Genomic DNA, 56,576 nt, shown 5'->3' with positions numbered 1-56,576 from the left:
CCCAGAATCCCTGCTCAAGGTTTTCGGAATCTCTTCATGACGGACACTTTCCACCAGCGGCTCGCCTCGCCCCTGGCGTCGCTCCTCGCGGTCTTCGCCCTCGTCCTCGCTTTTGCGGCGCCCGCGCAGGCGCAGTTGAACCTGCGCATCGGCGGCGGCTCGTTCCAGCCGATGCCCATCGCGGTCGCCGATTTCTCCGGCGATCCGAGCCTCGGCCTGCTGGTTTCGAGCGTGGTGACCAACAACCTGCGCCGGTCCGGCTATTTCGTGCCCCTGGAGAAGGGGAAGTTCCCTGAGAATCCCGGCTTCGATGCGGTGCCGGGCTTCGACAAGTGGCGTACCGCCGGCGCCCAGGCCCTCATCACCGGCCGGGTCGGGCGTGATCCTTCGGGCAAGCTCAAGGTCGAGTTCCGGCTCTGGGACGTCACCTCCGGCCAGCAGCTCACCGGTCAGCAGTATGGCGCGGACGTCGCCAACGCGCGCCGCACCGGGCACCTCATCTCGGACGTGGTCTATACCAAGATCACCGGTCTCGGCGGCTGGTTCGACAGCCGCATCGCCTTCGTCGACGAATCGGGATCGAAGGAGAATCGCCGCAAGCGCCTGATGGTGATGGACCAGGACGGCGCCAATGTCCGTGCGCTGACCAACGGCGAATCCGCCGTGGTGGCACCGCGCTACTCGCCCTCGACTCAGGACATCGCATTCATGACCCAGGCCACCGGCCAGCAGCCGCGTGTCCAAGTGATCAACCTGGAGACCGGCGCGCGTCAGGCCATCGGCCGGATGGATTCCATGAGCACCAGCCCGCGCTTCGCGCCGGACGGTCACCACCTCGTCATGAGCGTGCAGCAGGGCGGCAACGCCGACATCGTCAAGATGGATCTCGGCTCGAAGGCGCAGACGCCGATCACCAACGGCAACGCCATCGACACCTCGCCGACCTATTCTCCCGACGGCGGCAAGATCGTGTTCGAATCCGATCGCGGCGGCTCGCAGCAGATCTATGTGATGGGGGCCGACGGCTCGAACCCGACCCGAATCTCTTTCGGCGAGGGCTCGGCCTCGCAGCCGGCCTGGTCGCCGAAAGGCGACCTCATCGCCTTCACCCGGCAGCGCAAGGGCGGCTTCGCCATCTGCGTGATGAAGCCTGACGGTTCGGGCGAGCGCGTGCTCACGGAAGGCTTCCACAACGAAGGGCCGACCTTCGCGCCCAACGGCCAGTACGTGCTGTTCTTCCGCGATCCCGGCGGCCAGGGCGGCGGCAAGCTCTACATGGTCGATATCACCGGCAAGGTGGAACAGCCCGTCCCGACGCCGTCCTATGCCTCCGACCCGACCTGGTCGCCGCTATTGGCTGGGAAGTAAGGGCTACCAATCGGGCTCGAGGCGAGACGGACCGGAACCCGTATCCCGTCCTGCCTCGGTCAGAAAAGCCGACTGTTTGCGCAGGGCGCGCGGCAGTGCGGCCAGGGCCGGATCGTCGAAGCGCAGATGCGGTAGGCGGCTCGTCACGAGGGACGCGACGAGGTGGGCCTGAGCCCGGTCGCGTTCGCGCTTAAGTGGATCACGGTCCTGGCGTCCAGCGAGCCAGAGCTTGTGCAGAGCGAAGGCGCGCGGGTCTGGGACGATCATCGTGAGCGGATATCCGCGGGCATCGATGACCGTGGCTGTCGCTTTGGGGCTGTTGACGAGCCAGGCCAGCCCCTCGATCTCGACGGCTTCCAGGTCCGTCGCCTCCGCGCCGATCCGGCTCCGTCCCCGCTTGACCATGAGGTCTTTCGGTGCCGGCGTGATCAGGTCGACCATGTAGCCATCGCGGTTGATGGCGCGGAAACCGCCCTGTCCCATGACTTCGAAGGAATGGTCGACCCTGCGCAGGAGTCCCGCCACGCCCGTGAGTGACACCTCCGGGGCCATCAATCGGAGGGAGCGGCGTGCGTCGAACAGCAGGTCGACATCGGCCGTTGCGAGGTGTGCTCCGGCGATCTGGACACCGGCAAAGCGCTCATAGGCGAACAGGGCATTCGTCCCCACCACCTCGATACCTGAGCCGATCAGGTTCGCCCTGCCCAAGGCACGCAGGATGCGCGCTGCGATAAGGGGCAGACGCCCGAGGTTGAGGGCTCGATTGACCGGGGCCATGGCGTCGAGACGTGCGGCAAGACCGGCCATCCTCTCCTGCAGTCTCGTGCGGCCATCATGAAACTGAAGGGCGATCGCCTCCGTCTCCGCTCCGCGCGGCCCCAGGGATTTCCATGCGTCGCGTCGCTTGCGGTAGAGATAGTCCCGTCCGCCCACCGTTTTCCACGACATCGAGCCTGAGAACCGCCGGTCCAACTCTCCCTGCGTCATCGCGTATCCGGAGAAGACCTGTTCGACATCGATAGTCTGTCGTGCCTGATCCCCGCTTAAATCTCTGAAAAACATGAGATTATCCCTCAAGCGTCCGATTTCGGTCTTCGGAGGGATAATGCGCCGATGGCGCTGGAGAAGCCATTGGTCCGACTGCGTTTATTCATTCCGCGACGAACATTCGTCCGGCATGGAATCATCGCTCACGCTCCGTTGCATCGTGTCTTTCATCACTCCGCCGGCAGCAGCCGGTCCCGCCCCTTGAGGGCCGGGAACAGGCGGCCCCACAGCACTGCCACGAGGATCGTCGCGAGCCCGCCCGCCACCACGGCCGGCACCGCGCCCACGAGGGCGGCGAGCGTGCCGGATTCGAACTCGCCGAGTTCGTTGGAGGCGCCGATGAACACCGTGTTCACCGCCGAGACCCGTCCGCGCATGGCATCGGGCGTCTCGCCCTGTACGAAGGTTTGGCGCACGTAGACGCTGATCATGTCGGCCGCCCCCGTGACGAACAGGCAGGCCATCGAGAGCGGCAGCGAGGTGGACAGGCCGAACGCCGTGATGGCGAGGCCGAAGACCGCCACTGCCTGCAGCATCCGCTGGCCGGCATGGCGTTCGAGGGGGCGATAGGCGAGGAGAATGGCGGTGACCACTGCGCCTGCCGCGGGCATGCTTCGCAGGGCGCCGAGCCCGAGGGGGCCGACATGGAGGATCTCGGCGGCGAAGATCGGCAACAGGGCGGTGGCGCCGCCCAACAGCACGGCCACGAGATCGAGGCTGATGGCGCCGAGCACCACCGGCTGCGACCGAATGTAGGACAGGCCGGCCGAGAGGGTGGCCCAGGTGACGGGCGGGCGCTCCGTCACGGCAGCGGGGCGGAAGCGGATCGCGACCACGAGGGCGCTCGCCAGGGCGAAGCTCGCCGCCGCTGCCCCGAACACGGCGGCGGGCCCCAGCATATAGAGAAATCCGCCGGCGGCCGGGCCGAGGATCGATGCGCTCTGCCAGAGCGAGGCGTTCCACGCGATGGCCGATCCGAACAGGGGGCGCGGCACCAGGGTCGGAAGAAGCGCCTGAAGCGCTGGGTTGGCGAAGGCGCGCGACGTGCCGATGACGACGACGAGGGCATAGATGGGCCAGATCGAACCGGTGCCGGACAAGGCGATGGCGACGAGACCGAGATCGGCCGCGGCCAGGGTCGCATAGGCGATCGCCGTCACCAGACGCCGGTCGTAGGTATCGGCCACGTGCCCGGTGATCAGGGCGGAGAGCATTGCCGGAAGGAAGCTCGCGAGCCCCACGAGGCCGAGGGCGAGAGCCGAGCGGGTCAGGTCGTAGACGAACCATCCCACCGCCACGGCCTGCATCTGGTAGGCAAGGCCGGTGAGGAACCGCGCGGCGCCGTAAAGACGGAAATCGCCGTTGCGGAAGACCGACCAGCGGGGCGCGGCGGGTTCTGTCATGAGGGATGGGCCAAGGGCGTGAAGGGAGAGCCGCACCGCATCGTCTCGACAAGGCCGAGGGTGCGACAGTGATGCCGCGGCTACGCCGCATGCGAAGTGCTGCCTTGTCGAATTGCTAATCTATCGGCCGAATAATTGCTGGTCGGGACGGAGCGTCATCGGGTTGTGCCAGCATGAACCAAACTAGCCTTGGGCTGAACCCGGAAGGCCAAGCTCAGCTTCCTGCTGACGTTCAAAATATCGTGGCTTCGTCTTCACGCGGCTCGATCCGTGCGTTCCAGAGGAGCGACATTCCGCAGGTCTGCCAGTTGTTCTCGCAGACATTCCGCCTGGGCAGGAGCTATCGGGCTGCCAAGCTCGCCGCCTGCCTGGAGGCGACGTATTTCGATCCTCCTGGTTATACCGAAGGCACCGGCTCCATCGTCCACCTGGACCGGAACGGGGTATTGGATGGCTTCATGGGCGTCATCGCCATGACCATGGTCGTCGGGGAGCGGACCCTGCGCGCCGGCATCCTCAGCGCCTACATGGCCGCCGATCCCGACAACAACCCCGGCATCGGCGTCAGCCTCATCCGGGGCGTCACCGCCCGCGATTTCGACCTCCTCTTCACCGACACCGCCAACCGCACGTCCCTCGATATCGCCCGTGCCACCCGCTTCGTGATCCTGCCGGCACAGAGCCTCGAATGGGTGAAGATCCACCGGCCCGCGGGGACGGCGGCGTATTTCCTCGGCAAGCGTCTGCCCCGGCTCGCGCGTTGGATCGTTCCGATCGCCCGCGCGGCGGATAGCGTGCTCCGGCGATTCCTGCCCTCCGGCTCCCCACGCCCCGACGGTATCGTCTCGCGTCCCATCGCCGCCGCCGATTTCGCGGAGGCCGCCCGTCCCTTCCTCGCTCACTACGATCTCAAGCCGGACCCGGCCGAACTCGGCTGGTTCGTCGAACAGGCCGGTCTCCAGACCAAGTATGGCCCCCTCCAGATCCGCGAGGTGGTGGACCGGACCTCCCGCCGGATCGGGTTGTATCTCCTCTACGCCCGCCGGGACGGCGTCGCCTATGCGCTCCAGCTATTGGCCCTGCCCAACCGTGAGGAACTCGTCGTCGGCCGGATGTTCGCCGACGCGGCTGAATTCGGGGCCGTGGCCGTGCGCGGGGCGACCTCACCCGACCTGATGAAGGGGCTCTTCCGCCAGAAGGGGCTCTTCTATCACCACGTCATGGGAACGATCGCCTGGACGCGCGATCCGGAGGTGGCGGCGACACTTCGCGGCGGCAACGTGTTTCTCGGCGGGATCGCCGGCGAGACCTGGGCCCGGATCGTCACCGAGGATTTCTCGTAACGGGGCGGATTCCTCAGGAGGCGTATTTCACCGTGCAGCCATAGGGCTTCGCGGTCCTCACGCTCACCGGCTTGCCGGCGGCGATCTCGGTGAGGGCGAGATCCACGTAATTCTTCGCGGTCTTGAGGTCGTCGAGATTGGCGGAAGGCTTGTCGTCGATGCCGCCCTGGTAGAGCAGGGTGCCGTCACCCGAGACGATGAACATGTGAGGCGTCGTTTTGGCGTCGTAGGCGCGGCCGATCGTTCCGGCGGGGTCGAGGATCACGGCGGTAGGGGCGGCCCCCCGGGTCTGGGTCAGGCGGTTGGCGGCCTGTCCGTCCACCGCGCCCTGCTCGCCGGGGGCGGAGGAGATGACCGACAGCCAGACGATGCCGGCCTCGGTCCACTTCTGCTGCAGGGCCTGCATCGCCTGTCCGCCGTAATGCTTCATCACGAAGGGGCAATCGTGGTTGGTCCATTCGAGGACGACGGTCTTGCCCCTGTAATCCTCCAGCCGGACGGTGCGGCCATCGGCATCCGTGCCGGTGAAGAGCGGAGCGGGCTTGCCCACCTGCGGCCCCGCCGCCATCGCCTCGCCGATGGGCGAGAGTCCGACGAGCACGGCGGCGAACGCGGTTGCGAGAATCATCCGGCGGGGCAGGGCCATGGCTCTCACCTTTTCGTGGTCTCGAGGGTGGCGCGCCGGTCGGCGGCATTCGCCGGGATCTTGGATAGCTCGTCGAGGACGATGCCCGATGTCAGGATCTGCGGCAGCACGATGGGCTCGCCCGTGCCGGTATAGAGCAGGTAGAGCGGCACGCCGCTGCGGCCATGCTTCTCAAGCAGAGCGGTGATCTCTGGGTTCTGGTTGGTCCAGTCACCCTTCAGATAGGTCACGTCACGCGCCTTGAACGCGGCCTTCACGCTCTGGGTGCCGAGCGCCGTGCGTTCGTTGACCTGACAGGTGATGCACCAGGCCGCCGTCATGTTGACGAAGACCGGCTTGCCCTCGGTCATGAGGGAATCGAGGCGGGCCTGGGTGAAAGGGGCGATGCCTTCGGCCGTCGCATTCTTGCTATTCGCCGAGGCCCGGTCCTGGTCGAGGCCGAAGGTCAGCGCGAGGGTCGCCGCCAGGGCCGCGACGGAGGTGAGGCGGGCGAGCCCGGCGCCGATGCCACCCGCGTGGCGGGCCCGCTCCCAGGCCCAGGCGGCGAGGCCTACGAGGACGAGGCCGATGAGCGCGGCCAGGAGGCCGGCCGATCCGACCTGCTGCGACAGTACCCAGACGAGCCAGGCCACGGTGGCGTAGATCGGGAAGGCGAGCGCCCCCTTCAGCGTTTCCATCCAGGCCCCCGGCCGTGGCAGGCGGCGGACTGCCGCCGGCCATGTGGTGAGGACGAGGAAGGGCAAAGCGAGGCCGAGGCCGAGGCTCGCGAACACCGTGAGGCTCACCAGCGGTGCCTGCGTCAGTGCGAAGCCTACCGCCGAGCCCATGAAGGGGGCGGTGCAGGGGGTGGCAACCACCGTCGCCAGGATGCCGGTGAAGAACGACCCTTCGAGCCCCGCCCGCCGGGTCAGTCCATCGCCGAGCCCGGTTATTCCTCCGCCCAAATGGACTACGCCGGAGAGGCTGAGGCCCATGGCGAAGAGCAGGTAGGCGAGGCCCGCCACCACGAGGGGGGATTGCAGCTGGAAGCCCCAGCCGATCCCGGCGCCCGCGCCCTTGAGGGCGATGAGCAGCCCCGCCAGGGAGAGAAAGGCGGCGAGGACGCCGGCGGTGTAGGCGAGGCCGTGAAGGCGCACCCGGGCGGCCGGCTCGCCCGAATGCTTGACGAGGCTCAGCACCTTGATCGACAGCACGGGAAAGACGCAGGGCATCAGGTTGAGGAGGAGCCCGCCGAGGAAGGCGAGGCCGGCCGCACTCCACAGGGTCAGGCTCTCCTCCGACGAAGTGTTTCGCGATGCGGAGTCCGATGCCGTGGGAATCACCCCGGTGGGTGCGGCGGCCGGCGCGTCGCCGATGGCATAGGAGCGCTGGACCGTGCCATCGGCGGTCTGCTCGTCGAAGGTGAGGACGCCGGGAAGCTCCGTGGGGGCGGGCTCGCCGGGTGTCGCCCGCGCAAGGCTCAGACGGAACCCCTTGTCGTCGATGGTCAGGGTCTGTGGAGCGGCGTTCTCGATCGCCGTCTCCGAATAGGGGAAGAAGGCCGGTTGGCGGATCGTGTCGGGTTTCAGGCCGGGCGCGTCGGCGGTGAGGACCAGCCTGTCGCCCTCGCTCGTGAGTGTCACCGGCCAGGGCGAGGGAACGGGGAGGGCCGCGCGGGCATCCTCGAACAGCAGGATATTGGTAGCCGAGCTTCCCACGCTGGTGCCCGGAGCGGCCACCGGCACGCTGAGCTTCAGATCGGCGGAACCCGGAATGCATTCGCGCTCGCAGACGAGGTAGGTGAGCTTGGCCGTCAGTGTCACGGGCTTGCCGGGCGGAAGCACCGCCGGGGGGGTCACCTCGGCCAGCAGCACTGTCTCACCCTCGAAACCGAAATTCACCAGATGCGCCACCGGGATCCGGCTCGGCGTCGGCCACTGGATCGCGCCCGCCGTGAAGCCCTGGGGCAGCGACCACGCCACCTCCGGCGACAGGCCGGAATCGCCCGGATTGCGCCAGTACACATGCCAAAGCGGGCGCATCACCATGCGGATACCGATGGTGAAGGGTTCCCCGGCCCGGATCGCCCCCGGCTCGGCCACGAGGTTCGCCTTGACGAGATCGGCCGGCGGCTTGAGCCCCTGCGCCGAGGCCCCCGTGGCACCGATCAGCGCGAGAAGCAGGAGGGCGAGGGGCCGGATCATCGAAACCTTGAGGCGGAGGAGCGGGGCACCGGACATGGCACCCTGACGCCTAGATATGGCCGTTTGGTGCCGGGGTAAAACCGGCGGCACGCGATTGCCCGCGACGGAATCGCCGCGTTGCAGTGCCTCACGCGAGTCGGCGAGGCTCACAGGAAGCGCCGGGGGTCGAAGGGCGCGAGGGGGATTTCCGGTGTCGCGCCACCAACGAGCTGGGCGACGAGGCGTCCGGTTCGCGCCGAACCGACGAGGCCCACATGGCCATGGCCGAAGGCGTAGACGACATCCGTGGTCTTGCGCGCCGGGCCGATGCAGGGCCGCCCATCCGGCATGCTCGGGCGATGGCCGAGCCAGACTTTCAGGCGATCGGCCGGTATCGGGTTCGGCAATCCGGGAAACATGGAGATCAGGTGGTCGCGCAGGATCTCGGCGCGCTTCCAGTTGGGAGCCGCCGCCAGCCCCGCGAACTCCACCTGACCGGCCGCACGCAGGCCGCCATTCATGAAATTCACGATCATCTTGGCGTCCGACGCCATGACCGGCGTGCGCGGCCCCGCCTCGGCGCCCTCCACCATGATGTGGTAGCCGCGCTCGCTCTCCAGAGGCAGCGGATCGCCGAGGGACGCGGCGAGGGGCTTCGACCGAGCGCCGGCCGCGACGACGGCCCGGTCGCAGGGGATCTCGCCGTGTTCCGTCGTCACGGCGGCGAGGCGTCCGCCTTCCAGTCGGAATCCCGTCGCGCGGGTGGCGACCAGGGTGGCGCCGCGCGCCTGTGCCAGTTCGGACAGGGCGGCGACGTAGCCGCCGGGATCGCGGCAATGGCCGGCCTCCTCGACCACGAGGCCGAACGTGTAGCGCCGATGCAAGGAGGGTTCCCTCTGCCGCAACTCATCGGCCGAGAGTTCGAGCCACGTGACGCCGACCTTGCGCCTGATTGCCCAGGACCGCGCCTCGCGCTCGAAGGCCGCCCGGTCGGGATAGACGTGCAGCACGCCGCGCCGCTCGACGAGCTGCGGGACACCCGCCTCCTCGGCGAGCGTCGCGTGGAGCTTCGGCGCATCGAGGAGGAGTGTCCGCATGGCGCGGGCGGTGCGCTCGATCCGGGCCGTGGTGGCGGCGGCGAGCAGAAACCGCGTGAGCCAGGGCATGACCTTGGGCAGGTAGGCCCAGCGGATCGAGAGCGGACCGAGCGGATCGAGGAGGAAGGAGGGCACCCGCTTCCACATGCCGGGCTCCGCCGGCGGGATGACCGAATGCGACGAGAGCCAGCCGGCATTGCCATAGCTCGACGCCTGCTCGCCACCGGGAGAGCCGGGATCGACCACGGTGACCCGGTGGCCCGCCCGCAGGCATTCGATGGCGCTCACCGTCCCGACCGCGCCGGACCCGATGACGACCACGTGGAGGTCCGTCTGGGCGGTCATGTCGTGTGTTCCTGTGTGGGCATCCTCTCCACCTTCGGCATGACACGGCCGCTGCGGCACCCATCTCGGATCGATCCGCAGTCGATCGTAAGGCCTTGCCAACCATCCCCATCATGCTCTCGATGTGGACGGGGACCGCGAGGTCGCAATGGAGAAACCAAAACTGCCAGTTTCTGACTTACCCGCGACTTTTCACGAATGCGAACATCGCGATGATGAGGGGCCAAAGGCTAAAGCCGAAGGCGGCGAGGACGCCGAATCGGACAGGCGCGGAAGATGGCGGAGCGAGGCGGAAGCTGATCGCCCGCGTCGCCAGACCCGTATAGAGGCCGATGACTCCGACCATCAGGATCGCGAAACCCAACGGCCCACCTGCGCCATTGCTGCTGTGGAGGCTGTTCACCGCAAACGACGTGACGAGCTGGCCCGCGAATGCCGCCAACCCGAGGTGCCTCCATCGGCGCAGCAAGAGAGCGAGGACGAAGGGGCCTCCGTAAAGTGCGACAAGAGGGCCATAAAAGGCCTTCATCTCAAGGGGCCTTTGGCTTGGCTCTCCTGAAGGATCACGCGTCTGCGTCCTTCATCCGACGCAACGGCTGCGTCACCGCCTCGAGCCACGCCCGCGTCTCCCCGTCGAGATCGGCGCTCAGGGCCTGCCGCACCCGCGCGTGATACGAATCGATCCAGGCGATCTCGGCCTCGTCCAGCAGCGAGAGGTCGATGAGGCTGGCATCGTAGGGGGCGAGCGTCAGGGTCTCGAAGCCGAGCATCGGCCGGTCCCCGCCGGGGATCGCGCGCTCCTCCACGAGGACGAGGTTCTCGATGCGGATGCCGTAGGCGCCGGCCCGGTAATAGCCCGGCTCGTTGGAAAGGATCATACCGGGCGAGAGGGCGGTGGTGCCGGTCTTGGCGATGCGCTGCGGGCCTTCATGGACGGAGAGGAATGCGCCGACGCCGTGGCCGGTACCGTGATCGAAATCGAGCCCCGCCTGCCAGAGCGGCGCGCGGGCGAAGGAATCGATCTGCGCGCCGGTGGTGCCCTTCGGGAACATGGCCCGCGCGATGGCGACATGGCCCTTGAGCACGCGCGTGAAGCGGTCGCGCATCTCCTCCGTCGGCGTGCCGATCGCGACGGTGCGGGTAATGTCGGTGGTCCCGTCCGCATATTGCGCGCCCGAATCGACGAGGAAGAGTTCGCCCTCGCCGATCGTCCGGTCTGTGTCGCGGGTGACGCGGTAATGCACGATGGCGCCGTTGGGGCCGCTGCCCGAGATGGTCGGGAACGAGATGTCCCGCAACAGGCCGGTCTCGCCGCGAAAATCCTCCAGCGCCTCCACGGCGGCGATCTCGGTGAGGCGGCCGCCCGGCGCCTGCCGCGAGAGCCAGGCGAGAAAGCGGGTGACTGCGATCCCGTCGCGATGATGGGCCGCGCGCGATCCGGCGATCTCGCCCGCATTCTTCACCGCCTTCATCAGCGTGATCGGATCCGGGCCGGGATCGATCCGGCCCCCGGCCTGTTCCACCAGTGTCGCCAGGGCCGACGCGCCGGTGGCGGAATCGAGCCTGATCCTGGACGCTCCGGCAGCGAGAGCGGCGAGGGCGGCGTCGAAATCCGCCCGCCCGGCGATGTCCGCGGAGGGCGAAAGCGCCTCCCGCAAGGCGGGATCGATGGCCGACGAGGTGAGATACAGAGCGGCACGCCCGGTCCGGGGGACGACGGCATAGCCCAGCGCCAGGGGCGTATGCGCCACGTCGCTGCCGCGCAGGTTGAACGCCCAGGCGAGATTATGCGGATCGGAGATCACCAGGGCGTCGCAGCCGCCGCGCCCGAGCGCCTCGCGGATGCGGCGGAGCTTGGCCTCGACGGAGTCTCCGGCGAGTTCGAGGGGATGCGCCACCACCGCGCCTGCGGGGGCGGCGGGCCTGTCGGCCCAGACCGCATCGACGGGGTTCTCCGCAACCGGTGAGATGCTGGCCCCGGCCTTGGCCGCCGCCTTCTCCAATTTGGCGACGCCCTCGGCGGTGTGGAGCCAGGGATCGTAGCCGAGCACGGCGCCCTGCCTCAGGTGCTCGCCGATCCAGGCCTCGACACTGGTCTCTGCGAGCTGAACCGGGGTGAGGATCGTGGTGTCCACCTGTGCCGGAGCCTGGAGCGTGTAGCGCCCGTCCACCACCAGGGCCGCCTCATCGGCGAGAATCACGGCGGTGCCGGCCGAGCCGGTGAAGCCTGTGAGCCAGGCGAGGCGCTCGGCATTCGCGGGCACGTATTCCGATTGATGCTCGTCGGCGCGGGGCACCACGAACCCGTCGATCCCCGCCCGCCGCATTGCCTCCCTCAGGGCGGCGATGCGCGTCGCGCCCTCCCGGTGGCTTGGATCGTCGAAGGTCTGGAAGCGGGCGCGGCTCATGGCATCGAGAGTTACGCGCCGCCGGACGAGGCGGCAACCGCCCTCAGAGCGGGCGCGGTGCCGCTCCGCCGCGCTTGAGCACCAGCGTCGCCCAGCCCTCGATCAAGCCATGCCGGGCGAGGTGGAAGCCGCGATGGCGATAGGTGGAGAGGACGCCGGGCACGTCGCGTTCGATCAGCCCCGAGAGGATGAGCACGCCGTGATCCGCCACCGTCGCCGTGAGGGTCGGCGCGAGGCGCTTCAGGGGCCGAGCGAGGATGTTGGCGAAGACCACGTCGAAGCGCCGGCTCCGGTTCGCGCTCGCATGGCGCACGCCGGGTCCGACATAGAGCCGGACGAGGCCGCCGAGACCGTTCAAGCGGGCATTGCCCTTGGCGGTGGAGACCGCCTCGGGGTCGAGGTCGCCGGCATGGACCGGCTGATGCAGGGCTTTGGCCGCCGCGAAGGCGAGGATGCCGGTGCCGGTGCCCACATCGAGAACATGCGCGGGACGGCCCTGCTTCAGGATGCCGGCCAGCGCCTTTAGGCAGCCCAGCGTCGTGCCGTGGTGGCCTGTGCCGAAGGCGAGGGCCGCCTCGATCTCGATAGCCAGATCGTTGGGCCGCACAGTGTGGCGGTCATGCGCGCCGTGGACGAGGAACCGCCCGGCGCGGACGGGATTCAATCCTTCCAGGGAGGCGCGGACCCAATCCTGCTGATCGATGGTCTCGAACACGGCCGCATCGGCCTGTTCGCCCACCAGGGGGCGGATCAGGTCGCGGACCATCTCCTCGTCCGGAGCGTCGGCGAAATAGGCCTCCAGCCGCCAGGTCTTGCCGTCCTCCGCCTCGAAGGCGGCCACCGCCGTCTCCGTCGGATCGAACATCTCGCCGAGGATGTCGGTCATGGCGCGCGCCGACCGCTCGTCCGTGAGGAGGCGCAGCACATGGGTGGGGCGGTTGGGATGAAGGCCTTCGAGCATGGTGCGGGCTCTAGCATCCGCGGGGATTGCCCGCCACCGTCGCGGAACCGAACCCGAACCTTCGCGTTTTTCTGCGCTTCTCCTGTCGTCCCTGCGGCGTTCGAGGGTGCGGTGTTGAGTACGAACCAGAAGAAAAACATAACCCGGGCCCCCGTGGCCATCGTCGGCAGGAGGACCGCCAGACGCCTTCCTGCGAGCGGAGCCTCGGGTCTGCTCGATTCCGAGCCGCATTTCGAACCGATTCCGGGTTCGATGCTGGTTCTCTTGAGCCGGCTCCATCGCGCCGAACGCCGGATCAAGCCGGAGGACGAACCGCCCGCGCCCTGAGTTCATGCCCTCATGGGTGGCCGCGATTCGTGCTATCCGCGCTTGTGATTGGCCGGTGCGGTTCGCGAGGATCGGATTGCCGCGAGAGGGATGCGCGTCTCCATGATCCAGGCTAGCGGCATTCGAAGCTCGGGCATGCGCTCCTCCGAGACCGGCGTCTGATTCGCATCCCGTGCTCGATTTCACCCCCGACGAATGGAGCGCCATCGGTCTGAGCTTGAAGGTCGCCTCCGTGGCGACGCTGGCGAGCCTCTTTCCCGGTCTCGGCATCGCCATGCTCCTGGCGCGCGGACGTTTCCCCGGCCGCGCGCTCTTGGACGGCCTGGTCCACTTGCCCCTGATCCTGCCTCCCGTGGTGACGGGCTATCTCCTGCTGCTGTCGTTCGGGCGGCGCGGCACCTTCGGCGCGGCGCTCGCCGAGGTCGGGATCGTGTTCTCGTTCCGCTGGACCGGAGCGGCTCTGGCCTGCGCGATCATGGGGTTTCCGCTGATGGTTCGGGCCATGCGCCTGTCCATCGAGGCCGTGGACCGGCGCCTCGAACAGGCCGCCGCCACCCTCGGAGCAAGGCCGAGCGCGGTCTTCCTCACCGTCACCCTGCCGCTCGCCATGCCCGGCATCCTCGCCGGTTCGGTGCTCGCTTTCGCCAAGGCGATGGGCGAGTTCGGCGCCACCATCACCTTCGTCTCCAACATCCCCGGCGAGACACAGACGCTGCCCTCCGCGATCTACAGCCTGACTCAGGTGCCGGGCGGGGAGGGGGCCGCGTTGCGCCTCACCCTGATCTCGGTGGCCCTGTCGATGGCGGCCCTCCTCGTCTCAGACCTGCTGGCCCGGCGCCTCGCGCGCCGCCTCGGCGCGGGGTGAGGAGGCCCATGTCCGCCACCCGCGACTCCGCCACTCAGGACTCCGTTACCCTCGACATCGACGTGTCGCTCACGCGGGGGGCCTTCAGCCTCGACGTCGCCTTCACCGCCGGCCCCGGTCTCACCGCCCTGTTCGGCCGTTCGGGCTCGGGCAAGACCACGGTGATCGACCTCGTCGCCGGGTTGGCGCGGCCCGATCGGGGCCGCATCGCGGTGTCGGGCGAGACGCTTCTCGACAGGGAGCGGGGGATCGCCGTTCCGGCCCATCGTCGGCGCATCGGGGTGGTGTTCCAGCAGGCGCGGCTGTTGCCGCATCTCAGCGTGCGCCGGAACCTGAGCTACGGCCGGGCCTTCGCGCGGAGCCGCAGCGACGGGATCGCCTTCGACGGCGTCATCGATCTCCTCGGCATCGGCCATCTCCTCGACCGGCGGCCGGCGGGGCTGTCGGGTGGCGAGGCGCAAAGGGTGGCGATCGGCCGGGCCCTGCTCAGCCGGCCCCGGCTCCTGCTCATGGACGAGCCCCTCGCCGCCCTCGACGAGGCCCGCAAGGCCGAGATCCTGCCCTATATCGAGCGCCTGCGCGACGAGGCTGGCCTGCCCATCGTCTATGTCAGCCATGCGGTCTCGGAGGTGGCTCGGCTGGCGCGCACCGTCGTGGTGCTCGAGGCCGGCCGTGTCGCCGCCGTTGGCACCGCCGATACGGTGCTTCGCCGGGCGGACCTCCTTGCCGCGCAGGGGAGCGAGGCCGGTGCGATCCTCGACATGGTCGTGGGCGAGACCGATCCCGAGACCGGCCTGACGTGCCTGAGCGGGCGTGCCGGTCGGCTCTCCGTTCCCCGCCTGACGCGAAGCCCCGGCACGGCGGTGCGCATCCGTGTGCCGGCGCGTGACGTCCTCCTCGCCACGCAGCCGCCGCTGGGTTTGAGCGCGCGCAATCTGCTCGAAGGGCGCGTCGTCTCGATCCACGCCCTCGGCGAGGCGGCGTCCATGGTGGAGATCGACTGCAACGGCGCCCTGCTGGCGGCCCGCCTGACCCGCGCCTCGGTGCGCGATCTCGCCCTCGCGCCCGGCCGCGCCGTCTACGCCGTGGTGAAAAGCGTCGCCTTCGATCCCGAGGGTGTCGGCACGGCGAGGCCGGACGCGGTGGAAATCTGACCGCGCGCCGGCCTGATTCTTAAAAAACTATCTATCCCCTTGAGAATTCCTTTCTCATCTTCGGGGACAGTGGTGGGTAATCGGCGGGTTTTAAAGACTGGTTTACCCTCGCCGTCGTTTTTGGTTGCATGCCACGACCACCTTCGAAAGGGCGTGCAATGACGATCCTCAGTATTTCTCCGATGTCGATGCCCACCGTCGCGCCAGTCGCTCCGATCGTGAATGCCCCGGCTCCGGTGCGTAAAGCCGGCCCGGCGACGACGGTCGGCACGCCGTTGGATCCACCCGTGCGCTTCGATGTTCGGCTGGACGACGCACCCGTCGCCGACGATCAGGCGCCGAAGCCCGACACAGAGGCGCCGACGGCCGATGAGCGCCGCATAACGGTGGATCAGGACACCAAGAGCCTCGTTTATCAGGTGGTGGACCCGAATTCCGGTGATGTCGTCGTTCAGTTGCCCGAGGCCACGATCCTTCGAGCCCGCGCCTATGCGGAGGCGACGGCGATGCGGGCGAAGGAAGATCAGCACCCCCTCGATCGAACGGCCTGACGGGAACTGGGGCCGGAAGCACAAGCCGAGGGAGGGTGGGCAAGCAAGGTCGTAGCTCGGGCTACGGCCTTTTCGTCGTTGGCCCGTAGGGCCGGCGTCGTTGTTCACAAGAAGCTGAGAGACCCCTCCAGCGGGTTAGCCGAGGAAACCGGCACTGGTTTGCCCGGCGGCCATGGTATCGCGACAGCCGATCCAGCGTGCCGGTATGCGTCGCGAGGCGTACGCACGCTTCCAGAGGGGCACCCTCGTGCGTCAGGTGCGCAGCCCGGCGGCGATCTGGTGATTGATGTTGATGAGGGCCGATAGCTTCTCCGCCTTCGGGTCGATCATCGTGTCGATCATCCGCTTGAAGACGAAGGTCGAGAGTTCGGCAATGCTCGTCTTGATTTCGATCGGCAACTGGCTCTCGGGAGCCGTCGCGGCACCGGCAATGATCGTCCAGACTTTCTGATTGAAGTTCAGGGCCTCGTTCAACGCTCCCGACTGGTTCTGCCAATCTTCCTGGATCGTCTGGAGCCGGCCCGCTGCCTTGATAAGGACGGCTGCCTCCGCCTCCCGAGGCGACAACGCGGTCTGCGCGACCCGTGCATAGGCACTGGCTCCGTAGGACATAGTCGATCCTTCTCCCGAAGCGGCCGAGCTGATTCGGGCCGCTGGAGGCAGACGTTGACGGGGTAAGGTTAAAATCTGGTAGCGGACGGATTTCGCCCCAATCATGCCGATAAGCTGGCGGAGGACGTGGAGTGAGATAGATGACCTCGCCTTGTCCGACTGGATCGACCGACACGATGGCGTGCGCTGCAGCAAGGGAACGACGCCGGACGGCATTGTGCAACGTATCAGTTAGATTTTGCGGTCATGCTGCGTCGAAGCAGACCCGCGCTGCGGGCGGGCACGACTTTTCACAGACATGATGAATTTTCTGCTCGGTACGCTCGCCGGAGGGCTCATCGCCGGGGTCGTCACCATCGTCGCCGTCCGACAGCCCGAGGTCCAGGCCAGGCTCGGCCTCTATCCCGTCTCGTCGGCGCTGCTACTCCCGGCGGCTCCGCCGCGCATCGAGCCCCCTTGCAGTCTCGTCCCCGCCCGTCCTCAGAGTGACCAGACCATCGGCCACCCGGACATGCTGTTCTCCAAGCGACGCTTCTGGTTCGTGGCCCCGTGATGGGGGCGACGATCACAGGCTGCTGAGGAGGAACATCACCATCGTGGTCGCCACGGTGGTCGAGAGGAACCCGCACAGGGCCGCCGCGAAAGACGGGCCGGTCGCCGACGAGTGGGCGGCGTGGGACGAGAGCAGGGTGAGATCGCTGTGCTGGGCGGACGCGTTCATGACGGAATTCTCCCGACGGACAAGCTTTCCGTCGTACGTGAAGCTGTGACGTGGGGATGGCGGGGCGGCTGTGCGTCGCCGCACCGGACAGGCGGATGCAGAGGCAATTCGCAGTAGAGCGGATGCCGATTTGAGTTCGAATTATCAGTCGGATGAGGCGGGAACGCAGTATCCGCGTCCTGCCTCACCGTTCAGTCGCAACGATTTACCGATTTGGCGGCCCGCAAAGCCCGCGTTTCGCTGCGAAGATCGATGGCGACAATGCCGGCGCCGCAATTCTCGAAGGCTTCCTTCGCGTCCTCGTACCGATCGCCGACTTCGTCGAGTGTGTCGCAGACCCGGTCACGGTTGCCGAGACGTGCTTCCTCACGAGCCTGGTATCGCAGCGCCGCGGCCTCCTGGATCTTCAGTTCACCCTTGAGGCAGGAGGGAGCCGCGAGGGTGGGGGCGATCATGCACAGCACGAGGCCAAAAGCGGCGATGGGCGTTGCAGGAGCGAAGCGCATGGGAAAATCCGATTGTGCGTCTCGTTGAAGGTGGGCTGTCCGTCTTTCGACCCCGGCGACATGGTCCGGTCGGTCCCTGATCAAGTTCAAGGCCAGTGATCGGTCGTCATCGTCGAGTCTGCCGTTCAAACGGCGAACTCACGGCGAAGGTTCCGCAGGTTTCTTGCGCCTGCGAGAGGCCAGAATCTGGTCGAGGCGCACCGGTACACAGGCATGGACGTCGACCCCGACATCGTATTGCCGTGGGGCCGGCGTGAGCTTGCCGTGGGAATGGCCGTGGAGATTGAGGGCGCCGCGGCCGATGCCGTTCCAGGTCCGGAACGCGTAATGGCAGAGGACGAGCCGCCGCCCTTCCACGTCGATCTCGGCATAATGATCTACCGAGGCCCAGTCCCGCAGGGCGAGAGTGCCCGGACCGTCATTGTTACCAACGATCAGGTGCTTCACGCCGTTGAGGACGCCGACGATCTCGGCGATGCGCGCGTCGGAGGGGCCGACCGCCACGTCGCCGAGATGCCAGATGGTGTCCTCCGGCGCGACCCTCTCGTTCCAGTTGGCGATGAGACCGGCATCGTGGGCCGCGAGGTCCGGATAGGGACGCCGGTCGATGTTCAGCGCACGCCTGTCGCCGAAATGCGTATCGCTGGTGAACCAAACCGCCACGACCCCGACCGGCTCAGCCGCCGGGCCGGAAGCGCATGGGAACGGTGACGGCGAGGCTGCTCACGGAGACGCCGGGAGGAGCCGCCGGCAGCGAACCGCGCACGGCGGCCAGCGCCGCGCCGTCAATGACGCTGATGCCGCTGCTGCTGGCGAGCCCGGCACTGAGGACCTGACCCGAGCGTGAGACGGTGAAGCGCACCACGGCGGTGCCCCCCGCCGTCCCCGCCGCCGCGTTGCGGTTCATGCGGCCGTTGATGGCCGAGGCCAGGGCTCCCTGCCATTGGCGCAGGGCACTCGGATCGTTGCCGGAGGCGGACGAGCCCGTGCTCGCCTGCCGGGCGGAGGAGGCCGAACTGGCGGGCCCGCCCTCCTGAGCGGCGCGCCTCATGGTCTCGCGTGCGGCTCTGAGCTTGGCTTCCTTGGCCGCCTTCAGCTTCGCCTCGCGGATGGCCTCGCGCTTGGCCTCCAGTTCCTCCCGGCGCTTCGCCTCGATCTTGGGATCGGGCTTCGGCTTCGGTTTGACGATCTCGACGGGCTTGGGTGGCTTCACCGGCTCGGGCGGCTTGGCCACGACCGGCGGCGGGGGAACGAGGGGCTCGGCCACCTCGGCGGTGGAGGTCACCACCTGCTCTTCCGGCGGCACCTCCGTGATCGTGTCGGGCGTGACCACGGGCTGGGTCTCGTCGGGGGGGATCTCGGCGGTCTCGGGCGGCGTCACCTCCGCCATGTCGGGCGGTTGCACCTCTTCCACCACGTCCGGCGTCTCGACCGGGGTCTCCTCCGCAGGGGGAGGCACTGCCTCCGTCATGGCGGGAGCCGACGGGGCTTCGGCCTCCGTCGATTGCGGCGCCAGATCGATGGTGATCGTGTTCTCGCCGGGGGGCGCCTTGGGCGGCTGACCGAACAGCATCATGCCGGCCAGCACCGCCAGGTGCAGGACGAAGGCCACGAGGAAGGCGGCAGCGAGTCCCGTGGGACCTTTTGGTCCGGGTTCACGTGTCGAGACGAGGGCGCTCATTGGGTCTACCGCGGTGCTCCACTCGCCGCGGGGGCAGCCGGAAGCGCTCCGCCCGGGGATTGCGCGATGAGCGACACCTTGGTGAAGCCGGCCTGGCCGACGAGGCCCATCACTTCCATGATCTTGCCGTAGGGCACCTCCTTGTCGCCGCGCACCAGCATGACCTGGGTCGGGTCTTCCGCCGCCAGCGCCTTCAGGCGCGGCATGATCGTCTCGGGCGTCAGCTCGTCCTTGGCCAGGAACGGCTTGCCTTCCTTGTCGATGGAGATTTCAAGCGGCTTCTTCGCCTGAGCGACCTTGGCGGCCGTGGTCTTCGGCAGTTGCACGGGCACGCCCGTCGTCATCAGCGGCGCCGCGACCATGAAGATGATCAGCAGCACCAGCATCACGTCCACCATCGGAGTGACGTTGATCTCAGACATCGGCGCCGAGTCGAGGTCGTCCTCGTCGTCGCCGCCGCTGGCGCGGACCGAACCCATACCCATCGTTCGCCCTCCGGGGCATCGGCGGCCGGCTCGATGGCCCGCCGCATGTCGTCACCGGGCCGCCGCATCCGCGCCGGCCATGGAATGTTCAGAGCGTCGAGAGAGCCGTGCTACTCGGCGGCGGCGGCGTGCGGCACGCTCTTGCGGTCCCGCGCGAGGCGGTTGCCGAGGGTGCCGATGCTCGCGACGAAGGCGGATTGCACCCGGCCGAGATCGTTGGTCAGCTTGTTGTAGGCCATCACCGCCGGGATCGCGACGATGAGGCCGATGGCCGTGGCGAAGAGGGCCTCGGCGATGCCGGGGGCCACCACTGCGAGCGACGTGTCCTGGCTCTGGGCGATGGACGAAAACGAGTTCATGATGCCCCAGACCGTGCCGAAGAGGCCGATGAAGGGGGCGGTGGAACCGGAGGTCGCCAGAAGCGGCAGGCCGCTCTGGAGCCGCTTGACCCGCAATGTGAGGGCGGCCCGCATGGCGCGCTCGATACGGTCGCGGCGCTCGGCACGGGTCTCGGTGGCATCCTGGTCGCGCCAGGCCTCGAGACCGGCCTGAACGATGCCCGCATCGATCCCCGATCCCGTCGCCTCGAGCGAACCGCCGGAGCGGACCAGGGCATCGAAGGCCTTGGCCTGACGCTTGGCGGCGGCGAAGCGGACGAGCTTCTCGAACACCACCGTCCAACAGGCGATCGAGGCGACCACCAGCAGGATCATGACGCTTTTGACGATCGGGTCCGCCTGGAGAAACAGGCCGATGAAGGAGAAGTCGTGGGCGGCAGCGGCCGGCGCGGAAGTCGGATCCATGGCGGGCTCCTCGGGTTTCGTTGGGTGGCGATCGCCGAGGGGCGACCGGATCGGCGTTCGGACGGGCCGTCGGCCCGCCCGCGGGGTCAGCGCGTGAACGTCGCGCTCGTCTTGCTCTCGGTTTCGATCCGGTCGAGGCAGCTCTCGCGGCTGGCCTCGCCGCCTTCGCAGGCGAGGACGTCGTTGAGGAGGATGCGGCCGATCTTCGGGCAGGCGAGGGATGGGAAGTCGAACAGCCGAACCATCGTCTTGCGGTCCTGGATGGGGCCGAGTTCGACGGCTAGGCGCTTCTGCGCGACGCCTTCCGTATCGAAGGCGAAGAGATCGAGCTTGAGGGATTTCAGCGCGGTGCCGCGGCTATTGTCCACGAGGAGATAGGTGCGGCAGGCCTCGCCCGCCGGCTCGAGCCGGTTGAGTTCGAGCTTCAGGGCGGGAGGCTTCGCATCCTGGGCGACGGCGGAGCCAGCCCATCCCAGCGTGAGGGCGGTGGCCACCAGGGCGGCGCCGACGGCCCGGACGGGAGAAAGAGTTGGGAAGTCGATCACGCAGTGCGCCTCTTTCATAACGGTCCGGTTCTCCTCGGTTGCGGCAGTCCCTGGTCGCCTGCGTCGAAACGCCATGGCAAACGGGAAGCGCCGAGACCCCTGGCAGGGCTCGTCTTCGGCGGTTCCTCGGGCAATGAGCGCGACGCTCGCGTTCCGGTGTCGCTCCAGCCTGACCCGTGGCGCCCGGCTTGCGCACCGCCGCATCGTTCGACGTGGCGCGGAGTATCCGAATTGATCCGGCAAGATCAAGCTTTGGGCTGAAAATCAGAGCAGTTCCAAACTGTTAATGCGACGCTCCACGCGGGCATCGTTGGTTTCCTAAACGTCCCAAATAAGTTGCCTGATCGTCCCGACCTCTCGCGCTTACTCCCGAACCGCAATCATCCTCTCCACCGGATGCGATGGTGTTCCGGGCAGACCTCTCCCGTTGGGGGGGGCGGACGGTGCGAGGAGCCGGCGGTGAGCCGAACCCTTGATGCCGCTTTTCCACATCTCCATATCGCGATGACCGGCAGGCGACCGCCGGGAGGAGTGCTGCAGCAGGCGGGCTCCGACAGTTCGAAGTGCCTCATTCTATCGACCCTTGGGCTTCGCGAAGGACAAGATCACGTGACGACACGGCCTTCTCCGTTCGGACATCCGTTTCTTCTCGGCTTCGACGAGATCGAGCAGGCCCTCGACCGGGTGTCGAAGGCGGCCAATGACGGGTACCCGCCCTACAACATCGAGCGCGTTCAGCGCTCCAGCGACGAACCCGAGCGACTTCGCATCACCCTCGCGGTGGCCGGCTTCACGCGGGACCAACTCGACGTGATGCTGGAGGAAAACCAGCTCGTGGTGCGGGGCCGTCAGGTCGACGACAAATCGCGCCAGTTCCTGCATCGCGGCATCGCTGCCCGCCAGTTCCAGCGCGCCTTCCTTCTCGCCGACGGCATGGAGGTGGTGGGCGCCGACCTGTCGAACGGACTTCTCTCCATCGACCTCACCCGCCCGGAGCCGGAACGGATCGTCCGGAAGATCGCCATCGCATCCCGCGACGACGTCTAGGAGCGCGACCTACCCACCCGGTGACGGCCAGCGAACGGAACCGCACCGGACCAAGCTCTGCCTCGAAAGGAGGGCATCATGACCGATTTCAACCCGAATCCGATCACCCCGGCCGATCTAGACCCCGCCGAGTTCAACGCTGCCGATCTCGCGGCTCTCGGCGAAGGGCACATCGCCTATGTCCGGCCGATCCGCTCCGACGAGGTGAAGCGGCTGTTTCCGCAGGCGCCTGACCTGACCCCGGGCATGGACCTGTTCGCCCTGCTCTCGGCCAGCGGCAGCCCGATCTTGCTGGCCGATTCGCGGGACGTGATCGTCGCCAACGCGGTGGCGAACGATCTGCACGCCGTGAGCCTGCACTGAAAAACGACCCGCCTCGCGGCTCAGCCGATCTCCGCCACCGCCGCCAGCAGCCGTGCGAGATCCTGCGGCCGTGACAGGCGGTGGTCGCCATCGGCGATGAGGGTGAGGACGGTGCCGGAAGCCGGCAGCCGTTCCACCGTCGCGAGGGCATGGGTGTAGGGCACGTCCGGATCGCGCATGCCCTGCAGGATATGCACTGGGCAACCCGGATCGATCGGACCGCCGAGGAGAAGATGCCGGCGCCCGTCCTCGATCAGCGCCATGGTGGTGGGCACCGGCTCCGGCCCGTAGTCGGTGGGCCGCATCCACACGCCCTCCCGCTCCATCGTCGCGCGGATATCGGGTGAAAAACGCTCCCACATCAGGGTCTCGGTGAAGTCGAGGGCGGGAGCGATGAGCACCATGCCGGCCAGCGGGGCATCGCCCCGGAGCGCCCGCGCGCGCGCCGCGAGGCAGGCGATCCAGCCTCCCATCGACGAGCCGACGAGGATGGCCGGCCCCGTCACGGTGGCGTCGAGGACCGCCATGGCGTCTTCGAGCCAGGTCGAGATCGTCGATTCGGCGAACTCTCCCTCCGATTCGCCGTGCCCGGTATAGTCGAACCTGACGAGCGCGCGGCCATGGTCCCGCGCATAAGCGTCGAGGACCATCGCCTTGGTGGCGCCCATATCGGAGCGGAAGCCCCCGAGCCAGACCAGAGCGGGTCCGTCTCCCGCGCGGCTGCGTACCGCGATGCGCCGCGCGGCGTCTCCCTTGCCCATGGTGATGAAGGTCGGGGCCTGGCTGAGCGCTGAGTCCATGCGTAGTCCCTTTTATCCGGTAAAACCGACATTTGACTGTGATGCAGTCGCATTTCGTTTACCGAGCCGTAAAGCGTGCCCCCGATGCTGGAGACCATGATCGAGACACGAGACGAGTCCCGTCGCCCCTTCGAAGACCATCTTCCGTCGATCCGGCCGTCTCCGGAAGGATGGGCCCGATGAGCGGCGAGGAAAGATTCGGGGCCGGATTCCCCAGCGAGGCGCAACCTCTGGCGGGCGCCACGGTGCTGCAGATCATTCCGGCCCTCGACGCCGGTGGGGCCGAGCGTACCACGGTGGATGTGGCCGCAGCCCTCGCCTCCGCGGGCGCGCGGGCCCTCGTGGCGACGGAAGGCGGACGCCTGGTCGGCGAGATGCAGGCCAAGGGCGGAACCTGGCTTCCATTCCCCGCCGCCTCCAAGAATCCCCTTGCCATGGCGCTGAATGTCGGGCGCCTCGCGCGCCTTTGCCGGCGCGAGGGGGTCCAGATCGTCCATGCCCGCTCGCGCGCTCCCGCCTGGGTGGCCCTCGGCGCCGCCCGGCGGCTGAAGATTCCTTATGTGACCACCTATCACGGCAGTTATTCCGGCCGGACCGGCGTGAAGGTGCTCTACAATTCGGTGATGGCGCGCGGCGACGTGGTCATCGCCAATTCTCACTACACCGCCGACCTCATTCGGATGCTTCACCCCGATCAGGCCGGCGACCGTGTCCGGGTCGTCCATCGCGGCACCGATCTCGCCCAGTTCTCGCCCGGCGCCGTGGCGCCCGCCCGCGTCGAGGCCCTGCGCCGATCCTGGGGGGTGGCGCCGCACCAGCGCGTCGTCCTGCTCGCGGCCCGGCTCACCGCCTGGAAGGGTCAGCGCGTGCTGATCGAGGCCGCCGCTTTCCTGCGCGACCGGGGCATCACCGATGTCGTCTTCGTGCTGGCAGGCGACCCGCAGGGCCGCTCCGCTTACGAGCGGGAACTCGACACATTGATCGAGGCACGCGGTCTCCGCGACATCGTCCTGCGGGTCGGCCATTGCACCGACATGCCGGCCGCCTTCCGGGCGGCTTCGGTGGTCGCCGTCCCGTCCGTGGAGCCCGAGGCCTTCGGGCGCTCGGCGGTGGAAGCCCAGGCCCTCGGGACCCCGGTGGTGGTCTCGGATCTCGGCGCGGTGCCGGAAACGGTGCTCGCCCCGCCGGAAGTGCCGGCGGCCCAGCGCACCGGCTGGCGGGTGCCGCCCGGCGACGCGCCGGCTCTGGCCGAGGCCCTGCTCGAAGCGCTCACCCTCGGGGCCAGCGCACGGGACGCCATGACCCGCCGGGGGCGCGCCCATGTGGAGGCGCATTTCTCCCTCGATGGCATGGTGGGCGCCACCCTCGACATCTATGCGGAACTTCTCGCCCGACGCCCGCGCTGACACTGTATGGGCCGGTTCGTGAACCAAACCCGCTCCTGCCTGTTGACACGGGACGCAGTTCGGACATGGTGTCCGCAACCGGATTGCCGGAGCGATTGGTGGCAGGTCTAGCCCTCCGGGCGATGTCCGCAGGCTGCCGTTTCGTCGTTCACTAGGAGATTGAAGCCATTCGTAGACCAATGAGAGCCATGCCGGCCCCGCAGAAGGACGGGCCGCGCGCCAATCGGGACATCCGTGGCGTCCGCGAGGTGCAGCTCATCGATGATACCGGGCAGAACCGCGGTGTCGTCGCCTTCTTCGATGCGCTCGCCCTTGCCGAAGAGGCGGGCCTCGATCTCGTGGAGATCGCGCCGAACTCCGTCCCTCCCGTCTGTAAGCTTCTCGATTACGGCCGCTTCCGCTTCAACGAACAGAAGAAGCAGAACGAGGCCCGCAAGAAGCAGAAGACGGTCGAGGTCAAGGAGATCAAGCTCCGCCCCGGTATCGACAAGCACGATTACGACACCAAGATGAAGGCGGTCATCCGCTTCTTCGAGGAGGGCGACAAGGTGAAGGTCACCCTGCGCTTCCGTGGCCGTGAGATGGCGCACCAGGATATCGGCCTGCGCCTGCTCGAACGGGTGAAGAACGAGACCCAGGAAATCGCCAAGGTGGAAAGTGAGCCGATGCTCGAAGGCCGCCAAATGATCATGATCCTGGCGCCGCGCTGAGGTCGCTTTCGTCCCACCACGGGACATGGACGTTCTGAAAGCCGCTTCCTCGGGGAGGCGGCTTTTTTTTATCGCCTTACAGCCGGTCTCGAATGTCGTGTGATTCGGGGCAGCTTCGTGCTTGCCGCGAGGGGAGGGGGCAGCCTGGGAGCCGCCCCCAATTCCCAGGATTTACTTCACCACGGACACCTGCGCGTCGCCCACCCGCCTCAGCACGTTCACCGTGACGTCGCTGCCGTAGCGCTGCACCCGCAGGTCGATCCGTGAGTCGCCGAGCTTCAGGTTGAAGATCGAAACGCCTTCGAGGAAGTCCGGGAGGGTGGGGTTGCGCAGGCGGATGCGGTTGCGGTCGTGCTGGATCTCCAAACCGATGCAGGCCGAGAGGAAGGCGAACGGAGCCGCCGCCGCCCAGGCCTGGGGCGAGCAGGCCACAGGGTAAGAGACGGGGCCGCGCTGGTTGCGGCGCATGAAGCCGCAGAACAGCTCCGGCAGGCGCTTCTGGTCCTGGTAGAGGGCGGTGTCGAACATGCCCTGGAAGATACGCGAGGCCTCCGGCTTTAGGTCGTAGCGCGCGAGGCCCATGGCCACCAGGGCGTTGTCGTGCGGCCAGATCGAGCCGTTGTGATACGACATCGGGTTGTAGCGGGCCTCGCCGCGCGCGATCGTGCGGACGCCCCAGCCGTTGAATCCGTCCTTCGACAGCAGGTTGGTGGCGACGCTCGCGGCGCGCTCCGGCAGGGCGATGCCGGTGAAGAGGGCGTGGCCGGCATTGGACGAGCGCACGGCGCATTGCTTCTTCGCCCCGTCCAGGGCCAGCGCGTAGGTGCCGATCTCCTCGCACCAGAAGGCCTTGTCGAAGTTTTCGCGAAGGGCCAGTGCCTCCTTTCCGAGGCGGGTGGCGAGGTCGTCGTGCCCGAGCAGTGTGGCGAGCTTGGCCATGCCGTTCTTGGCGGCATAGACGTAGCCCTGGACTTCGCACAGGGCGATCGGCCCCTTGGCGAGCTGTCCATCGGTATGGAAGATCGAATCGTGGCTGTCCTTCCAGCCCTGGTTCTCCAGGCCCTTGTCGGTGTCGCGGGCATATTCGACGAAGCCGTCGCCGTCCCGGTCGCCGTACTCGTTCATCCACGTGAGGGCGAGTTCGAGGGCGGGCCAGATGCGCTTGATCGTCTCGATGTCGCCGGTGACCGCGTAATACTCGTAGGCCAGCATGACGAAGAGCGGCGTTCCGTCGATGGTGCCGTAATAGTGGCGGAACGGCACCTCGCCGAGCATCGCCATCTCCCCGCGCCGGGTCTCGTGCAGGACCTTGCCCGGCTGGGCATCGGCGGCGGGGTCCACGGCCTTGGCCTGTGTCGAGGCGAGGTAGCGTAGGACGCCCTTGGCGAAGTTCGGGTCGATCCAGAGCGCCATCATCGCGGTGATGATGCCGTCGCGGCCGAACACGGTGGAGTACCAGGGGATGCCGGCGAAGGGGTAGATGCCCTCGGGCGTGCGGCTCGCCAGCATGTAGAGATCGGCGGTGGCGCGGCAGGCCGCTTCGTTGAACTGGTCGTTCGACGAGATGATCGTGGTGATCCCGGCGGTGAGCTGGCGCAGGTCCCGGCGCGCGTCGCGATAGGCGCGGGCGAAGATCACGCCCTCGCCGAGGCCCTTGGGATGGCGTGCGCCGGCGCTGCTTCCCGCCGCGTGTGACAGGCCGGCGGCGGCGTCCTCGCCGACCTTCTCCGCGGCCGGAGCGCTGGTGAAGGCGCGGTGCGATTCGAAGACGACGCGGATGAACAGGGACGTCCGGCCGCCCGGGGGCAGCGAGACCTCGAACTCGGCGCGGCCCGGCTCGATACGGTGCGGCTTCGGACCGAAGTGGAGGCTCGTGGTGCGCACCACCTCGTCGAGACCGACATAGCGAAACTGGACTTCCGATTCGTTCGCCACCTGCACGCTGCGCTTGCCGCGGACCGGCCGGTCCATGCCGCGCACCTCGAACAGGTCGCGGTAATCGGCGTCGAAGGTCACGCCGATCTTGAGCTTCCAATGGCGCGAATCGTAGTTGCGCAGGCCGATCCGGTCGTAGCAGGCACCCTTGAACAGGAACTTGGTGCGCTCGATGGCGATCAGCTCGCGGGGGATCGTGGTCTCGTCATGGGCATCGATGCGGATGTCCGGCGTCGTCATGTCGACGCTCAGCGCGCCGTTGTCGTCCTGCATCACCGAGGAGAGCAGCAGCGGGCGCTGGTCCTCGATGGTGAAGCCGAGGCGCGACAGGTAGCGCGTATCCTGGAAATACAGGCCCTCGGGCCCGGGCAGCACGCCGATATCGCCGTAGCTGTCGAGGACGGCGAAGGCCTCGCCGTATTTCAGGGAGCGTAAGGGGCGCTCCACCAGCGAGGTCTGTGCCTCGATATGGTATTGCGGCAGCACCTCGTCGGCATCCTGGAAACCCTGCCCCAGCCCGTTCGTGCTGCTGTGACCGTCCTGTGTCGTCGCCGTGGAAGTGTTCGCCGCCATGCCTGAACGTCTCCGGGAAGTGGACTGTCGGACCCGCGGTATCGAAGCCGGGCCTCTCCGGCCCGATGTCGCAGATCGTCTCGGGCGCGTCGACGGGCTCGATGAAGCGACGTTCGCTCTCTGGCCCGAAGCGCTGGATCGTCTATCGCGAATCAAAAGGCCGCCGGTCGCGAAAGGGCGATCCAGCGGCCTTCGATAACCGGTATCGGTGGATCTCACGAATGAGGGCCGTCGACTCGGGAAGAGGTTAGCAAGGCTGGTGCCGTATGGCATCAGCCTTTCTGCAAGGATTTTCAGGCCGGCATGGCAGCCGCGGACAGCGACGGGCGGGCCGAGCCGTTCAGATCGCCGTAATGCGGGGTGAACGCCCCGGCGCGTGGCATCTTGATGATGGTCTTCTCGTTCTCGATCAGCTGCTCGTAGACCGCCACATACTTCTTCACCATGCACTCGGCGGTGAACTGCGTCTCGAAGTGGCGGCGCACGCCGGCGCGGCTCATGGTCTTGACCTTGTGTACGGCCGCGATGGCATCGTCCATCGTGTCGCACAGGACGCCACTGACGCCGTCGGCGATGACCTCCGGCACGGAGCCGTTGCGGAATGCGATCACCGGCGTGCCGGCCGACATCGCCTCGATCATGACGAGGCCGAAGGGCTCCGGCCAGTCGATCGGGAAAGCCAGGGCCAGGGCGTTGCCGAGGAAGTCCTTCTTCTGCTCTTCGTTGATCTCGCCGATGAACTCGACGAGCGGGTGGTGGATCATCGGCTCGATGACCTCGTCCCAATAATCCTGATCGGCCTTGTCCACCTTGGCGGCGATCTTCAGCTTCACGCCGGACTGGATCGCCATCTGAATCGCCCGGTCGGGGCGCTTCTCGGGGGAGATGCGGCCGAGGAAGGCGAGGTAGCCGCCCTTGGCTTCCGGATAATACGGGCAGTTCTCGGACGGCAGGCCGTGATGGATCGTCGCCTGCCAGTTCGAGTTCGACGGCATGGGCTCGCGCTGGTTGTCGGAGATCGACACCAGGGGCATGCCCGTGAAGGTGCGGTAGACCGGCATGAAATCCGGAACGTCGAGGCGACCGTGCATGGTCGTGACGCACTTGTGGTAGAGGTCTTCGAACATCGGATACTGCAGCAGATCGATGTGGAAGTGCAGCACGTCGAACTCGTGCGCCCGTTTGTGGACGGCGTGCAGCATCGCCAGATGGCTCGCGGTGTGATCGCGGTAACCGAGAAGGCGAAGACCCTCGGGCGTGCAGGCGGCGAGCTTGGCGGACGTCTCGGAATCGCCGCTGGCGAACAGGGTCACGTCATGTCCCTGCCGGACGAGTTCCTCCGTGATCCACGATACGACGCGCTCGGTGCCGCCGTAGAACTTCGGAGGCACGGCCTCCGAGAGCGGAGCAATCTGGGCAATGCGCACGAAACGTCTCCTGTAAGGTCGAATATTGCGACGACCTAACGCCATCCGGCCTGAGTGGGACATGAACGGAACTCACGGCCAAGGTTCTGGTTCCGTGTGCCCCACGAGTGCCGTTCCTCGCTATCTCCTCCGCCCGGATGTCCCCGAAATCCTCGGTTCCATCTCCCCCGACGGGGTCATCGAGCAGGGGCGGGGCCATGCAGGAAACCGGCCAGACCGGACACCGGCGACGACCGCGGGATTGCTGCTTAAGGGACCTGCGCGGATCGGTCGTGTTGCCGGATACGATCCGCCCCATACTTCCTGAGCATGGCCGGATTTGTGCGACGCACGACGCCCTTGTTTCGCTCAAGGGGGTCGTCTAAGCCTCGCGCCTGCGCAGTCTGGCATTGGAGCAATTCCATACCACACCGGCGCTCGCGAGGCGCTTCGCCCGCCACGAACACGAGAGGTGTCGCATGACAAGCCTGCTGGCGGATTACCTGCCCCTCATCGTTTTCATCGGCGTGTCCTTGTTCATCGCCGTGGCGCTGCTCGTCGCACCGTTCCTCGTCGCTCATAACAGCCCCGACCCGGAGAAGCTCTCTGCTTACGAGTGCGGCTTCAATGCTTTCGACGACGCCCGCATGAAGTTCGACGTGCGGTTCTACCTCGTCGCTATCCTATTCATCATCTTCGACCTTGAAGTCGCGTTCTTGTTCCCCTGGGCGATCACCTTCGGCGAGCTCGGCTGGTTCGGTATGTGGTCGATGATGGCCTTCCTCGGCGTGCTCACGGTCGGGTTCGTCTACGAGTGGCGCAAGGGCGCCCTCGAATGGGACTAGACGTCCCGTCGACCTGACAATCGCATTGCCCGAAGCCGGATCCCGAGAAACCGATGGCCTTCAGTCCCGACATGACCCGGATCCCCGCCGTCGCACCCGCGCCGAAGGGGATCATCGATCCGAATACCGGCCGGCCCATCGGCGCCGACGATCCGACCTTCCTGTCGATCAACAGCGAACTCGCCGACCGCGGCTTCCTCATCACTTCGACCGACGACCTCATCAATTGGGCCCGCACCGGGTCGCTGATGTGGATGACATTCGGCCTCGCCTGTTGCGCGGTCGAGATGATGCAGATGTCGATGCCGCGCTATGATTGCGAGCGCTTCGGCTTCGCGCCGCGTGGCTCGCCGCGCCAATCCGACGTGATGATCGTCGCGGGGACTCTGACCAACAAGATGGCCCCCGCCCTGCGCAAGGTCTACGATCAGATGCCGGAGCCGCGCTACGTCATCTCGATGGGCTCCTGCGCCAATGGCGGCGGCTATTACCACTATTCCTATTCGGTGGTGCGCGGCTGCGACCGGGTGGTGCCCGTGGACATCTACGTGCCCGGCTGCCCGCCCACGGCGGAGGCGCTGCTCTACGGCGTGCTCCTCCTGCAGAAGAAGATCCGCCGCACCGGCACGATCGAGCGCTGAGGGACCGGCATGAGCAACGGAATTTCGATCCTCGCCCATACCGCGGCCCCGGCCGACGGCTCCCTCCAGGCGCTCAGCGACCATGTCGGGTCGGCGCTGGGTCCGGCCATCGTCTCGCGGACCATCGCCTTCGGCGAACTCACGCTGAATGTGCAGGCGAGCGACATCGTCTATGCGCTGACCTATCTGCGCGACGACCCCGCTTGCGCCTTCCGCTGCTTCATCGACATCTGCGGCGCGGATTACCCGAACCGCGAAAAGCGCTTCGACGTCGTCTATCATCTGCTCTCCCTGCGCCATAACGCCCGCATCCGAGTGAAGGTACAGACCGACGACCAGACCCCGGTCCCCTCCGTCATCGACGTGTTCCCGGCCGCCAACTGGTTCGAGCGCGAGACCTACGACCTCTACGGAGTCCTCTTCTCCGGACATCCCGATCTGCGCCGCCTGCTGACGGATTACGGGTTCGAAGGGCATCCCCTGCGCAAGGACTTCCCCCTCACCGGCTTCGTCGAGGTCCGCTACGACCAGGACGAGGCCCGCGTGGTCTACGAGCCGGTGAAGCTGGCGCAGGAATTCCGGAACTTCGACTTCCTCTCGCCCTGGGAGGGCACCGAATACGTGCTCCCGGGCGATGAGAAGAAGTCGGCTTGAACAGCGGAGCGAGGCCATGACCGAGCACAACATCCGCAACTTCGCGATCAATTTCGGGCCCCAGCACCCGGCGGCGCACGGCGTGCTGCGCCTCGTGCTGGAACTAGACGGCGAAATCGTCGAGCGGGTCGATCCGCATATCGGCCTGCTCCATCGCGGCACCGAGAAGCTGATCGAGCACAAGACCTACCTGCAGGCCACGCCGTATTTCGACCGGCTCGACTACGTGTCGCCGATGAACCAGGAGCATGCCTTCTGCCTCGGCATCGAGAAGCTGCTGGGGTTGCAGGTGCCGCGCCGGGCCCAGCTCATCCGCGTGCTGTTCTGCGAGATCGGCCGCATCCTCTCACACCTCCTCAACGTGACTACGCAGGCCATGGATGTGGGCGCGTTGACGCCGCCGCTCTGGGGCTTCGAGGAGCGTGAGAAGCTGATGATCTTCTACGAGCGCGCGTCGGGTGCGCGTCTCCACGCCAACTACTTCCGGCCCGGCGGCGTGCACCAGGACCTGCCGCCGGCGCTGATCGACGACATCGAGGCCTTCATCGACCCGTTCCTGCAGGTGGTGGACGACCTCGACAATCTTGTCATGGGCAACCGCATCTTCAAACAGCGCAACGTCGACATCGGCATCGTCACCGTGGACGAGGCCATGGCCTGGGGCTTCTCCGGGGTGATGGTGCGCGGCTCCGGCATCCCGTGGGATCTGCGCAAGTCGCAGCCCTACGAGTGCTACGAGGAGATGGAGTTCGACGTGCCCGTGGGCAGGAACGGCGACACCTACGATCGCCAGGTCATCCGCATGGAAGAGATGCGCGAATCGGCCAAGATCATGCGGCAATGCTGCGTGAAGCTGCGCGAGCCTGCCGGACAGGGGCCGATCGCGGCCACCGACGGCAAATTCGCCCCGCCGCCGCGCCGCGAGATGAAGCGCTCGATGGAAGCGCTCATCCACCACTTCAAACTCTACACCGAAGGCTTCCACGTCCCGGCCGGCGAGGTCTACGCAGCGGTCGAAGCCCCCAAGGGCGAGTTCGGCGTCTATCTCGTCGCCGACGGCACCAACAAGCCCTACCGTTGCAAGATACGCGCTCCGGGTTTCGCCCATCTCCAGGCCATGGACTGGATGTGCCGCGGCCACATGCTGGCCGACGTGTCCTGCGTGCTCGGCACGCTCGACATCGTGTTCGGCGAGGTGGACCGGTGAGAACAGCTCTCTCGGTCACGGTAGCGTCGATGCTTGCCGGCAACTTGCCGGCTTGGGCCGACGTTTCCTGCGCCCAGTACGAAACGCTTCGCAGCCTGCCTGATGCCTTCAAGGAGACCGGCCGCGGGACTGTTGAGCGCCGCATCGGCGAGCCCGGTACGCCGGGTTTCACCGATCTCGTGCGGCATTCAGACTCGCATTGTGATTGCTTCAACATGCCCATGATCGAGAGGGATCGTGGTCGGCCGATTCCGGACGGTAAGTTCTGGGAGTGCGGTGCTGCCGAGACCGGTACGCCGCTGCCTGCTGACATAAAGGACGCCGAATAAGCTATGGCGAACCGCAGACTCGCCCCCGCCGCCGAGCAGCCCGCGTCCTTCGCGTTCTCTTCCGAGAACGCCGACTGGGCGAAGGGTCAAATCGAGAAATACCCGGAAGGGCGTCAGGCCTCGGCCGTGATTCCGTTGCTGTGGAAGGCGCAGGAGCAGAATGGCGGCTGGCTGCCGCAGAAGGCGATCGAGGCTGTGGCCGCCGAACTCGGTATGCCGCATATCCGCGTGCTCGAAGTGGCGACCTTCTACACGATGTTCGCCCTCGAGCCGGTGGGCCGGTTCTGGATCCAGCTCTGCGGCACGGTGCCGTGCGATTCCTGCGGCGCGCGCGAGTTGAAGGACTACCTTCACGAGCGTCTCGGTGCGCCCGGCCATGTGAGCGCCGACGGCAACTTCTCCTGGCTCGAAGTCGAGTGCCTCGGCGCCTGCTGCAATGCGCCTATGGCGCAGATCAACCAGGATTACTACGAGGACCTGACGCCGGATCTCCTCGGCACGCTGATGGACGATCTGGCGGCCGGCCGCCCGGTGAAGGTCGGCTCGCAGGTGGGGCGCACCTCGTCCGAGCCGAAGGGCGGCGCCGACACCCTCACCGACGCGACCTTGTTCGACGGCTCCCGAGTGGGCGCCTGGCGCAAGCGTTTCGAGGAGCATGCGGCCGACGACACCACGTCCGAGGGCAAATCCGAAGCTGCGTCTTCCGAGCAGCGCGCCGCCACCGATCCCAAACCCGCTAAACCCGATGCAGGCCGCGCCGCCGCCTCGTCGGCCTCGGACGGCCCTGCCCAGCGTTCGGCCGGAGGCGAAGAGCCGGTGAAGGCCGGTGATAAGGCTGATGCCGCGGATGCCACGGACTCCAAGGCCCAGCCGGGTCATCCCACGGCCGATGCCGGGGTGACGGTTGCGCGCGCCGAAGCCGCCGGAGCCGAAGCGGGAACGCAATCCGACCTGCCCCGGGACGAGCCGCCGCCGCAGCCCCTCGCCTCGGGTGCCAGCGAGGATCTGGGGCCGGACGACGCGACGCCGCCTCCGACGGCCGCCAAGCCGAGGAAGACGGCGCCCAATCCCGGCGCTCCGAAGACGGAGGGGAACTGACATGCTCTCCGATCAGGATCGCATCTTCACCAATCTGTACGGCCTTCATTCCCCCGGTCTCGACGAGGCCAGGAAGCGTGGTGCCTGGGACGGCACCAAGTTCCTGCTGGAAATGGGCCGCGACTGGATCATCGACGAGATGAAAGCGTCCGGGCTTCGCGGGCGCGGCGGTGCCGGCTTCCCGACGGGCCTGAAATGGTCGTTCATGCCCAAGAAGTCGGATGGGCGGCCGCATTACCTTGTGGTCAACGCCGACGAATCCGAGCCGGGCACCTGCAAGGACCGGGAGATCATGCGGCACGATCCGCATCTCCTGATCGAGGGCTGCATGCTAGCCTCGTTCTCGATGGCCGCCCATGCCTGCTACATCTACATCCGCGGCGAGTACGTGGCGGAGAAGCACGCCCTGCAGAAGGCGGTGGACGAGGCTTATGCGGCCCGCCTCGTGGGCAAGGACAACGTCCACGGTTACCCGTTCGACATCTACGTCCATCACGGTGCCGGCGCTTATATCTGCGGCGAGGAGACGGCGCTGCTGGAAAGCCTCGAGGGCAAGAAGGGCATGCCGCGGCTGAAGCCGCCTTTCCCGGCCAATATGGGCCTCTACGGCTGTCCCACCACGGTGAACAACGTCGAGTCCATCGCGGTGGCGGGCACCATCCTGCGCCGGGGCGGCGCCTGGTTCGCAGGGTTGGGCGGCAAGAACAACACCGGCACCAAGCTGTTCTGCGTGTCGGGCCACGTCAACAAGCCCTGCAACGTCGAGGAAGAGCTCGGCATCACCTTCCGCGAGCTCATCGACAAGCATTGCGGCGGCATGCGCGGCGGCTGGGACAACCTGCTCTGCTCCATCCCCGGCGGCTCTTCGGTGCCCCTGGTGCCGGCCGAGCAGATCATCGACGCCAAGATGGATTTCGACACCCTGCGCGGCCTCGGCTCCGGCCTCGGCACGGCGGCGGTGATCGTTCTCGACCGCTCCACCGACATCGTCTCGGCCATCGCCCGCATCGCCTATTTCTACAAGCACGAGAGCTGCGGCCAGTGCACGCCCTGCCGCGAGGGCACCGGCTGGATGTGGCGCGTGATGCTGCGCATGGCTGAGGGCCGCGCCCAGCGCCGCGAGATCGACATGCTCCTCGACGTGACGAAGCAGATCGAGGGCCACACGATCTGTGCCCTCGGCGACGCGGCGGCCTGGCCGATCCAGGGCCTCATCCGCCATTTCCGCCCCGAGATCGAAAAGCGCATCGACCGCTACAGCGCCAACCCGCATAGCGATCCTGTGCGGATCGCGGCGGAGTGATCGCCATGTCTTTCGGACCGATGTTCGACACCGAGAAGCACGCATGACCAAGCTCATCGTCGACGGCACCGAGGTCGATGTTCCGGCCGAGTACACCCTGCTGCAGGCCTGCGAAGTCGCGGGCGCGGAGATCCCGCGCTTCTGCTTCCACGAACGGCTGTCCATCGCCGGCAATTGCCGCATGTGCCTGGTGGAGTTGAAGGGCGCTCCGAAGCCCGTGGCCTCCTGCGCCTACGCGGTGAAGGATTGCCGGCCCGGCCCAAACGGCGAGCCGCCCGAGATCCTCACCCGGTCGGGAACCACGAAGAAGGCCCGCGAGGGGGTGATGGAGTTCCTCCTCATCAACCACCCGCTCGATTGCCCAATCTGCGACCAGGGCGGCCATTGCGACCTGCAGGATCAGGCCATGGCCTACGGCGTCGATTCGACCCGCTACGGCGAGAACAAGCGGGCGGTCGAAGAGAAATACATCGGCCCGCTGGTGCGGACCGCCATGAACCGCTGCATCCATTGCACCCGCTGCGTCCGCTTCCTGGCGGAAGTGGCCGGCGTGCCCGATCTCGGCGCCATCGGCCGCGGCGAGGACATGGAGATCACGAGCTATCTCGAGAGCGCGATGGGCTCGGAGCTTCAGGGCAACGTCGCCGATCTCTGCCCGGTGGGCGCCCTCGTCCATAAGCCGCAGAGCTACGAGGTGCGGCCCTGGGAGCTGTCGAAGACCGAATCCATCGACGTGATGGATGCCGTCGGCTGTGCCATCCGCGTCGATGCCCGTGGCCGCGAGGTCATGCAGATCGAGCCGCGCGTCAACGAGGACATCAACGAGGAGTGGATCTCCGACAAGACCCGCCACGCGGTGGACGGCCTGCGCGCGCAGCGCCTCGACCGTCCGTATCTGCGCGAGAACGGCCGCCTGCGTCCGGCCTCCTGGGGTGAGGCCTTCGCGGCCATCGCCGCGAAGACGAAGAGCGCCGATCCGAAGCGCGTCGGCGCCATCGTCGGCGATCTCGCCGCCGTGGAGGAGATCTATGCCCTGAAGACCCTGATGGGGTCGCTCGGCGTGACCAATCTCGATTGCCGTCAGGCCGGCGAGGCGATCGATCCCGCCTGGGGCCGGGCCGCCTACGCCTTCAATCCCACCATCCCGGGGATCGAGGATGCGGATGCGATTCTCCTGGTCGGGACCAATCCGCGCCTGGAAGCCTCGCTCCTCAACGTGCGCATCCGCAAGCGCTGGCGGATGGCGCCGCTGGCGGTGGGCCTCATCGGCGAGGCCGTGGATCTCACCTATCCCCATACCTATCTCGGCGCCGGCCCCGAGACCCTGGCCGACATCGCCGCCGGCCGGCACAGCTTCTCCGAGGTGCTGAAGGGCGCGAGCCGTCCCCTCGTCATCGTCGGGACCGGGGCGCTGTCCCGTCCGGACGGAGCCGCCATCCTCGCGGCGGCGGCCAAGCTCGCCAAGGACGTCGGGGCGGTCACCTCGGAATGGAACGGTTTCGCCGTGCTCCAGACCGCCGCCGCCCGTGTCGGCGCCCTCGATCTCGGCTTCGTGCCGGGGGAGGGGGGGCTCGACTTCGCCGCGATGGCCGAGCCGGGTGCCCTGGACGTGTTGTTCAACCTCGGCGCCGACGAGGTCGAGATCGGTGCCGGTGCCTTCGTGATCTACCAGGGCACCCACGGCGACCGTGGCGCCACCCGCGCCGACGTGATCCTGCCGGGGGCCGCCTATACCGAGAAGAACGCCACCTTCGTGAACCTCGAAGGCCGGGTGCAGACCACCAACCGCGCCGGCTTCCCGCCGGGCGACGCCCGCGAGGATTGGGCGATCCTGCGCGCCCTGTCCGACGTTCTCGGCAAGCGCCTGGCCTTCGATTCCCTCGGCGCCCTGCGGCGCGCGCTCTATGCGGAATATCCGCATTTCGCCGCCCTCGACGCGGTGGCGCCGGTCGACGTCGCCGCCACGGTCGAGACCCTGGCGGGCCTCGGCGGCGAGGCGAACCGCTCGTCCTTCGCCTCGGCGGTGCCGGACTTCTATCTCACCAACGCCATCGCCCGCGCCTCGCGCGTGCTGGCCGAATGTTCGAGCCTCGCGCGGACGCGCGGCCTCGAAGCGGCGGAATAGGGGCTGCCGACCATGCTGGAAATCGTCGGCACCGTCCTGCTTCTGGTGCTCAAGAGCTTCGTGCTCCTGGCGCTGCTTCTCGTCTTCATCGCCTACGCGCTGCTGGCCGATCGCAAGATCTGGGCGGCGGTGCAGCTGCGGCGCGGCCCCAACGTGGTCGGGCCCTGGGGCCTGCTGCAATCCTTCGCCGATCTCCTGAAGTTCGTGCTGAAGGAGCCGGTGATCCCGGCCGGCGCCAACAAGGCGTTGTTCCTGCTAGCGCCCCTGGTCTTCGCCACGCTGGCCCTGGCGGGCTGGGCGGTGATCCCGCTGGCGGAAGGCTGGGCCATCGCCGATCTCAATGTCGGCATCACCTACATCTTCGCGATCTCGAGCTTGGGCGTCTACGGCGTGCTGATGGGCGGCTGGGCCTCGAACTCGAAATACGCCTTCCTCGGCGCCCTGCGCTCCGCCGCGCAGATGATCTCCTATGAAGTGTCCCTCGGCTTCGTCATCATCTGCGTCCTGCTCTGCGCCGGCTCGCTCAACCTCTCGCGCATCGTCATGGCGCAGGACACTTCGCTCGGCATCCTCGGCTGGTACTGGCTCTGGCTGTTCCCGATGTTCGTGGTGTTCTTCATCTCGGCACTCGCCGAAACCAACCGCCCGCCCTTCGATCTGCCGGAGGCCGAATCGGAGCTCGTGGCGGGCTACATGGTCGAGTATTCCTCGACGCCGTACCTGCTGTTCATGCTCGGCGAGTACGTGGCGATCATGACCATGTGCGCGCTCGGAACGGTGCTGTTCCTCGGCGGCTGGCTCTCGCCGATCCCGTTCGCGCCCTTCACCTGGGTGCCGGGGCTGATCTGGTTCGCCCTGAAGGCGAGCTTCCTGTTCTTCATGATCGCCATGGTGAAGGCCATGGTGCCGCGCTACCGCTACGACCAGCTCATGCGCCTCGGCTGGAAGGTGTTCCTTCCGCTCTCGCTCGTCTCGGTCGTCGTCGTCGCCTTCGTCCTCAAGCTCACCGGTCTCGCGCCGGGGGCATGATGCAACGCATAAGGGAGATCGCGCCATGAAGCTCGATCAGGTCGCCAAGGGTCTGCTGCTGAAGGAGTTCGTGTCGGGGTTCGCCCTCGCCATGCGCTACTTCTTCAAACCCAAGGCCACGATCAACTACCCTTTCGAGATGGGGCATCGCGGTCCGCGCTTCCGCGGGGAGCATGCGCTGCGCCGCTATCCCAACGGGGAAGAGCGCTGCATCGCCTGCAAGCTGTGCGAGGCGATCTGCCCGGCGCAGGCCATCACCATCGAGGCCGGCCCGCGACGTAACGACGGCACGAGGCGCACCACGCGCTACGACATCGACATGGTGAAATGCATCTATTGCGGCATGTGCCAGGAGGCCTGCCCGGTGGATGCCATCGTCGAGGGGCCGAATCTCGAATTCTCCGTGGAGACCCGCGAGGAGCTTCTCTACGACAAGGACAAGCTGCTCCTGAACGGCGACCGCTGGGAGCGCGAGATCGCGCGCAACATCGCGGTGGACGCGCCATACCGGTGATGACGGGAGCCCCGGCGGTTGTGCGCCGCAGGGGTGGGTTCTATAGACGGGCGGCCTGCACGGGCTGGTTTGAATTTCGGCAGAAGGGGCCGTCCTCGGGACGGCTGATCTCCATAGTCGCATGAGTGCAGCCGCAGCCTTCTTCTACCTGTTCGCCGGCATCGCGATCGCGTCCGCGTTCATGGTGATCACCTCGCGCAATCCAGTCGCGTCGGTGCTCTTCCTCATCCTGACCTTCGTCAACGCGGCGGGCCTGTTCGTCCTGATGGGCGCCGAGTTCCTCGCGATGATCCTCGTGGTGGTCTATGTCGGCGCGGTCGCCGTTCTGTTCCTCTTCGTCGTGATGATGCTCGACGTGGATTTCGCGCAGCTGCGCCAGGGCTTCCAGCAATACCTCCCCGTGGGGGCGCTGATCGGGGCCGTCTTCCTCATCGAGCTCCTGCTCGTGGTGGGCTCCTGGACGATCGATCCCGGCCTTATGCAGGCGCCACTGGGTCCGCTCGCCAGTGTCGAGGGCGTCACCAACACCCAGATGCTCGGGCGCGTGCTCTACACGGATTATGTTTTCTACTTTCAGCTGGCCGGGCTCATCCTGCTGGTGGCGATGATCGGTGCCATCGTGCTCACCCTGCGCGACAGGCCGGGCGTGAAGCGCCAGAACATCTCCGTGCAGAACGCGCGGACGCAGGAGATGGCGGTGGAGACCCGCAAGGTGCCCTCGCGCCAGGGTGTCGAGGTCTGATGTCGGCTCTGCAGAAGGATCAGCGCTCATGATCGGCTTGAGCCATTATCTCACAGTGGCGGCGATCCTGTTCACGCTCGGCGTGCTCGGCATCTTCGTGAACCGCAAGAACATCATCGTCATCCTGATGTCGGTGGAGCTCATCCTGCTCGCGGTGAACATCAACCTCGTGGCGTTCTCCACCCATCTCAACGACATCACCGGCCAGGTCTTCGCCCTGTTCGTGCTCACGGTGGCGGCGGCGGAGGCGGCCATCGGGCTCGCCATCCTCGTCGTCTTCTTCCGAAACCGCGGCTCCATCGCGGTGGAGGACGTGAACATGATGAAGGGCTGATCTTCCCCCAAGCCGAGCCGCGCGGCACCCCGCGCGATCCCATTGACGAGAATGGAGCGAGGCCGGTCATCCGGTACGCTTCCGGAGGCCGGGCCAGCCAGCGATGTATCACGCGATCGTCTTCTTCCCGCTCATCGGTGCCCTGCTCGCCGGCCTGTTCGGCCGCCAGCTCGGCCCTCGCGTGTGCGAGTACATCACCACCGGCTTCCTCGCCTTCTCCGCCCTCCTGTCCTGGGGCGCCTTCTTCGAGGTACCGGGCTCGGACCACGCCACCCGCGTGCAGGTGGCGACATGGTTCACCGCCGGCGACCTCGTCGTCGACTGGGCTTTCCGGATCGACACGCTCACCGTGGTGATGCTGGTGGTGGTGACGACGGTCTCGACCCTCGTCCACCTCTACTCCGTGGGCTACATGGCGGAGGATCCGCACCGGCCGCGCTTCTTCGCCTACCTGTCGCTGTTCACCTTCGCCATGCTGATGCTGGTGACGGCCGACAACCTGGTGCAGATGTTCTTCGGCTGGGAAGGCGTCGGCCTCGCCTCCTACCTGCTGATCGGGTTCTGGTACGAGAAGCCCTCGGCCAACGCGGCGGCGATGAAGGCCTTCATCGTCAACCGCGTCGGCGATTTCGGCTTTTCGCTCGGCATCTTCCTCGTCTTCGTCCTGTTCGGTTCCGTGGCCTTCGACGGCATCCTGCCGCGCGCCGCCGAGTTCAAGGACGCCACCTTCCACTTCCTCGGCTACGACTGGAACGCCATGACCCTGGCGTGCCTGCTCCTGTTCATGGGCGCCATGGGCAAGTCGGCGCAGTTCATGCTCCACACGTGGTTGCCCGACGCCATGGAAGGGCCGACCCCGGTCTCCGCCCTGATCCACGCCGCGACCATGGTCACCGCCGGCGTGTTCATGGTGGCGCGCCTGTCGCCCCTGTTCGAGGTGGCGCCCAATGCCCTCATCGTGGTGACCGTCATCGGCGGCATCACGGCGTTCTTCGCGGCCACGATCGGCATGGTGCAGAACGACATCAAGCGGGTCATCGCCTACTCGACCTGTTCGCAGCTCGGCTACATGTTCGTGGCGCTCGGCGTCGGCGCGTATTCGGCCGCCGTCTTCCACCTCTTCACCCATGCCTTCTTCAAGGCGCTGCTGTTCCTCGGCGCTGGCTCGGTCATCCACGCGATGCACCACGAGCAGGACATGCGGAACATGGGCGCTTTGCGCCGCTACATTCCCTTCACCTCGGCGATGATGACCATCGGCACCCTGGCGCTGATCGGCTTCCCCTTCACCGCCGGCTACTACTCGAAGGATGCGATCATCGAGGCGGCCTACGCCTCGACGCGGCCGGGCCACACGCTCGCCTTCCTGGCCACCGTCATCGCCGCCCTGATGACCTCGTTCTATTCCTGGCGTCTGTTCTTCATGACCTTCGAAGGACCGGCGCGCTGGGCGGGCCACGGCGCCGCCCATCATGACGACCATCACGCGGCACCGGCCTCGGCGCATGCGCACGTGGCGGTCCAGGCGGACGGTGCGCCGGGCCACCACGAAGGCGTCGCCCATGACGACAAGGGCCACGACGTCGAGCCCGCGTCGCACAGCGCCATCGAGCACCACGACCATGCGCACACGCCGCATGAGAGCCCGTTGGTGATGACGATCCCGCTGGCGATCCTCGCCTTCGGCGCGCTCTTCGCCGGTCTGATCTTCAAGAACCGCTTCATCGGCGAGGGCATGGAGTCGTTCTGGGGGCATGCCCTCGGCCACGGCCCCGACAACCACATCATGCACGACATCCATTCGGTGCCGGCGCTGGTCGCTTACTCGCCCTTCATCATGCTGGTGATCGGCTTCCTGCTGGCCTTCTGGATGTATATCCGCCGGCCGGAACTGCCGGGCCAGCTCGCCGCGCAGCAGCCGAGCCTGTACCAATTCCTGCTCAACAAGTGGTATTTCGACGAACTCTACGAGCGCATCTTCGTCCGGCCGGCCAAGAACTTCGGCAAGTTCCTCTGGAAGGAGGGCGACGGTCGCGTCATCGACGGGCTCGGCCCCGACGGGATCGCCACGCGCGTGCTCGACGTCACCCGCGGCGTGGTCCGGCTCCAGACCGGCTACGTCTATCACTACGCCTTCGTCATGCTCATCGGCGTCGCCGCGATCATCAGCTGGTACATGCTCACCGGCCTGCCGAAGGTCGGGCACTGATGTCTCGCGCAATGACGGTCGCCAACCCGTATCGGAGTGCCCGCTAGATGTTCGGCCTCGGCATTCTCTCAGGCCTGCTGATCGTACCGCTCTGCGGCGCGGCCTTCATCCTGTCCCTCGGCGATGAATCCGAGAGCGTGAAGCGCAATGCCCGCTGGGCAGCACTCGCGACCACCATCGTCACCTTCCTCCTCAGCCTTGTGGCCTGGGGCCGGTTCGATCCGTCGACGTCGAGCTTCCAGCTCGTGGAGACCCACGGCTGGCTCGCCGAGACGATCAAGTTCAAGCTCGGCGTCGACGGGTTCTCGATGCCCCTGATCCTGCTGACCACGTTCCTGATGCCGTTCTGCATCGGCGCGTCTTGGCTCTCGGTGAACACGCGGGTGAAGGAGTATTTCGTCGCCTTCCTCGTCCTCGAGACGACGATGATCGGCGTGTTCCAGGCCCTCGACCTCGTGCTGTTCTATCTGTTCTTCGAGGCCGGCCTGATCCCGATGTTCCTCATCATCGGCATCTGGGGCGGCAAGCGCCGGATCTACGCGAGCTTCAAGTTCTTCCTCTACACCCTGCTCGGCTCGGTGCTGATGCTCCTCGCCATCATGGCGATGTACTGGCACGCCGGCACCACCGACATCCCGACCCTGCTGCACACCCGCTTCCCCGTCGGCATGCAATACTGGCTGTGGCTCGCCTTCTTCGCCTCCTTCGCGGTGAAGATGCCGATGTGGCCGGTCCATACCTGGCTGCCCGACGCCCACGTGGAGGCGCCCACCGCCGGTTCGGTGATCCTCGCCGGCATCCTGCTCAAGATGGGTGGCTACGGCTTCATCCGGATCTCGCTGCCGATGTTCCCGGATGCCAGCGCCTATTTCGCGCCGATGGTCTTCGCCCTCTCGGTCATCGCGATCATCTTCACGTCGCTGATCGCGCTGATGCAGACCGACATCAAGAAGCTCATCGCCTATTCGTCGGTGGCGCATATGGGCTTCGTGACCCTGGGCCTGTTCACCCTCAACGAACAGGGCATCCAGGGCGCCCTGTTCCTGATGATCTCGCACGGCATCGTCTCGGGCGCGCTCTTCGTCTGCGTCGGCGTGGTCTACGACCGGATGCACACCCGCGAGATCGCGGCCTATGGCGGCCTCGTGAAGCGCATGCCGCTCTATGCTGCGGCGATGATGGTGTTCACCATGGCCAATGTCGGCCTCCCCGGTACGTCTGGCTTCGTCGGCGAGTTCCTGGCCATGATGGGGGCCTTCAAGGCCAACCCCACCGTCGCCTTCTTCTCCGTCTTCGGCATCATCCTCTCGGCCGGATACGCCCTGTGGCTCTACGCCCGGGTGATCTACGGCAAGCTCGAGAAGCCCAACCTCCAGGGCATCCTCGATCTCGACCTGCGGGAGAAGATCATCATCGCGCCGCTCGTCGCCCTGACGATCTATTACGGCGTGCATCCCGCGCCCATCCTCGACACCTTCGCCCCCTCCACGGAGGCGCTGATGCAGAGCATGAAGACCGCGCTCTCGAACACGCAGACCGCGGCGGTGATCCCGCCCGTGGCGCGCTGAAGGTCTACGTCAGATGACCGCTATCCAGGCCGTCCTGCCCTCGCTTTCGCCGGTGATGCCGGAGCTGATCCTCGCGATCGGCGTGCTGGGGCTGATACTCTACGGCGCCTTCCGGGGCGAGCGCTCTGTCGAGACCGTCAATGTCGGCGCGCTCATCCTGCTGATCCTCGCCTTCTTCGTGGTCGTGTCGCAGTCGGGCGCGAAGGTCACGACCCTCAACGGGTCGTTCATCGTCGACAATTTCTCGAAGGTGATGAAGGCGCTGATCCTGCTCGGCTCGGCGGCCACGATCCTGCTGTCGCGCGACTATTTCCAGCGCGAGCGCATCGACCGGTTCGAGTTCCCGATCCTGATCGTGCTCTGCACCATCGGCATGATGGTGATGGCCTCGGCCAACGACCTGATCGCCCTCTATCTCGGCCTCGAACTGCAGTCGCTGGCGGCCTATGTCATCGCCGCCTTCCACCGCGACAACCTGAAATCCACGGAAGCCGGGCTGAAATACTTCGTCCTCGGCGCCTTGTCGTCGGGGATGCTGCTTTACGGCTCGTCGCTGGTCTATGGCTTCACCGGAACCGTCTCCTTCCCCGGCATCGTCTCCGCGCTCAACGACAATGCCGGCATCGGCATCGTGCTCGGCATCGTGTTCGTGGCCGCCGGCGTCGCCTTCAAGATGTCCGCCGTGCCGTTCCACATGTGGACGCCGGACGTCTACGAAGGGTCGCCGACACCGGTGACGGCGTTCTTCGCCTCGGCGCCGAAAATGGCTGCCGTCGCCATGACCGTGCGAGTCTTCATCGGCGCCTTCCCGGATGTGACGTCGATCTGGCAGCAGATCATCGTCTTCGTCGCCATCGCGTCGATGACGCTCGGCTCCTTCGCGGCCATCGGCCAGCGCTCGATCAAGCGCCTGATGGCCTATTCCTCCATCGGCAATATCGGCTACGCGCTGATCGGTCTCGCCGCCGCCTCGGAGGAGGGGATCCGCGGCGTGGTGATCTACATGATCATCTATCTCGCCATGACGCTCGGCGCCTTCGCGGTGCTCCTGTCCCTGCGGCGCGGCGGCCAGATGTACGAGACGGTGGACGACCTCTCCGGTCTCTCGCGCACGCATCCGGTCCTGGCCTTCTGCCTCGCCGCGATGATGTTCTCTCTCGCCGGCATTCCGCCACTGGCCGGGTTCTTCGGCAAGTTCTACGTCTTCGCCGCCGCCATAAAGGCCGATCTCGTCGGTCTCGCGGTGATCGGTGTCGTCACCTCCGTGGTCGGCGCGTTCTACTACCTGCGCCTCGTCAAGGTGATGTATTTCGACGAGCCCCAGGCCCCGTACGAGACCATGGCGCCGGGCCTGCGCATCGTGCTGGGCCTGTCGAGCGCGGTGGTGGTGCTGTTCTTCCTCGTGCCGTCTCCTCTGGTCAGCGCGGCGGGGGCCGCGGCCAAGTCGCTGTTCTAGGATTGTGTCGGGATATCGCCTCGGCCCGGCGGCCAAGGCCGCCGGGCATCGTCTTCACGTTCACGAGAGCCTAGGCTCCACCAACACCCAGGCGATGGAGCTCGCGCGCCAGGGCGAGAGGGGGCCGCTCTGGGTCGTCGCGCTCAGGCAGGAGGCGGGGCGTGGTCGCAGGGGAAGCACCTGGGCCTCCCTGCCCGGCAACCTCACCGCCAGCTTGCTCTGGCCGGTCTCGGACGTCGATCCGGTCCAGGTGCCGAGCTTGGGGTTCGTGGCAGGCGTCGCGCTGATCGCGGCTCTGAAGCGAACGATCAAATTACCTCTTCATCCTGAGGCGCCGGAGCGCAAAGGAGGCTTCGCAGGAGGGCTCCAGTTCTCGCGCGACCCACGGGAGCCCTCCTGCGAGGCCGCTGGCGCGGCACCTCAGGATGAGATCGATTGTCTGAGATCTGGTGGGATAAGCCCCTTCCGGCTGAAATGGCCCAACGACGTTCTGGTCTCCGGCGCGAAGCTCGCGGGTCTGCTTCTGGAAGCGGAGACTCATCCCGGCGGGCGCAGATCGGCGGTGATCGGCTTTGGCGTCAACGTTGCCGCGTCACCGCAGGACTTGCCTTATCCCGCGACAAGCCTCAGTCAGAGTTCGTACGAAACGCGCGCCGAGGATCTGTTCGATTACCTGTCGGACGAGATCGTCGCTGCAGCGCGACTCTGGAGCCGGGGCGGCGGATTCTCAACGATCCGCCGGCTTTGGCTCGACGACGCCGCCGGGATCGGCGCACCGGTCTCGGTGCGGATCGGCGGCGAGATCGTGCAAGGAATTTTCGAGACGATCGACGAGGCGGGGCGGCTCGTCGTCCGATCGGATGATGGGACGCGACGGACCGTGACGGCGGGCGAGGTGCATTTGGGTTCGGCCGCGACGGCGGCTTGAGGTTTGACAGTGATGACGACAGGGCAAGACGAACTCGTCTTCGTGCCGCTCGGCGGCGTGGGCGAGATCGGCATGAATGCGGCGCTCTACGGCTTCGGGCCGGAGAAGCGGCGGAAATGGATCATGGTCGATTGCGGGATGGGCTTTGCCGGGGAAGAGGGCTTCCCCGGCATCGACCTGATGTTCCCCGATCTCAGCTTCATCGAGGAGCGCAAGGACGACCTCCTCGCCATCTTCATCACCCATGCGCACGAGGACCATATCGGCGCCATCGGTGAGCTGTGGCCCAAGCTCAAGGCGCCGGTCTACGCCACGCGCTTTGCCAAGAACCTGCTCGAGGCGCGCCGTCTCAGCGAGCCGGGCGCGCCGAAGGTGATCCTGCGCGAGATCGCGGCCCACAAGCCGGTGACCGTCGGCCCGTTCGAGATCGAGTACGTTCCGGTCTCGCACTCGATCCCGGAATCGAACGCGGTCGCCATCCGCACGGCGCACGGCCTCGTCCTGCATACGGGCGATTGGAAGCTCGACGCCACGCCGATCCTCGGCGACGTCACCTCGGAAGCCTCGTTCCGCAAGCTGGGCGACGAGGGCATCCTCGCCATGATAAGCGATTCGACCAATGTCGTGCGCGAGGGCCGCAGCCCGAGCGAGGCCGAGGTCGCCGCCACCTTGCGCGAATTGATCGCCGAAGCCCCTCACCGGGTCGCCGTCACCACCTTTGCCTCCAACGTCGCCCGCATGCGGGCGGTGGCCGAAGCGGCACGCGATTGCGGCCGCGAGGTCATCGCCGTCGGCCGGGCCATGGACCGGGTCATCGGCGTCGCCCGCGAATGCGGCTTCCTCGACGGCCTGCCCGATTTCCGTTCCGCCGACAGCTACGGCTACCTGCCCCGCGACAAGGTGGTCTGCCTGCTCACCGGCTCGCAGGGCGAGGAGCGCGCGGCGCTGGCCCGTGTCTCCCGTGACGATCATCCCGACGTGACGCTGGCTGCGGGCGACCGCGTGATCTTCTCGTCCCGCGCCATTCCCGGCAACGAGCGGGCGGTGGGCGCGATCATCAACGACCTGATCAATGCCGGCATCGAGGTGGTGACCGACCGGACGAAGCTCGTCCACGTCTCGGGCCACCCGCGCCGCGACGAGATGGCCGAGATGTATGCCTGGACCCGGCCGAGGACCGCGATCCCCGTTCACGGCGAGGCGCTGCATCTCGACGAGCACGCCCGCTTCGCCCTGGCCCAGGGCGTCGGCAACGTGGTCAAGGCACGCAACGGCAGCGTCGTGCGCCTCGCCCCCGGCACGCCGGAGATCGTCGAGCACGTGAAGGCCGGCCGCCTGTTCAAGGATGGCAACATCCTCATCGACGCCAAGGACCGCGCCATCCCCGAGCGGCGCAAGCTGTCGCAATCCGGCGTCGTGTCCGTCGCCATCGCCATCGATGTCCAGGGCGAGGTTCTGGGCGAGCCGGCCATCGACATCATGGGCCTGCCCAATCGCGGCAAGAACGGCCAGCCGATGCTCGACGTCGCCGTCGAGGCGGTGACGCGCACGCTCAGCGGCCTCTCTAAGCAGAAGCGCAAGGATGCCGAGGCCGTCGAGAAGGCGGTCGACCGCGCGATCCGCTCGGCCGTGAACGAGGCCTGGGGCAAGAAGCCCGCCTGCCACGTGCAGGTGGTGGAGGTGTGAGACAAACAGGGGCGGAGCGGCGGATGAACCCGTCCTTCCGCCCCACAACCTCATCCTGAGGTGTCCGGAGCGTAGCGAAGGCCTCGAAGGAGCCCTCCAGTGCGCGTTGCGATCACTGAAGGGCTCCTTCGAGGCCGCTGGCGCGGCACCTCAGGATGAGGGGGATGGGTAGGATCACAAGAACCAAAAGAGGGAGCAGACCATGATCGGACGCCTGAACCACGTGGCCATTGCCGTGCGTGACCTCGATGCGGCCTGCGCCATCTATCGCGATACCCTCGGCGCCACGGTCACCGAGCCCCTGCCGCAGCCGGAGCACGGCGTCACGGTGGTGTTCGTGAACCTGCCCAACAGTAAGGTCGAGCTGATGTCGCCGCTGGGCGAGGGCTCGCCCATCGAGAGCTTCGTGGAGCGCAACCCGAATGGCGGCGTGCACCATGTCTGCTACGAGGTCGACGACATCATCGCCGCCCGCGATAAGCTGAAGGCCCAGGGCGCCCGCGTCCTCGGCACCGGCGAGCCGAAGATCGGCGCCCATGGCAAGCCGGTTCTCTTTCTCCACCCGAAGGACTTCCTCGGCACCCTCGTCGAGCTGGAGCAGGTGTGAGCGGCGTGAACGCCCTCGTCCGGACCGTCTCGGCGACGGTCTGGCGCACGCTGGCGACCATGGTCGTCATCGTCTCGGCTGTGGCGGCTCTGGCCGTGGTGTTGTTCAAGCTGACGGTGTTCGGGGCCTTCGCCCTGTATTTCGTGGTGTGGTGGACGCTGCTCTTCGTCATCCTGCCGCTCCGCAATCAGGTCGAGACCGATCCGTCGCGGATCGTGCCGGGGCAGGATCCGGGGGCGCCCGCGGCGCCGCGTCTGCTTGAGAAGGCGATCTGGACGACGTTGCTCGCCAGCCTCGTGTTTCTCGTGGTGATCCCGATCTTCGAGCTGTCGGGGCTGTAGCGCCGCGATCGGGTGGCGGACCGGTTCGGCCTGCCCCCATATCCGCGAGTCCGCTTCGGCCATAAAAAAAGCAAGGCGCGAGCCTTGCTTTTGAGACGACAGATGACGTGTCAGCCTATTTTATCTCACGCATTTCTGACGGCGTGGCGGCTGAAATTTCCTCCCGAGACTCGGACCTCGCGCTGCCTCTCCGGGCGTCGCGACCATCACGGGGGCGCTTATAGGAACTGGATTGCGCATTGTCACGCCTTCGGAGATGATTCCTGGCGTTTTTTTGCAAGAGTTGGCGGGTTTGGGCTCCATTTTCGCCTGCGACCTACTTCCGTGACCATGCGGGGCTTTCGCTAAGCCGCACGGCGCTTGTCTTTTCTCGATGCAATGTGTTGTGTGCCCCGCAACGATGCGCGGTACGATCGCGCTCCGAAACGATCCAGGGTTCCCGATGCGTCTCTCCCGCTATTTCCTGCCGACCCTGCGCGAGACGCCCAAGGAGGCGGAGATCGTTTCCCACCGCCTGATGCTGCGGGCCGGCCTGATCCGTCAGGAAGCGGCGGGCATCTATGCCTGGCTGCCCCTGGGCCTGCGCGTGCTCAACAGGGTCTGCGCGGTGGTCCGCGAGGAGCAGGATCGGTCCGGCGCCATCGAGCTGCTGATGCCGTCGATCCAGTCGGCGGAGTTGTGGAAGGAATCCGGCCGCTACGAGGCCTACGGCAAGGAGATGCTGCGCATTTCCGACCGGCACGATCGCGAGATGCTGTTCGGCCCCACCGCCGAGGAAGTGATCACCGAGATCTTCCGCGGCAGCGTGCGCTCCTACAAGGACCTGCCGAAGAACCTCTACCAGATCTCCTGGAAGTTCCGTGACGAGGTGCGGCCGCGCTTCGGCACCATGCGCTCGCGCGAGTTCCTGATGAAGGACGCCTACTCGTTCGATATCGATCAGGCGGCGGCCCGGCACGCCTACAACAAGATGTTCGTCGCCTACCTGCGCACCTTCGCCGGCCTCGGCCTCAAGGCGATCCCCATGCGCGCCGATACCGGCCCGATCGGCGGCGATCTCAGCCACGAATTCATCATCCTGGCCCAGACGGGCGAGAGCGAGGTGTTCTGCGACAAGCAGTATCTCGATTTCGATATCCCGCCGGTGACCACCGATTTCGACGACGTCGCCGGCCTCCAGGGCACCGTGGACCGTTGGACCTCGCTCTACGCCGCCACCTCAGAGATGCACGAGCCCGCCGCCTTCGCCGAAGTCGGCGAGGACAAGCAGATGGCCGCGCGTGGTATCGAGGTCGGGCACATCTTCTATTTCGGCACCAAGTATTCCGAGGCCATGGGCGCCAAGGTCACCGGGCCGGACGGCGTCGACCGCCCCGTGCATATGGGTTCCTACGGCATCGGCCCGAGCCGGCTGGTTGCGGCGATCATCGAGGCCTCGCACGACGAGGCCGGCATCATCTGGCCGGATTCCGTGGCGCCCTTCGACGTCGCCCTCATCAACCTCAAGACCGGCGACGCGGCCACCGACGCGGCCTGTGCCGAGATCCAGGCCAACCTCGAGGCCAGCGGCCTGACGGTGCTCTACGACGACCGTGACGAGCGTCCCGGCGCCAAATTCGCCACCGCCGACCTCATCGGCCTGCCCTGGCAGGTCGTGGTGGGTCCGCGCGGCCTCGCCGAGGGCAAGGTCGAGATCAAGCGGCGCTCCGGCGGCGAGCGCGAGAGCGTGGCTCCCATCGATCTGATCTCGCGCCTGAAGCGGAGCTGAGGCCGGTATGGCTCTGGCAGAGACGGTGAAGGAACGGCTGGCGGGTCTCTCCGGCCTGTTCAAGCGCGGCAGCACGCCGCCCTTCGCGGCCTTCGAGTGGATCATCGCCGGGCGCTATCTCCGCGCCCGGCGGCGCGGCGGCGGCGTCTCCGTCGTCGCCTTCTTCTCCGTCCTCGGCATCACCCTGGGGGTCGCCACCCTCATCATCGTGCTCTCGGTGATGAACGGGTTCCGTACCGAACTGCTCTCGAAGATCGTCGGTATCAACGGCCACGTCTTCGTCACGCCTATCGACAAGCTGTTCACCGATTACGTCGATCTCTCCGACCGCCTCTCCAAGGTCGCCGGCGTCCGCTCGGCGATTCCCCTCGTGGAAGGTCAGGCCTTCGCTTCGTCGCCCTATGGCGGCAGCGGCGTCCTGGTGCGCGGCATCAGGGGCGAGGACATCGATTCCATCGGGTCCATCGCCAAGACCATCCGGGGCGGCACGCTCGATGGGTTCGACGACGGCACCGGGGTCGCCATCGGCCGGAGGCTCGCCGAATCCCTGGGCCTGCAGGCCGGCGACCAGATCACCCTGTCCACGCCGAAGGGCGCGACGACACCGTTCGGCACCGCGCCGCGCACCAAGGCCTATACGGTCAAGGCGATCTTCGAGATCGGCATGACCGAGTTCGACGCTACTTTCGTGTTCATGCCGCTGGCCGAATCCCAGGCCTTCTTCAACCGTGACAGCGACGTCAGCCTGATCGAGGTCTATCTCGACAATGCCGATGCGGTGGCGCAGCTGCGGCCGGATCTCGAGATGGCGGCAGAGCGGCCCGTCCTTCTCACTGACTGGCGCCAGCGCAACCGAACCTTCTTCGGGGCGCTGGAGGTGGAGCGGAACGTGATGTTCCTCATCCTCAGCCTGATCGTCGTGGTGGCGACCCTCAACATCGTCTCCGGCCTGATCCTGCTGGTGCGCGACAAGTCGAGCGACATCGCGATCCTGCGGACGATGGGGGCGACCCCCGGGACGGTGATGCGGGTCTTCCTCATCAACGGGGCGCTCATCGGCGTGGTCGGTACGCTGGGCGGGCTGGCACTGGGCACGCTCATCACCCTCAACATCAAGCCGATCCAGCGGGTGCTGTTCCCCTCCGCCTGGGACCCGACCGTGCGGTTCCTCGCCGAGATCCCCGCCGAAATGAATTCCGGTGAGATCACGGTGGTGGTCCTCACCTCTATCGCCCTGTCGCTCGTGGCGACGCTCTATCCCTCCTGGCGCGCCGCCCGGCTCGATCCGGTGCAGGCCCTGCGTTACGGCTGAGGGGAGATTCAACCATCATGACCACCTCTGCCGACGAGGCCGGTGCGCCGCCGGTCCCGGCCCTGTTCTTCGCCAAGGTCGAACGCCGCTACGCGCAGGGAACGGGAGCCCTCGACATCCTGCGCGGCGCCGATCTCGCGATCTGGCCCGGCGAACTCGTGGCCCTGGTGGCACCCTCGGGGGCCGGTAAATCCACGCTTCTGCATCTCGCCGGCCTATTGGAGCGGCCTGATGGGGGCGAGGTCTATATCGGCGGCCAGCCCACGGCGGCCATGCCGGACGCCGAGCGCACCCGGTTTCGCCGCGAGGAGATGGGCTTCGTCTACCAGTTCCACCACCTCCTGCCGGAATTCTCGGCCCTGGAGAACGTGGTGATGCCCCAGCTCATCCGAGGGCTCGGGGCCAAGGAGGCCAAGGCGCGCGCCACCGAGCTTCTGAGCTTCCTCGGCCTGAAGGAGCGTCTGGTCCACCGCCCGGCCGAATTGTCGGGCGGCGAGCAGCAGCGCGTCGCCATCGCGCGGGCCGTCGCCAACGGCCCGCGCCTGCTGCTGGCCGACGAGCCCACAGGCAACCTCGATCCGCACACGGCGGCGCATGTCTTCGGCATCCTCGTCTCGCTGGTCCGCGCTTCGGGCCTCGCCGCGCTCGTGGCCACCCACAACATGGAGCTCGCCGCCCGCATGGACCGGCGCGTCACCATCCGGGACGGGTTGATCGAGCAGCTGGCCTGAGGCCAGACCGCCCTGCCTCCGTCCCCGCCGGCGGCGCGCCATCTGCCTGATTGAGCTTTCAAGTGCTCCGGAGTCGAACGGCTTACGCAGGGAGGACTATCTGTCCGCTTTACGACGAAGCTCAAGGATAGGTCGCGGGAGTCTCGGGCATGGCCGTAGGGGAGCATGTCGGGCGGCGGAGCAAACCGTCGACGCATGGCGCATGGGGGAGGGCACCGCGCTCCAGCGGCGTGTTTACTGCCCGCTAACCACGAAGCGGAGTGCGCTGAATTCCCGCTTTACACAGAACAAAACAAGAACAAAGATCGCCGCGTCAACGAGAGGCGATCACAATGCTCAAGCGGATGATCCTGACCGGCGCGGTGGAATTCATGGCCTTCGGGTTGCTCTCCGGCGCGTTCGTCGTCTGGGCGGTGGCGCTGGCACCTCTGCGGTAGGGGGCCTGCCTTAACGTTCGGTGAGCTTCAGCTCGATGCGGCGGTTGCGGGCGTAGACGTCGTCGCTGGTACCGGCCTCAATGGGCTGGAATTCACCGAAGGCGGCGGCGAGCAGGCGCTGGGGCGGGATGCCCCTTCCCGCCATGTACTGCACCACGGCGATGGCGCGGGCGGCCGAAAGCGACCAGTTCGACGGGAATTGCGAACTGGCGATGGGACGGGCATCGGTATGCCCGTCGACACGCAGGACCCAGGGAATGTCCGCCGGAATCTGCTTCGACAGATCGAGGATGGCGGTGGCGATCCGGTCGAGTTCGGGCGCCGCTTCGGGCTTCAGGCTCGCCGAGCCCGCCGGGAACAGCACCTCCGATTGCAGGACGAACCGGTCGCCGACCACGCGGATGTCGCTGCGGTTGCCGAGGATCTGGCGCAGGCGGCCGAAGAAGTCCGAGCGGTAGCGCGCGAGTTCCTGAACCTTTTGGGCGAGGGCCACGTTCAGCCGGCTACCGAGATCGGCGATGCGGGCCTGGCTCTCGCGGTCGCGGCTCTCGCTGGCGGCCAGCGCGTCTTCCAGGGCGGCGAGCTGGCGGCGCATGGCGCCGATCTGCTCGTTGAGGAGATCGATCTGCGACGCGGCGCGGGCATTGGTGGCGCGCTCGGCCACCAGCTGCTTGTCGAGCTCGCCCTGGCGGTTGTCGCCGCTCGCGGCGGCGCCGGCCTGTTCCTTCAGCTTGTCGCGCTCGGCCTCGGTGCCCAGAAGCGTGGTGCGCAGGTTCGAGGCCTTCTCCTCCTGCGCCCGGCGCGTGGAGCGCTCCAGCGCCAGGAGGTCGGTGAGGTCGGCGATCTGCCGGTTGAGCCGGTTCAGCACCGAATCGCGGCCCGTGATCTCCTGGGACAGGAAGAACTGCCCGACGACGAAGATCGTCAGCAGGAAGACGACGGCTAGCAGCAGCGTCGCCAGGGCGTCGACATAGCCCGGCCAGACGTTGAGGCTCCGGTCCCGGCGCGTGCGCAGCGAGGCCATCAGGTCTTCTCGCGGCCGAGCCGGTCGAGCACCTGCTTGAGTTCACGTTCCCGCGTCGCCTGAGCCTCGACCCAGTCGCGGATCATCTGCTGCTCGGCCCGCATGTGCTGGACGAGCCCCTGGATGCCCTCCGCGAGGTTGGTCATCGCCTGGGTCGCCACGCGGCCGTTGGCGCCCTCCGAGATGATGGCCGAGAGCCGGTCCACCGCCTCGGTGAGTTCACGGGCCGAGGCCGGCTCCTGCGCCGCCACGGGGCGCGCCGCGACGGCCTGCTCCTCGCCGGAGACCAGCCAATCTTCCAGTTCGTTGTGGAAACGGGCATGGGCCTGGCCCGCCTGGAGATCGAGGAAACCGGTGACGAGCGAGCTCGACAGGCCGAACAGCGAGGCGGAGAAGGCGAGGCCGATGCCGGAGAGCGGCTTGGCGAGGCCGTTCTTCAACTCGTCGAACATCGCGCTGGCCTCGCCGCCGCCGCGCATGCTCTGGATCACGCTGCCCACCGCGCTCAGCGTGTCGATGAGGCCCCAGAAAGTGCCGAGCAGGCCCAGCAGGATCAGCAGCCCGGCGATGTAGCGCAGGATCTCGCGGCCCTCGTCGAGGCGGGCGGCCACGGTGTCGAGATAGGAGCGGATGCCGGTCTGCGTCGTGCCCTCGCGCCGCGCCAGGATCGCCGGGGAGAGGGGCGCCAGGAGCGAGGGCGGCTTGGCCGAATCCTCACTGGCCGCGACCGCGTTGACATAGGCGACCTCGCGGAAGAGGCGGATCACCTGGCCGAAGGCGAGCAGGATGGCGATGAGGAGGACGCCGAGGATCAGCCCGTTCAACCCGGCATTGGCGAGGAAGGCCGGCGTGATCTGCCGGAACAGGACGAAGGCGAGAAACCCGACCAGGGTCAGGAAGACCAACATCCGGATCAGGTAGATGCCCGGGCGGCTCAGGGGGGCAGTCGCGGAGCGGGTCGCCATGGGATGTCGGGGACTCTATCTGCGCGGGCTCGCGAAACGGGCGAGTCGACCGTGCCCGCACCTTGGCTTCATGCCCCGCTGCGATCAAGCCGCAGTGAGGCTCATCACCAGCTCAAGGGGCCTAATCCCAGGAGCGAGGCCAGGTTTCTTCGAGATGCGGGCCGAGGCGGACCGCCGAGACCATGGTGGCGAGTCCCGTCGCATTGTCGGTCTCGACGGCGATCCCGCACAACGTGCCCTTGCCCTGGGCCGCTTCCAGGCGCGCGCCGGGGGTCTTCTGCAGGAAGCGCCGCAGGGGCTCGTCCTTCTGCATGCCGAGGATCGAATCGTAATCGCCGCACATGCCGGCATCCGACAGGTAGGCGGTGCCGCCGGGGAGGATGCGGTGGTCGGCGGTGGGGGTGTGGGTATGAGTGCCGACGACGAGGCTGGCGCGGCCGTCGAGGAAGTGCCCGAAAGCCTGCTTCTCGCTGGTCGCCTCGGCATGGATGTCGACGATGACGGCGTCCGCCACCTCGCCCAGGGGGCAGGCGGAGAGTTCGCGCTCGGCGGAGGCGAAGGGATCGTCCAGCGCATCCATGTAGATGCGGCCCATGACGTTGAGGACGAGGACGCGGGCGCCCCCCCGCGTCTCCACCACGGTGGCGCCGCGACCCGGAGTACCGGGCGGGTAGTTCGCCGGGCGGACGAGGCGCGTCTGCCGCTGGATGAAGACGAGGGCTTCGCGCTGGTCGAAGGAATGGTTGCCCAGCGTCACCGCATCGGCGCCCGCCTGGAGGAGTTCGTCGCAGATCGCCTCGGTGATGCCGAAGCCGCCGGCCGCGTTCTCGCCGTTGATGACCACGCAATCGAGGCGCCAGCGCTCGCGCAGTTTCGGCAGCCGGTCCATCACCGCATTGCGGCCGGGGCGGCCCACCACATCGCCGAGGAAGAGAAGTCGCATGTGTCGGTGTCAGTCCCGGACGAGCGGGACCGGTCCCGCTTCGGTGATGAGATGGTCGAGGGGCTGGTCGTGCGGCTCGGACGGCACGGTCTCCACTTCCTGGACGGAGAACGCGATACCGATCGTCAGGACCGGGCCGTTGCGGGAGAGCCGCTCGATGGCCTGATCGTAATAGCCGCGACCGTAGCCGATGCGATGCCCGCGCCGGTCGAAGGCGGCGAGCGGCACGATGAGGGCGGTGGGATCGAGGGGCGGAAGGTCGTCGCGCGGCTCGCTGAGGCCGAAGGAGCCCGGCACCAGCGCTTCTCCCGCCCGCCATTCGCGGAACACGAGGCCGTCCGGCGTCACCTTGGGGAGGGCGACCCGTTGTCCGCGCGCGAACAGCATCTCGATGAGGGGAAGCGGATCGACCTCGCTGCGGATCGCCCAGAAGGCACCGACGACGGCCGCATCGGCCAGGGCCTCGACCCGCATGACGCTCTGCGCGATCCGCAGGCCGCCGGCCCGGCG

At 67.1% G+C, this 56,576-nt stretch carries 55 protein-coding genes; 32 read left to right on the top strand and 23 right to left on the bottom strand.

Annotated features, from left to right (window positions below; translation table 11 throughout):
• Positions 1–36: 36 nt before the first annotated feature.
• On the top strand, positions 37–1,368 hold the full coding sequence (tolB, locus tag MBTS_RS11770) for a Tol-Pal system beta propeller repeat protein TolB (protein WP_192215729.1): 1,332 nt from the start codon (positions 37–39) through the stop codon (positions 1,366–1,368).
• Between the two features lie 3 nt (positions 1,369–1,371).
• On the opposite strand, the gene MBTS_RS11765 is transcribed toward tolB, so the two are convergent.
• Both MBTS_RS11765 and MBTS_RS11760 read right to left on the bottom strand, forming a co-directional pair.
• The gene (locus MBTS_RS11765; protein WP_187273367.1) at positions 1,372–2,175 is read right to left on the bottom strand and encodes a nucleotidyltransferase family protein; all 804 of its coding nucleotides are present in this window, start codon (positions 2,173–2,175) and stop codon (positions 1,372–1,374) included.
• A 410-nt stretch (positions 2,176–2,585) separates the two neighbouring features.
• Complete coding sequence (locus MBTS_RS11760; protein ID WP_147830906.1) at positions 2,586–3,818, bottom strand: MFS transporter; 1,233 nt, start codon at positions 3,816–3,818, stop codon at positions 2,586–2,588.
• 242 nt (positions 3,819–4,060) lie between these two features.
• Here MBTS_RS11760 and MBTS_RS11755 point away from each other — a divergent pair, with 242 nt between their 5' ends.
• Entirely contained in the window at positions 4,061–5,161 is a 1,101-nt protein-coding gene (locus tag MBTS_RS11755) for a hypothetical protein (RefSeq protein ID WP_147830908.1), read from the top strand.
• 13 nt (positions 5,162–5,174) lie between these two features.
• Here MBTS_RS11755 and MBTS_RS11750 read toward each other — a convergent pair whose 3' ends face one another.
• From MBTS_RS11750 to MBTS_RS11725, 6 genes are all read right to left on the bottom strand, one after another.
• Entirely contained in the window at positions 5,175–5,807 is a 633-nt protein-coding gene (locus tag MBTS_RS11750) for a redoxin domain-containing protein (protein WP_187273366.1), read from the bottom strand.
• A 5-nt stretch (positions 5,808–5,812) separates the two neighbouring features.
• Positions 5,813–7,990, bottom strand: a complete 2,178-nt coding sequence (locus MBTS_RS11745) for a protein-disulfide reductase DsbD family protein (RefSeq protein WP_192215734.1) — start codon at positions 7,988–7,990, stop codon at positions 5,813–5,815.
• 146 nt (positions 7,991–8,136) lie between these two features.
• Positions 8,137–9,411: an NAD(P)/FAD-dependent oxidoreductase gene (locus MBTS_RS11740; protein ID WP_147830909.1), complete on the bottom strand. Its 1,275-nt coding sequence runs from the start codon at positions 9,409–9,411 to the stop codon at positions 8,137–8,139.
• Between the two features lie 178 nt (positions 9,412–9,589).
• Entirely contained in the window at positions 9,590–9,853 is a 264-nt protein-coding gene (locus tag MBTS_RS11735) for a hypothetical protein (RefSeq protein WP_147830911.1), read from the bottom strand.
• Between the two features lie 121 nt (positions 9,854–9,974).
• Positions 9,975–11,819 (bottom strand): aminopeptidase P family protein, encoded by a 1,845-nt coding sequence (locus tag MBTS_RS11730; RefSeq protein WP_147830913.1) that lies wholly within the window; start codon positions 11,817–11,819, stop codon positions 9,975–9,977.
• A gap of 43 nt (positions 11,820–11,862) precedes the next feature.
• A complete protein-coding gene (locus MBTS_RS11725; RefSeq protein WP_147830915.1) occupies positions 11,863–12,780 on the bottom strand; it encodes a 50S ribosomal protein L11 methyltransferase in 918 nt (305 codons plus the stop codon).
• Positions 12,781–13,279: 499 nt separating this feature from the next.
• On the opposite strand from MBTS_RS11725, the gene modB reads away from it, so the two are divergent.
• The 3 genes from modB to MBTS_RS11710 all read left to right on the top strand — a co-directional run bounded on the left by modB (position 13,280) and on the right by MBTS_RS11710 (position 15,677).
• Complete coding sequence (gene modB / locus MBTS_RS11720; protein WP_147830917.1) at positions 13,280–13,972, top strand: molybdate ABC transporter permease subunit; 693 nt, start codon at positions 13,280–13,282, stop codon at positions 13,970–13,972.
• Between the two features lie 8 nt (positions 13,973–13,980).
• Complete coding sequence (gene modC, locus MBTS_RS11715; RefSeq protein ID WP_147830919.1) at positions 13,981–15,126, top strand: molybdenum ABC transporter ATP-binding protein; 1,146 nt, start codon at positions 13,981–13,983, stop codon at positions 15,124–15,126.
• A 158-nt stretch (positions 15,127–15,284) separates the two neighbouring features.
• A complete protein-coding gene (locus MBTS_RS11710; protein ID WP_018041999.1) occupies positions 15,285–15,677 on the top strand; it encodes a hypothetical protein in 393 nt (130 codons plus the stop codon).
• A gap of 252 nt (positions 15,678–15,929) precedes the next feature.
• Here MBTS_RS11710 and flaF read toward each other — a convergent pair whose 3' ends face one another.
• On the bottom strand, positions 15,930–16,289 hold the full coding sequence (gene flaF / locus MBTS_RS11705) for a flagellar biosynthesis regulator FlaF (protein ID WP_018042000.1): 360 nt from the start codon (positions 16,287–16,289) through the stop codon (positions 15,930–15,932).
• A 298-nt stretch (positions 16,290–16,587) separates the two neighbouring features.
• On the opposite strand from flaF, the gene MBTS_RS11700 reads away from it, so the two are divergent.
• Positions 16,588–16,842: a hypothetical protein gene (locus tag MBTS_RS11700; protein WP_147830921.1), complete on the top strand. Its 255-nt coding sequence runs from the start codon at positions 16,588–16,590 to the stop codon at positions 16,840–16,842.
• A gap of 12 nt (positions 16,843–16,854) precedes the next feature.
• Here the strand turns inward: MBTS_RS11700 and MBTS_RS11695 are convergent, their stop codons facing one another.
• From MBTS_RS11695 to MBTS_RS11665, 7 genes are all read right to left on the bottom strand, one after another.
• Complete coding sequence (locus MBTS_RS11695; RefSeq protein ID WP_018042002.1) at positions 16,855–17,010, bottom strand: hypothetical protein; 156 nt, start codon at positions 17,008–17,010, stop codon at positions 16,855–16,857.
• A gap of 191 nt (positions 17,011–17,201) precedes the next feature.
• Positions 17,202–17,465 carry a hypothetical protein gene (locus MBTS_RS11690; RefSeq protein ID WP_238253778.1) on the bottom strand — a complete coding sequence of 88 codons (264 nt, stop codon included), beginning with the start codon at positions 17,463–17,465 and terminating at the stop codon, positions 17,202–17,204.
• Between the two features lie 189 nt (positions 17,466–17,654).
• Positions 17,655–18,179, bottom strand: a complete 525-nt coding sequence (locus MBTS_RS11685) for a metallophosphoesterase family protein (RefSeq protein ID WP_192215728.1) — start codon at positions 18,177–18,179, stop codon at positions 17,655–17,657.
• 13 nt (positions 18,180–18,192) lie between these two features.
• Entirely contained in the window at positions 18,193–19,197 is a 1,005-nt protein-coding gene (locus MBTS_RS11680) for an energy transducer TonB family protein (RefSeq protein ID WP_056147334.1), read from the bottom strand.
• Between the two features lie 5 nt (positions 19,198–19,202).
• On the bottom strand, positions 19,203–19,682 hold the full coding sequence (tolR, locus tag MBTS_RS11675; RefSeq protein ID WP_192215727.1) for a protein TolR: 480 nt from the start codon (positions 19,680–19,682) through the stop codon (positions 19,203–19,205).
• A 110-nt stretch (positions 19,683–19,792) separates the two neighbouring features.
• The gene (locus MBTS_RS11670; protein WP_056161077.1) at positions 19,793–20,485 is read right to left on the bottom strand and encodes a MotA/TolQ/ExbB proton channel family protein; all 693 of its coding nucleotides are present in this window, start codon (positions 20,483–20,485) and stop codon (positions 19,793–19,795) included.
• 86 nt (positions 20,486–20,571) lie between these two features.
• On the bottom strand, positions 20,572–21,048 hold the full coding sequence (locus tag MBTS_RS11665) for a hypothetical protein (RefSeq protein ID WP_018042008.1): 477 nt from the start codon (positions 21,046–21,048) through the stop codon (positions 20,572–20,574).
• Positions 21,049–21,639: 591 nt separating this feature from the next.
• On the opposite strand from MBTS_RS11665, the gene MBTS_RS11660 reads away from it, so the two are divergent.
• Positions 21,640–22,077 carry an Hsp20 family protein gene (locus tag MBTS_RS11660; RefSeq protein WP_147830928.1) on the top strand — a complete coding sequence of 146 codons (438 nt, stop codon included), beginning with the start codon at positions 21,640–21,642 and terminating at the stop codon, positions 22,075–22,077.
• A gap of 78 nt (positions 22,078–22,155) precedes the next feature.
• Positions 22,156–22,440, top strand: coding sequence for a BQ00720 family protein (locus tag MBTS_RS11655; protein ID WP_018042010.1), 285 nt, complete (start codon positions 22,156–22,158; stop codon positions 22,438–22,440).
• A gap of 20 nt (positions 22,441–22,460) precedes the next feature.
• Here the strand turns inward: MBTS_RS11655 and MBTS_RS11650 are convergent, their stop codons facing one another.
• Positions 22,461–23,240 (bottom strand): alpha/beta hydrolase, encoded by a 780-nt coding sequence (locus MBTS_RS11650; protein WP_192215726.1) that lies wholly within the window; start codon positions 23,238–23,240, stop codon positions 22,461–22,463.
• A gap of 179 nt (positions 23,241–23,419) precedes the next feature.
• On the opposite strand from MBTS_RS11650, the gene MBTS_RS11645 reads away from it, so the two are divergent.
• Both MBTS_RS11645 and infC read left to right on the top strand, forming a co-directional pair.
• Positions 23,420–24,646, top strand: a complete 1,227-nt coding sequence (locus MBTS_RS11645; protein ID WP_056147886.1) for a glycosyltransferase family 4 protein — start codon at positions 23,420–23,422, stop codon at positions 24,644–24,646.
• 188 nt (positions 24,647–24,834) lie between these two features.
• Positions 24,835–25,356 (top strand): translation initiation factor IF-3, encoded by a 522-nt coding sequence (infC, locus tag MBTS_RS11640; RefSeq protein ID WP_018042013.1) that lies wholly within the window; start codon positions 24,835–24,837, stop codon positions 25,354–25,356.
• A 171-nt stretch (positions 25,357–25,527) separates the two neighbouring features.
• Here infC and MBTS_RS11635 read toward each other — a convergent pair whose 3' ends face one another.
• Both MBTS_RS11635 and MBTS_RS11630 read right to left on the bottom strand, forming a co-directional pair.
• Positions 25,528–27,864: an amylo-alpha-1,6-glucosidase gene (locus MBTS_RS11635; protein WP_192215725.1), complete on the bottom strand. Its 2,337-nt coding sequence runs from the start codon at positions 27,862–27,864 to the stop codon at positions 25,528–25,530.
• Between the two features lie 293 nt (positions 27,865–28,157).
• Positions 28,158–29,291, bottom strand: coding sequence for a glycosyltransferase family 4 protein (locus tag MBTS_RS11630; RefSeq protein ID WP_147829937.1), 1,134 nt, complete (start codon positions 29,289–29,291; stop codon positions 28,158–28,160).
• A gap of 458 nt (positions 29,292–29,749) precedes the next feature.
• On the opposite strand from MBTS_RS11630, the gene MBTS_RS11625 reads away from it, so the two are divergent.
• The 22 genes from MBTS_RS11625 to MBTS_RS11520 all read left to right on the top strand — a co-directional run bounded on the left by MBTS_RS11625 (position 29,750) and on the right by MBTS_RS11520 (position 52,697).
• Entirely contained in the window at positions 29,750–30,115 is a 366-nt protein-coding gene (locus MBTS_RS11625) for an NADH-quinone oxidoreductase subunit A (RefSeq protein WP_147829939.1), read from the top strand.
• Positions 30,116–30,168: 53 nt separating this feature from the next.
• Positions 30,169–30,756 carry a NuoB/complex I 20 kDa subunit family protein gene (locus tag MBTS_RS11620; RefSeq protein ID WP_018042017.1) on the top strand — a complete coding sequence of 196 codons (588 nt, stop codon included), beginning with the start codon at positions 30,169–30,171 and terminating at the stop codon, positions 30,754–30,756.
• A gap of 9 nt (positions 30,757–30,765) precedes the next feature.
• Positions 30,766–31,410, top strand: a complete 645-nt coding sequence (locus MBTS_RS11615; RefSeq protein ID WP_018042018.1) for an NADH-quinone oxidoreductase subunit C — start codon at positions 30,766–30,768, stop codon at positions 31,408–31,410.
• A gap of 16 nt (positions 31,411–31,426) precedes the next feature.
• Positions 31,427–32,617: an NADH-quinone oxidoreductase subunit D gene (locus MBTS_RS11610; protein WP_018042019.1), complete on the top strand. Its 1,191-nt coding sequence runs from the start codon at positions 31,427–31,429 to the stop codon at positions 32,615–32,617.
• Positions 32,618–32,646: 29 nt separating this feature from the next.
• Positions 32,647–32,946, top strand: a complete 300-nt coding sequence (locus MBTS_RS11605; RefSeq protein ID WP_056147314.1) for a forkhead box protein — start codon at positions 32,647–32,649, stop codon at positions 32,944–32,946.
• Positions 32,947–32,949: 3 nt separating this feature from the next.
• Positions 32,950–34,044: an NADH-quinone oxidoreductase subunit NuoE gene (nuoE, locus tag MBTS_RS11600; RefSeq protein WP_147829941.1), complete on the top strand. Its 1,095-nt coding sequence runs from the start codon at positions 32,950–32,952 to the stop codon at positions 34,042–34,044.
• A 1-nt stretch (position 34,045) separates the two neighbouring features.
• The gene (gene nuoF, locus MBTS_RS11595) at positions 34,046–35,347 is read left to right on the top strand and encodes an NADH-quinone oxidoreductase subunit NuoF (RefSeq protein WP_056147306.1); all 1,302 of its coding nucleotides are present in this window, start codon (positions 34,046–34,048) and stop codon (positions 35,345–35,347) included.
• Positions 35,348–35,390: 43 nt separating this feature from the next.
• Positions 35,391–37,472: an NADH-quinone oxidoreductase subunit NuoG gene (gene nuoG, locus MBTS_RS11590; protein WP_147829943.1), complete on the top strand. Its 2,082-nt coding sequence runs from the start codon at positions 35,391–35,393 to the stop codon at positions 37,470–37,472.
• A 12-nt stretch (positions 37,473–37,484) separates the two neighbouring features.
• Positions 37,485–38,501, top strand: coding sequence for an NADH-quinone oxidoreductase subunit NuoH (gene nuoH, locus MBTS_RS11585; RefSeq protein ID WP_018042023.1), 1,017 nt, complete (start codon positions 37,485–37,487; stop codon positions 38,499–38,501).
• A gap of 25 nt (positions 38,502–38,526) precedes the next feature.
• On the top strand, positions 38,527–39,015 hold the full coding sequence (gene nuoI, locus MBTS_RS11580) for an NADH-quinone oxidoreductase subunit NuoI (protein WP_018042024.1): 489 nt from the start codon (positions 38,527–38,529) through the stop codon (positions 39,013–39,015).
• Positions 39,016–39,136: 121 nt separating this feature from the next.
• Positions 39,137–39,757: an NADH-quinone oxidoreductase subunit J gene (locus MBTS_RS11575; RefSeq protein ID WP_056247895.1), complete on the top strand. Its 621-nt coding sequence runs from the start codon at positions 39,137–39,139 to the stop codon at positions 39,755–39,757.
• Positions 39,758–39,785: 28 nt separating this feature from the next.
• Positions 39,786–40,091, top strand: coding sequence for an NADH-quinone oxidoreductase subunit NuoK (gene nuoK, locus MBTS_RS11570; RefSeq protein ID WP_018042026.1), 306 nt, complete (start codon positions 39,786–39,788; stop codon positions 40,089–40,091).
• 103 nt (positions 40,092–40,194) lie between these two features.
• Entirely contained in the window at positions 40,195–42,300 is a 2,106-nt protein-coding gene (gene nuoL / locus MBTS_RS11565) for an NADH-quinone oxidoreductase subunit L (RefSeq protein WP_192215724.1), read from the top strand.
• 47 nt (positions 42,301–42,347) lie between these two features.
• Complete coding sequence (locus tag MBTS_RS11560; protein ID WP_018042028.1) at positions 42,348–43,868, top strand: NADH-quinone oxidoreductase subunit M; 1,521 nt, start codon at positions 42,348–42,350, stop codon at positions 43,866–43,868.
• Between the two features lie 13 nt (positions 43,869–43,881).
• Positions 43,882–45,324, top strand: coding sequence for an NADH-quinone oxidoreductase subunit NuoN (gene nuoN / locus MBTS_RS11555; protein ID WP_018042029.1), 1,443 nt, complete (start codon positions 43,882–43,884; stop codon positions 45,322–45,324).
• 4 nt (positions 45,325–45,328) lie between these two features.
• Positions 45,329–46,252 carry a biotin--[acetyl-CoA-carboxylase] ligase gene (locus MBTS_RS11550; protein WP_192215723.1) on the top strand — a complete coding sequence of 308 codons (924 nt, stop codon included), beginning with the start codon at positions 45,329–45,331 and terminating at the stop codon, positions 46,250–46,252.
• A gap of 12 nt (positions 46,253–46,264) precedes the next feature.
• Positions 46,265–47,938: a ribonuclease J gene (locus MBTS_RS11545; protein WP_056147279.1), complete on the top strand. Its 1,674-nt coding sequence runs from the start codon at positions 46,265–46,267 to the stop codon at positions 47,936–47,938.
• A 202-nt stretch (positions 47,939–48,140) separates the two neighbouring features.
• Positions 48,141–48,545: a methylmalonyl-CoA epimerase gene (gene mce, locus MBTS_RS11540; protein WP_018042032.1), complete on the top strand. Its 405-nt coding sequence runs from the start codon at positions 48,141–48,143 to the stop codon at positions 48,543–48,545.
• Positions 48,542–48,886, top strand: a complete 345-nt coding sequence (locus tag MBTS_RS11535; RefSeq protein ID WP_018042033.1) for a DUF1467 family protein — start codon at positions 48,542–48,544, stop codon at positions 48,884–48,886. The genes mce and MBTS_RS11535 overlap by 4 nt, the downstream gene beginning before the upstream one ends.
• A 442-nt stretch (positions 48,887–49,328) precedes the next feature.
• Positions 49,329–50,654, top strand: coding sequence for a proline--tRNA ligase (gene proS / locus MBTS_RS11530; protein ID WP_056147883.1), 1,326 nt, complete (start codon positions 49,329–49,331; stop codon positions 50,652–50,654).
• A 7-nt stretch (positions 50,655–50,661) separates the two neighbouring features.
• Entirely contained in the window at positions 50,662–51,966 is a 1,305-nt protein-coding gene (locus MBTS_RS11525) for a lipoprotein-releasing ABC transporter permease subunit (RefSeq protein ID WP_018042035.1), read from the top strand.
• A gap of 17 nt (positions 51,967–51,983) precedes the next feature.
• Positions 51,984–52,697, top strand: coding sequence for an ABC transporter ATP-binding protein (locus tag MBTS_RS11520; protein ID WP_018042036.1), 714 nt, complete (start codon positions 51,984–51,986; stop codon positions 52,695–52,697).
• A 447-nt stretch (positions 52,698–53,144) separates the two neighbouring features.
• On the opposite strand, the gene MBTS_RS11515 is transcribed toward MBTS_RS11520, so the two are convergent.
• The 4 genes from MBTS_RS11515 to MBTS_RS11500 all read right to left on the bottom strand — a co-directional run.
• Positions 53,145–54,158: a peptidoglycan -binding protein gene (locus MBTS_RS11515; RefSeq protein WP_147829953.1), complete on the bottom strand. Its 1,014-nt coding sequence runs from the start codon at positions 54,156–54,158 to the stop codon at positions 53,145–53,147.
• Positions 54,158–55,123, bottom strand: coding sequence for a MotA/TolQ/ExbB proton channel family protein (locus MBTS_RS11510; RefSeq protein ID WP_147829955.1), 966 nt, complete (start codon positions 55,121–55,123; stop codon positions 54,158–54,160). The genes MBTS_RS11515 and MBTS_RS11510 overlap by 1 nt, the downstream gene beginning before the upstream one ends.
• Positions 55,124–55,244: 121 nt before the next feature.
• Complete coding sequence (locus MBTS_RS11505) at positions 55,245–56,066, bottom strand: TIGR00282 family metallophosphoesterase (RefSeq protein WP_147829957.1); 822 nt, start codon at positions 56,064–56,066, stop codon at positions 55,245–55,247.
• A 9-nt stretch (positions 56,067–56,075) separates the two neighbouring features.
• Positions 56,076–56,576, bottom strand: a 501-nt coding sequence (locus MBTS_RS11500) for a 5-formyltetrahydrofolate cyclo-ligase (protein WP_192215722.1), incomplete at its 5' end; no start/stop codon positions are given.

This window comes from Methylobacterium bullatum (assembly GCF_014845095.1).
GTDB lineage: Bacteria > Pseudomonadota > Alphaproteobacteria > Rhizobiales > Beijerinckiaceae > Methylobacterium > Methylobacterium bullatum.
The sequence above is the reverse complement of the archived record's forward strand: the minus strand, read 5'-3'. Positions and strand labels throughout refer to the sequence as shown.

Bases quoted from the DNA above. Each gene is read 5' to 3' on its own strand.
- tolB (WP_192215729.1), top strand. From the start codon at position 37: ATGACGGACACTTTCCACCAGCGGCTCGCCTCGCCCCTGGCGTCGCTC.
- MBTS_RS11765 (WP_187273367.1), bottom strand. From the start codon at position 2,175: ATGGCCGGTCTTGCCGCACGTCTCGACGCCATGGCCCCGGTCAATCGA.
- MBTS_RS11760 (WP_147830906.1), bottom strand. From the start codon at position 3,818: ATGACAGAACCCGCCGCGCCCCGCTGGTCGGTCTTCCGCAACGGCGAT.
- MBTS_RS11750 (WP_187273366.1), bottom strand. From the start codon at position 5,807: ATGGCCCTGCCCCGCCGGATGATTCTCGCAACCGCGTTCGCCGCCGTG.
- MBTS_RS11745 (WP_192215734.1), bottom strand. From the start codon at position 7,990: ATGATCCGGCCCCTCGCCCTCCTGCTTCTCGCGCTGATCGGTGCCACG.
- MBTS_RS11740 (WP_147830909.1), bottom strand. From the start codon at position 9,411: ATGACCGCCCAGACGGACCTCCACGTGGTCGTCATCGGGTCCGGCGCG.
- MBTS_RS11730 (WP_147830913.1), bottom strand. From the start codon at position 11,819: ATGAGCCGCGCCCGCTTCCAGACCTTCGACGATCCAAGCCACCGGGAG.
- MBTS_RS11725 (WP_147830915.1), bottom strand. From the start codon at position 12,780: ATGCTCGAAGGCCTTCATCCCAACCGCCCCACCCATGTGCTGCGCCTC.
- modC (WP_147830919.1), top strand. From the start codon at position 13,981: ATGTCCGCCACCCGCGACTCCGCCACTCAGGACTCCGTTACCCTCGAC.
- MBTS_RS11710 (WP_018041999.1), top strand. From the start codon at position 15,285: ATGACGATCCTCAGTATTTCTCCGATGTCGATGCCCACCGTCGCGCCA.
- flaF (WP_018042000.1), bottom strand. From the start codon at position 16,289: ATGTCCTACGGAGCCAGTGCCTATGCACGGGTCGCGCAGACCGCGTTG.
- MBTS_RS11700 (WP_147830921.1), top strand. From the start codon at position 16,588: ATGATGAATTTTCTGCTCGGTACGCTCGCCGGAGGGCTCATCGCCGGG.
- MBTS_RS11695 (WP_018042002.1), bottom strand. From the start codon at position 17,010: ATGAACGCGTCCGCCCAGCACAGCGATCTCACCCTGCTCTCGTCCCAC.
- MBTS_RS11690 (WP_238253778.1), bottom strand. From the start codon at position 17,465: ATGATCGCCCCCACCCTCGCGGCTCCCTCCTGCCTCAAGGGTGAACTG.
- MBTS_RS11680 (WP_056147334.1), bottom strand. From the start codon at position 19,197: ATGAGCGCCCTCGTCTCGACACGTGAACCCGGACCAAAAGGTCCCACG.
- tolR (WP_192215727.1), bottom strand. From the start codon at position 19,682: ATGGGTATGGGTTCGGTCCGCGCCAGCGGCGGCGACGACGAGGACGAC.
- MBTS_RS11670 (WP_056161077.1), bottom strand. From the start codon at position 20,485: ATGGATCCGACTTCCGCGCCGGCCGCTGCCGCCCACGACTTCTCCTTC.
- MBTS_RS11665 (WP_018042008.1), bottom strand. From the start codon at position 21,048: ATGAAAGAGGCGCACTGCGTGATCGACTTCCCAACTCTTTCTCCCGTC.
- MBTS_RS11655 (WP_018042010.1), top strand. From the start codon at position 22,156: ATGACCGATTTCAACCCGAATCCGATCACCCCGGCCGATCTAGACCCC.
- MBTS_RS11650 (WP_192215726.1), bottom strand. From the start codon at position 23,240: ATGGACTCAGCGCTCAGCCAGGCCCCGACCTTCATCACCATGGGCAAG.
- MBTS_RS11645 (WP_056147886.1), top strand. From the start codon at position 23,420: ATGAGCGGCGAGGAAAGATTCGGGGCCGGATTCCCCAGCGAGGCGCAA.
- infC (WP_018042013.1), top strand. From the start codon at position 24,835: ATGCCGGCCCCGCAGAAGGACGGGCCGCGCGCCAATCGGGACATCCGT.
- MBTS_RS11635 (WP_192215725.1), bottom strand. From the start codon at position 27,864: ATGGCGGCGAACACTTCCACGGCGACGACACAGGACGGTCACAGCAGC.
- MBTS_RS11625 (WP_147829939.1), top strand. From the start codon at position 29,750: ATGACAAGCCTGCTGGCGGATTACCTGCCCCTCATCGTTTTCATCGGC.
- MBTS_RS11620 (WP_018042017.1), top strand. From the start codon at position 30,169: ATGGCCTTCAGTCCCGACATGACCCGGATCCCCGCCGTCGCACCCGCG.
- MBTS_RS11615 (WP_018042018.1), top strand. From the start codon at position 30,766: ATGAGCAACGGAATTTCGATCCTCGCCCATACCGCGGCCCCGGCCGAC.
- MBTS_RS11610 (WP_018042019.1), top strand. From the start codon at position 31,427: ATGACCGAGCACAACATCCGCAACTTCGCGATCAATTTCGGGCCCCAG.
- MBTS_RS11605 (WP_056147314.1), top strand. From the start codon at position 32,647: ATGCTTGCCGGCAACTTGCCGGCTTGGGCCGACGTTTCCTGCGCCCAG.
- nuoE (WP_147829941.1), top strand. From the start codon at position 32,950: ATGGCGAACCGCAGACTCGCCCCCGCCGCCGAGCAGCCCGCGTCCTTC.
- nuoF (WP_056147306.1), top strand. From the start codon at position 34,046: ATGCTCTCCGATCAGGATCGCATCTTCACCAATCTGTACGGCCTTCAT.
- nuoG (WP_147829943.1), top strand. From the start codon at position 35,391: ATGACCAAGCTCATCGTCGACGGCACCGAGGTCGATGTTCCGGCCGAG.
- nuoH (WP_018042023.1), top strand. From the start codon at position 37,485: ATGCTGGAAATCGTCGGCACCGTCCTGCTTCTGGTGCTCAAGAGCTTC.
- nuoI (WP_018042024.1), top strand. From the start codon at position 38,527: ATGAAGCTCGATCAGGTCGCCAAGGGTCTGCTGCTGAAGGAGTTCGTG.
- MBTS_RS11575 (WP_056247895.1), top strand. From the start codon at position 39,137: ATGAGTGCAGCCGCAGCCTTCTTCTACCTGTTCGCCGGCATCGCGATC.
- nuoK (WP_018042026.1), top strand. From the start codon at position 39,786: ATGATCGGCTTGAGCCATTATCTCACAGTGGCGGCGATCCTGTTCACG.
- nuoL (WP_192215724.1), top strand. From the start codon at position 40,195: ATGTATCACGCGATCGTCTTCTTCCCGCTCATCGGTGCCCTGCTCGCC.
- MBTS_RS11560 (WP_018042028.1), top strand. From the start codon at position 42,348: ATGTTCGGCCTCGGCATTCTCTCAGGCCTGCTGATCGTACCGCTCTGC.
- nuoN (WP_018042029.1), top strand. From the start codon at position 43,882: ATGACCGCTATCCAGGCCGTCCTGCCCTCGCTTTCGCCGGTGATGCCG.
- MBTS_RS11545 (WP_056147279.1), top strand. From the start codon at position 46,265: ATGACGACAGGGCAAGACGAACTCGTCTTCGTGCCGCTCGGCGGCGTG.
- mce (WP_018042032.1), top strand. From the start codon at position 48,141: ATGATCGGACGCCTGAACCACGTGGCCATTGCCGTGCGTGACCTCGAT.
- proS (WP_056147883.1), top strand. From the start codon at position 49,329: ATGCGTCTCTCCCGCTATTTCCTGCCGACCCTGCGCGAGACGCCCAAG.
- MBTS_RS11525 (WP_018042035.1), top strand. From the start codon at position 50,662: ATGGCTCTGGCAGAGACGGTGAAGGAACGGCTGGCGGGTCTCTCCGGC.
- MBTS_RS11520 (WP_018042036.1), top strand. From the start codon at position 51,984: ATGACCACCTCTGCCGACGAGGCCGGTGCGCCGCCGGTCCCGGCCCTG.
- MBTS_RS11515 (WP_147829953.1), bottom strand. From the start codon at position 54,158: ATGGCCTCGCTGCGCACGCGCCGGGACCGGAGCCTCAACGTCTGGCCG.
- MBTS_RS11510 (WP_147829955.1), bottom strand. From the start codon at position 55,123: ATGGCGACCCGCTCCGCGACTGCCCCCCTGAGCCGCCCGGGCATCTAC.
- MBTS_RS11505 (WP_147829957.1), bottom strand. From the start codon at position 56,066: ATGCGACTTCTCTTCCTCGGCGATGTGGTGGGCCGCCCCGGCCGCAAT.